Annotated in this window: 57 protein-coding genes, 1 tRNA gene, 1 other RNA gene and 1 pseudogene (1 of these 60 cut by a window edge); 30 read left to right on the top strand and 30 right to left on the bottom strand. The window is 66.2% G+C overall.

From position 1 onward, the window contains the following. The 7 genes from QOJ24_RS27785 to QOJ24_RS27755 all read right to left on the bottom strand — a co-directional run. Positions 1–553, bottom strand: partial view of a sensor domain-containing protein gene (locus tag QOJ24_RS27785; protein WP_526266957.1) — the 5' portion only. It extends 119 nt beyond the left edge of the window; the window shows 553 of its 672 coding nt (coding positions 1–553); its start codon is at positions 551–553; the stop codon falls past the left edge of the window. 6 nt (positions 554–559) lie between these two features. After that, complete coding sequence (locus tag QOJ24_RS27780; protein WP_526266914.1) at positions 560–988, bottom strand: organic hydroperoxide resistance protein; 429 nt, start codon at positions 986–988, stop codon at positions 560–562. Positions 989–1,036: 48 nt separating this feature from the next. Continuing rightward, complete coding sequence (locus QOJ24_RS27775; protein WP_526266912.1) at positions 1,037–2,485, bottom strand: catalase; 1,449 nt, start codon at positions 2,483–2,485, stop codon at positions 1,037–1,039. 83 nt (positions 2,486–2,568) lie between these two features. Further along, entirely contained in the window at positions 2,569–2,970 is a 402-nt protein-coding gene (locus tag QOJ24_RS27770) for a hypothetical protein (RefSeq protein ID WP_526266910.1), read from the bottom strand. Between the two features lie 88 nt (positions 2,971–3,058). Next, positions 3,059–4,153 carry a DUF4185 domain-containing protein gene (locus QOJ24_RS27765; protein WP_526266955.1) on the bottom strand — a complete coding sequence of 365 codons (1,095 nt, stop codon included), beginning with the start codon at positions 4,151–4,153 and terminating at the stop codon, positions 3,059–3,061. Positions 4,154–4,206: 53 nt separating this feature from the next. Then, entirely contained in the window at positions 4,207–5,253 is a 1,047-nt protein-coding gene (locus tag QOJ24_RS27760) for an aspartate-semialdehyde dehydrogenase (RefSeq protein ID WP_526266908.1), read from the bottom strand. Positions 5,254–5,272: 19 nt separating this feature from the next. After that, entirely contained in the window at positions 5,273–6,538 is a 1,266-nt protein-coding gene (locus QOJ24_RS27755) for an aspartate kinase (RefSeq protein ID WP_526266906.1), read from the bottom strand. Between the two features lie 86 nt (positions 6,539–6,624). On the opposite strand from QOJ24_RS27755, the gene QOJ24_RS27750 reads away from it, so the two are divergent. Next, positions 6,625–7,227, top strand: a complete 603-nt coding sequence (locus tag QOJ24_RS27750) for a nitroreductase family protein (RefSeq protein WP_526266904.1) — start codon at positions 6,625–6,627, stop codon at positions 7,225–7,227. 7 nt (positions 7,228–7,234) lie between these two features. Here QOJ24_RS27750 and QOJ24_RS27745 read toward each other — a convergent pair whose 3' ends face one another. Further along, a complete protein-coding gene (locus tag QOJ24_RS27745; protein WP_526266903.1) occupies positions 7,235–7,693 on the bottom strand; it encodes a hypothetical protein in 459 nt (152 codons plus the stop codon). Between the two features lie 161 nt (positions 7,694–7,854). Here QOJ24_RS27745 and QOJ24_RS27740 point away from each other — a divergent pair, with 161 nt between their 5' ends. The 8 genes from QOJ24_RS27740 (at position 7,855) to leuA (ending at position 17,284) form a co-directional block, all read left to right on the top strand. Then, complete coding sequence (locus tag QOJ24_RS27740; RefSeq protein ID WP_526266953.1) at positions 7,855–9,108, top strand: ammonium transporter; 1,254 nt, start codon at positions 7,855–7,857, stop codon at positions 9,106–9,108. Between the two features lie 108 nt (positions 9,109–9,216). Next, the gene (gene glnT / locus QOJ24_RS27735) at positions 9,217–10,524 is read left to right on the top strand and encodes a type III glutamate--ammonia ligase (protein WP_526266901.1); all 1,308 of its coding nucleotides are present in this window, start codon (positions 9,217–9,219) and stop codon (positions 10,522–10,524) included. A 27-nt stretch (positions 10,525–10,551) separates the two neighbouring features. After that, positions 10,552–11,448, top strand: a complete 897-nt coding sequence (locus QOJ24_RS27730; protein WP_526266900.1) for a class II glutamine amidotransferase domain-containing protein — start codon at positions 10,552–10,554, stop codon at positions 11,446–11,448. After that, positions 11,436–12,122: a protein glxC gene (locus QOJ24_RS27725; protein ID WP_526266898.1), complete on the top strand. Its 687-nt coding sequence runs from the start codon at positions 11,436–11,438 to the stop codon at positions 12,120–12,122. Before QOJ24_RS27730 ends, QOJ24_RS27725 begins: the two co-directional genes overlap by 13 nt. Then, positions 12,122–13,453, top strand: coding sequence for an FMN-binding glutamate synthase family protein (locus QOJ24_RS27720; protein WP_526266896.1), 1,332 nt, complete (start codon positions 12,122–12,124; stop codon positions 13,451–13,453). The genes QOJ24_RS27725 and QOJ24_RS27720 overlap by 1 nt, the downstream gene beginning before the upstream one ends. Then, a complete protein-coding gene (locus QOJ24_RS27715) occupies positions 13,450–14,637 on the top strand; it encodes an NAD(P)/FAD-dependent oxidoreductase (RefSeq protein WP_526266894.1) in 1,188 nt (395 codons plus the stop codon). The genes QOJ24_RS27720 and QOJ24_RS27715 overlap by 4 nt, the downstream gene beginning before the upstream one ends. Before the next feature lie 23 nt (positions 14,638–14,660). Then, the gene (locus QOJ24_RS27710) at positions 14,661–15,308 is read left to right on the top strand and encodes a helix-turn-helix domain-containing protein (protein ID WP_526266893.1); all 648 of its coding nucleotides are present in this window, start codon (positions 14,661–14,663) and stop codon (positions 15,306–15,308) included. Between the two features lie 161 nt (positions 15,309–15,469). Continuing rightward, positions 15,470–17,284 carry a 2-isopropylmalate synthase gene (gene leuA, locus QOJ24_RS27705; RefSeq protein WP_526266891.1) on the top strand — a complete coding sequence of 605 codons (1,815 nt, stop codon included), beginning with the start codon at positions 15,470–15,472 and terminating at the stop codon, positions 17,282–17,284. Between the two features lie 22 nt (positions 17,285–17,306). Here the strand turns inward: leuA and QOJ24_RS27700 are convergent, their stop codons facing one another. The 3 genes from QOJ24_RS27700 to QOJ24_RS27690 are packed head-to-tail and all read right to left on the bottom strand — an operon-like array spanning position 17,307 to position 20,100. Continuing rightward, a complete protein-coding gene (locus QOJ24_RS27700; protein ID WP_526266889.1) occupies positions 17,307–17,759 on the bottom strand; it encodes a VOC family protein in 453 nt (150 codons plus the stop codon). Next, a complete protein-coding gene (locus QOJ24_RS27695) occupies positions 17,756–18,922 on the bottom strand; it encodes a M24 family metallopeptidase (RefSeq protein ID WP_526266888.1) in 1,167 nt (388 codons plus the stop codon). The genes QOJ24_RS27700 and QOJ24_RS27695 overlap by 4 nt, the downstream gene beginning before the upstream one ends. After that, on the bottom strand, positions 18,919–20,100 hold the full coding sequence (locus QOJ24_RS27690) for a M24 family metallopeptidase (protein ID WP_526266886.1): 1,182 nt from the start codon (positions 20,098–20,100) through the stop codon (positions 18,919–18,921). Before QOJ24_RS27690 ends, QOJ24_RS27695 begins: the two co-directional genes overlap by 4 nt. An 85-nt stretch (positions 20,101–20,185) precedes the next feature. On the opposite strand from QOJ24_RS27690, the gene QOJ24_RS27685 reads away from it, so the two are divergent. After that, entirely contained in the window at positions 20,186–21,448 is a 1,263-nt protein-coding gene (locus QOJ24_RS27685) for a cytochrome P450 (RefSeq protein WP_526266884.1), read from the top strand. Between the two features lie 6 nt (positions 21,449–21,454). On the opposite strand, the gene QOJ24_RS27680 is transcribed toward QOJ24_RS27685, so the two are convergent. Beyond that, positions 21,455–22,444, bottom strand: coding sequence for a DEDDh family exonuclease (locus QOJ24_RS27680; RefSeq protein WP_526266882.1), 990 nt, complete (start codon positions 22,442–22,444; stop codon positions 21,455–21,457). A gap of 86 nt (positions 22,445–22,530) precedes the next feature. Between QOJ24_RS27680 and QOJ24_RS27675 the strand changes: the two genes are divergently transcribed. Both QOJ24_RS27675 and QOJ24_RS27670 read left to right on the top strand, forming a co-directional pair. Continuing rightward, positions 22,531–23,766 carry a MurT ligase domain-containing protein gene (locus QOJ24_RS27675; RefSeq protein WP_526266881.1) on the top strand — a complete coding sequence of 412 codons (1,236 nt, stop codon included), beginning with the start codon at positions 22,531–22,533 and terminating at the stop codon, positions 23,764–23,766. Further along, positions 23,759–24,475 (top strand): type 1 glutamine amidotransferase, encoded by a 717-nt coding sequence (locus QOJ24_RS27670; protein ID WP_526266879.1) that lies wholly within the window; start codon positions 23,759–23,761, stop codon positions 24,473–24,475. The genes QOJ24_RS27675 and QOJ24_RS27670 overlap by 8 nt, the downstream gene beginning before the upstream one ends. 4 nt (positions 24,476–24,479) lie before the next feature. Here QOJ24_RS27670 and QOJ24_RS27665 read toward each other — a convergent pair whose 3' ends face one another. The 3 genes from QOJ24_RS27665 to QOJ24_RS27655 all read right to left on the bottom strand — a co-directional run bounded on the left by QOJ24_RS27665 (position 24,480) and on the right by QOJ24_RS27655 (position 26,425). Next, entirely contained in the window at positions 24,480–25,370 is an 891-nt protein-coding gene (locus QOJ24_RS27665) for a DUF559 domain-containing protein (RefSeq protein WP_526266877.1), read from the bottom strand. Between the two features lie 101 nt (positions 25,371–25,471). Further along, the gene (recR, locus tag QOJ24_RS27660) at positions 25,472–26,083 is read right to left on the bottom strand and encodes a recombination mediator RecR (protein WP_526266875.1); all 612 of its coding nucleotides are present in this window, start codon (positions 26,081–26,083) and stop codon (positions 25,472–25,474) included. A gap of 9 nt (positions 26,084–26,092) precedes the next feature. Next, positions 26,093–26,425 (bottom strand): YbaB/EbfC family nucleoid-associated protein, encoded by a 333-nt coding sequence (locus QOJ24_RS27655; protein WP_526266873.1) that lies wholly within the window; start codon positions 26,423–26,425, stop codon positions 26,093–26,095. 104 nt (positions 26,426–26,529) lie between these two features. Between QOJ24_RS27655 and QOJ24_RS27650 the strand changes: the two genes are divergently transcribed. Then, positions 26,530–27,276, top strand: coding sequence for an Rv3717 family N-acetylmuramoyl-L-alanine amidase (locus QOJ24_RS27650; protein ID WP_526266951.1), 747 nt, complete (start codon positions 26,530–26,532; stop codon positions 27,274–27,276). Here the strand turns inward: QOJ24_RS27650 and QOJ24_RS27645 are convergent. Then, positions 27,273–27,713, bottom strand: a complete 441-nt coding sequence (locus QOJ24_RS27645) for an SRPBCC family protein (protein WP_526266872.1) — start codon at positions 27,711–27,713, stop codon at positions 27,273–27,275. The two genes, QOJ24_RS27650 and QOJ24_RS27645, sit on opposite strands and share 4 nt — an antisense overlap. 64 nt (positions 27,714–27,777) lie before the next feature. Between QOJ24_RS27645 and QOJ24_RS27640 the strand changes: the two genes are divergently transcribed. Both QOJ24_RS27640 and QOJ24_RS27635 read left to right on the top strand, forming a co-directional pair. Beyond that, on the top strand, positions 27,778–29,157 hold the full coding sequence (locus QOJ24_RS27640; RefSeq protein WP_526266871.1) for an FAD-binding oxidoreductase: 1,380 nt from the start codon (positions 27,778–27,780) through the stop codon (positions 29,155–29,157). Next, complete coding sequence (locus tag QOJ24_RS27635; protein WP_526266869.1) at positions 29,154–30,470, top strand: SAM-dependent methyltransferase; 1,317 nt, start codon at positions 29,154–29,156, stop codon at positions 30,468–30,470. The genes QOJ24_RS27640 and QOJ24_RS27635 overlap by 4 nt, the downstream gene beginning before the upstream one ends. Before the next feature lie 4 nt (positions 30,471–30,474). On the opposite strand, the gene QOJ24_RS27630 is transcribed toward QOJ24_RS27635, so the two are convergent. From QOJ24_RS27630 to ffs, 4 genes are all read right to left on the bottom strand, one after another. After that, positions 30,475–31,341 carry an SAM-dependent methyltransferase gene (locus QOJ24_RS27630; RefSeq protein ID WP_526266867.1) on the bottom strand — a complete coding sequence of 289 codons (867 nt, stop codon included), beginning with the start codon at positions 31,339–31,341 and terminating at the stop codon, positions 30,475–30,477. 131 nt (positions 31,342–31,472) lie between these two features. Next, positions 31,473–33,308, bottom strand: a complete 1,836-nt coding sequence (locus tag QOJ24_RS27625; RefSeq protein WP_526266866.1) for a DNA polymerase III subunits gamma/tau — start codon at positions 33,306–33,308, stop codon at positions 31,473–31,475. 39 nt (positions 33,309–33,347) lie between these two features. Continuing rightward, positions 33,348–34,631 carry an aspartate aminotransferase type Ic gene (locus QOJ24_RS27620; RefSeq protein WP_526266865.1) on the bottom strand — a complete coding sequence of 428 codons (1,284 nt, stop codon included), beginning with the start codon at positions 34,629–34,631 and terminating at the stop codon, positions 33,348–33,350. A gap of 24 nt (positions 34,632–34,655) precedes the next feature. Beyond that, positions 34,656–34,750, bottom strand: an RNA gene (gene ffs / locus QOJ24_RS27615) — signal recognition particle sRNA small type. 68 nt (positions 34,751–34,818) lie between these two features. Between ffs and QOJ24_RS27610 the strand changes: the two genes are divergently transcribed. The 4 genes from QOJ24_RS27610 (at position 34,819) to QOJ24_RS27595 (ending at position 37,999) form a co-directional block, all read left to right on the top strand. Beyond that, positions 34,819–34,904 (top strand) — tRNA-Ser (locus tag QOJ24_RS27610). Between the two features lie 74 nt (positions 34,905–34,978). Beyond that, positions 34,979–35,773: a lipid uptake coordinator LucA gene (lucA, locus tag QOJ24_RS27605; protein WP_526266863.1), complete on the top strand. Its 795-nt coding sequence runs from the start codon at positions 34,979–34,981 to the stop codon at positions 35,771–35,773. A 71-nt stretch (positions 35,774–35,844) separates the two neighbouring features. Next, the gene (locus QOJ24_RS27600; RefSeq protein WP_526266862.1) at positions 35,845–36,858 is read left to right on the top strand and encodes a S1C family serine protease; all 1,014 of its coding nucleotides are present in this window, start codon (positions 35,845–35,847) and stop codon (positions 36,856–36,858) included. A gap of 67 nt (positions 36,859–36,925) precedes the next feature. Next, positions 36,926–37,999 carry an NAD(P)H-dependent amine dehydrogenase family protein gene (locus QOJ24_RS27595; protein ID WP_526266861.1) on the top strand — a complete coding sequence of 358 codons (1,074 nt, stop codon included), beginning with the start codon at positions 36,926–36,928 and terminating at the stop codon, positions 37,997–37,999. Between the two features lie 7 nt (positions 38,000–38,006). Here the strand turns inward: QOJ24_RS27595 and QOJ24_RS27590 are convergent, their stop codons facing one another. The 3 genes from QOJ24_RS27590 to QOJ24_RS27580 form a co-directional block, all read right to left on the bottom strand. After that, a complete protein-coding gene (locus QOJ24_RS27590) occupies positions 38,007–38,252 on the bottom strand; it encodes a hypothetical protein (RefSeq protein WP_526266859.1) in 246 nt (81 codons plus the stop codon). 138 nt (positions 38,253–38,390) lie between these two features. Beyond that, positions 38,391–39,755 carry an esterase/beta-lactamase LipL gene (gene lipL / locus QOJ24_RS27585; protein WP_526266858.1) on the bottom strand — a complete coding sequence of 455 codons (1,365 nt, stop codon included), beginning with the start codon at positions 39,753–39,755 and terminating at the stop codon, positions 38,391–38,393. A gap of 132 nt (positions 39,756–39,887) precedes the next feature. After that, positions 39,888–40,331, bottom strand: a complete 444-nt coding sequence (locus QOJ24_RS27580; RefSeq protein ID WP_526266857.1) for a hypothetical protein — start codon at positions 40,329–40,331, stop codon at positions 39,888–39,890. A gap of 109 nt (positions 40,332–40,440) precedes the next feature. Here QOJ24_RS27580 and QOJ24_RS27575 point away from each other — a divergent pair, with 109 nt between their 5' ends. After that, on the top strand, positions 40,441–41,442 hold the full coding sequence (locus QOJ24_RS27575) for an SMP-30/gluconolactonase/LRE family protein (protein ID WP_526266855.1): 1,002 nt from the start codon (positions 40,441–40,443) through the stop codon (positions 41,440–41,442). Between the two features lie 87 nt (positions 41,443–41,529). After that, positions 41,530–41,688 carry a DUF6131 family protein gene (locus QOJ24_RS27570; protein WP_234835069.1) on the top strand — a complete coding sequence of 53 codons (159 nt, stop codon included), beginning with the start codon at positions 41,530–41,532 and terminating at the stop codon, positions 41,686–41,688. Between the two features lie 54 nt (positions 41,689–41,742). On the opposite strand, the gene ligD is transcribed toward QOJ24_RS27570, so the two are convergent. Both ligD and QOJ24_RS27560 read right to left on the bottom strand, forming a co-directional pair. Next, positions 41,743–42,795: a non-homologous end-joining DNA ligase gene (ligD, locus tag QOJ24_RS27565; RefSeq protein ID WP_526266853.1), complete on the bottom strand. Its 1,053-nt coding sequence runs from the start codon at positions 42,793–42,795 to the stop codon at positions 41,743–41,745. Between the two features lies 1 nt (position 42,796). After that, positions 42,797–43,849 carry an ATP-dependent DNA ligase gene (locus QOJ24_RS27560; RefSeq protein ID WP_526266949.1) on the bottom strand — a complete coding sequence of 351 codons (1,053 nt, stop codon included), beginning with the start codon at positions 43,847–43,849 and terminating at the stop codon, positions 42,797–42,799. A gap of 56 nt (positions 43,850–43,905) precedes the next feature. Between QOJ24_RS27560 and QOJ24_RS27555 the strand changes: the two genes are divergently transcribed. Next, positions 43,906–44,967, top strand: coding sequence for an ATP-dependent DNA ligase (locus QOJ24_RS27555; RefSeq protein ID WP_526266852.1), 1,062 nt, complete (start codon positions 43,906–43,908; stop codon positions 44,965–44,967). Positions 44,968–45,007: 40 nt separating this feature from the next. Next, the gene (locus QOJ24_RS27550) at positions 45,008–45,664 is read left to right on the top strand and encodes an MBL fold metallo-hydrolase (protein ID WP_526266850.1); all 657 of its coding nucleotides are present in this window, start codon (positions 45,008–45,010) and stop codon (positions 45,662–45,664) included. Here QOJ24_RS27550 and QOJ24_RS27545 read toward each other — a convergent pair. Beyond that, complete coding sequence (locus QOJ24_RS27545; RefSeq protein WP_526266848.1) at positions 45,655–46,659, bottom strand: phosphotransferase enzyme family protein; 1,005 nt, start codon at positions 46,657–46,659, stop codon at positions 45,655–45,657. The genes QOJ24_RS27550 and QOJ24_RS27545 overlap by 10 nt on opposite strands. A gap of 73 nt (positions 46,660–46,732) precedes the next feature. Between QOJ24_RS27545 and QOJ24_RS27540 the strand changes: the two genes are divergently transcribed. From QOJ24_RS27540 to gluQRS, 3 genes are read left to right on the top strand one after another with little or no spacing between them, the layout of a single operon-like run. Further along, complete coding sequence (locus tag QOJ24_RS27540; RefSeq protein WP_526266846.1) at positions 46,733–48,034, top strand: class-III pyridoxal-phosphate-dependent aminotransferase; 1,302 nt, start codon at positions 46,733–46,735, stop codon at positions 48,032–48,034. A gap of 29 nt (positions 48,035–48,063) precedes the next feature. Then, complete coding sequence (locus QOJ24_RS27535; RefSeq protein WP_526266845.1) at positions 48,064–48,432, top strand: hypothetical protein; 369 nt, start codon at positions 48,064–48,066, stop codon at positions 48,430–48,432. Between the two features lie 19 nt (positions 48,433–48,451). Beyond that, entirely contained in the window at positions 48,452–49,336 is an 885-nt protein-coding gene (gluQRS, locus tag QOJ24_RS27530; RefSeq protein WP_526266843.1) for a tRNA glutamyl-Q(34) synthetase GluQRS, read from the top strand. On the opposite strand, the gene QOJ24_RS27525 is transcribed toward gluQRS, so the two are convergent. After that, on the bottom strand, positions 49,322–50,623 hold the full coding sequence (locus QOJ24_RS27525) for an acetyl-CoA hydrolase/transferase family protein (RefSeq protein WP_526266842.1): 1,302 nt from the start codon (positions 50,621–50,623) through the stop codon (positions 49,322–49,324). The two genes, gluQRS and QOJ24_RS27525, sit on opposite strands and share 15 nt — an antisense overlap. Before the next feature lie 126 nt (positions 50,624–50,749). Here QOJ24_RS27525 and QOJ24_RS27520 point away from each other — a divergent pair, with 126 nt between their 5' ends. Both QOJ24_RS27520 and QOJ24_RS27515 read left to right on the top strand, forming a co-directional pair. Beyond that, positions 50,750–52,189, top strand: coding sequence for an ABC transporter permease subunit (locus QOJ24_RS27520; RefSeq protein ID WP_526266947.1), 1,440 nt, complete (start codon positions 50,750–50,752; stop codon positions 52,187–52,189). After that, a complete protein-coding gene (locus QOJ24_RS27515; protein WP_526266841.1) occupies positions 52,186–52,959 on the top strand; it encodes an amino acid ABC transporter ATP-binding protein in 774 nt (257 codons plus the stop codon). The genes QOJ24_RS27520 and QOJ24_RS27515 overlap by 4 nt, the downstream gene beginning before the upstream one ends. Positions 52,960–52,998: 39 nt before the next feature. Here QOJ24_RS27515 and QOJ24_RS27510 read toward each other — a convergent pair whose 3' ends face one another. After that, a complete protein-coding gene (locus QOJ24_RS27510) occupies positions 52,999–53,658 on the bottom strand; it encodes an O-methyltransferase (protein WP_526266840.1) in 660 nt (219 codons plus the stop codon). A 28-nt stretch (positions 53,659–53,686) separates the two neighbouring features. Here QOJ24_RS27510 and QOJ24_RS27505 point away from each other — a divergent pair, with 28 nt between their 5' ends. Further along, entirely contained in the window at positions 53,687–53,971 is a 285-nt protein-coding gene (locus QOJ24_RS27505; protein ID WP_526266838.1) for a hypothetical protein, read from the top strand. A gap of 3 nt (positions 53,972–53,974) precedes the next feature. On the opposite strand, the gene tgt is transcribed toward QOJ24_RS27505, so the two are convergent. After that, positions 53,975–55,177 (bottom strand): tRNA guanosine(34) transglycosylase Tgt, encoded by a 1,203-nt coding sequence (tgt, locus tag QOJ24_RS27500; RefSeq protein WP_526266945.1) that lies wholly within the window; start codon positions 55,175–55,177, stop codon positions 53,975–53,977. Positions 55,178–55,331: 154 nt separating this feature from the next. Here tgt and QOJ24_RS27495 point away from each other — a divergent pair, with 154 nt between their 5' ends. Further along, positions 55,332–55,793 carry a lipoprotein LpqH gene (locus QOJ24_RS27495; RefSeq protein ID WP_526266836.1) on the top strand — a complete coding sequence of 154 codons (462 nt, stop codon included), beginning with the start codon at positions 55,332–55,334 and terminating at the stop codon, positions 55,791–55,793. A 54-nt stretch (positions 55,794–55,847) separates the two neighbouring features. On the opposite strand, the pseudogene QOJ24_RS27490 reads toward QOJ24_RS27495, so the two are convergent. After that, a pseudogene (locus QOJ24_RS27490) lies at positions 55,848–56,018 on the bottom strand (DUF732 domain-containing protein); the annotation flags it as partial. Positions 56,019–56,137 lie beyond the last annotated feature (119 nt).

Here is a 56,137-nt window from a genome sequence, read left to right as displayed (position 1 = left end):
AGCAGCGCCGGTCGGTGTCCGCTTCCTGTTTGACCCAGTCGGAGTCGGTGGCCGATGCCGCTCCGGCGGTGAACGACCACACCTGTGTGCTGCCGTTGTCCAGATGCATCGGCGTGGTCTGGCCCGAGCAGCCGACGGTCCGGTCGACGACACGGTGGAAGGCCCGGTTTGCGGCGTCGTTGGTGGCGAACACACCGACGGCCTGCTTGACGAAGTGCGTCATATCGGTCGCCGACTCCTGCGCCGACGCCCCGTTGAACGACGCCAGGTCGGGATCGGCATACACATCGGGAAGGCCGATATCGGCCCAGTTGTTGCAGGCCGGGTTGTCGACCCAGAACGACTGGAACGGATCGGTGAACGTCGACTCGAACCGGATCGGAGCACCGACGATGTTGCCGACCGACCCCTTCGCCAGCACGGCGTAGTTCACCACGCCGGGATCGGATGGCCGGGCGCCGGCGGGCGCGGCGACCGCCAAACCGAGCGCCAGGCCGACGCCGAGCAGGGCGGCCAGGACTCTCCCCCGGCCGCGGCGCGGCCGCCGGGGCATCACGGGCTAGACCTTCGCCGACAGCTTGACGTCGATGTTGCCGTGGGTGGCCTTGGAATAGGGACACACGCCGTGCGCCTTCTCCATCAATTCCTCTGCGGCACTCTGCTCGAGCCCTGGCAGGTAGCCGATCAGGTGAGCGTTGATGCCGAAGCCGCCCTCGGAGTCCTTGCCGAAACCGACCTGGGCGGTGATTCCGGAGGCGTCGTCGATGTCGACCTTCTCGTTGCGTGCCACCAGGCGCAGTGCACCGAGGAAGCAGGCGGCGTAGCCGGCGGAGAACAACTCTTCGGGGTTGCTGCCCTCGCCGTTGCCGCCCATCTCCTTCGGCGGACGGGTATCCAGGTCGATCCTGCCGGTCGTCGACTTCACGTGGCCGTCGCGGCCACCCCCGGTTGCGGTTGACTCTGCGGTGAAAACGACTTCGATGCTCATGGGCTCGATCATGCCAGTCCGCCGCAAGACGGCAAGACGCCCGGTGACCTAGTCGCCGTTAGCGCGAACGCCTTCCTCCACCAACTTGGCGAGATCTGGATCGACATTGCGCCAGTACTCGAAAACCCGAGAGAGCACGGGTTCACGCACACCGTCGGAAACATGACCGATGATGTTGTGCGCCAACCGGTCCCGCGCGTCGTCGTCGAGCACCTCGCGCACCATCGTGCCCGCCTGGCCCCAGTCGTCGTCATCCTGGCGCAGAGCGTAGGCCGTGCGGACCATGTCGCCGTCGGATGCCCAATGCACCTCGGCGGCCCGCTTGGCGTCCACCTCGGGGCCGCCCATGGAATTCGGCGTGTACACCGGATCGGTGGCGTGGCGGATCCGCATCGCCCCGTCCTTGGAGTAGGCGTTCACCTCGACGTGCGGCTCGTTGACCGGGATCTGCTTGTAGTTCACCCCGAGCCGGGCGCGGTGCGCGTCGGAGTAGGAGAACCCGCGCGCCAGCAGCATCTTGTCCGGGGACAGGCCGGTGCCCGGCACGATGTTGTTCGGCTCGAACGCGGCCTGTTCGATCTGGGCGTGGTAGTCCTCGACGTTGCGGTTCAGCGTCATCTTGCCGACCTCATGCAGCGGGTAGTCGCCGTGCGGCCAGACCTTGGTCAGGTCGAACGGGTTGTACCGGTACGTCTTGGCGTCCTCGAACGGCATGATCTGCACGTGCAGCGTCCAGCTGGGGAAGTTGCCCTCTTCGATCGAGGTGAACAGGTCACGCTGGTGGTAGTCGCCGTCCTCACCCGCAAGTCGATCGGCGTCCTCCTGGGTCAGGAAGTCGACGCCCTGGTCGGTCTTGAAATGGTATTTCACCCAGAACAGTTCGCCGTCGGCGTTGAGCCAGCTGTAGGTGTGGCTGGAGTAGCCGTTCATCTGGCGCCATGTCTTGGGGATGCCGCGATCACCCATCAGCCAGGTCACCTGGTGCGCCGACTCAGGTGACAGCGTCCAGAAGTCCCACTGCATGTGGTGGTCGCGAAGGTTGTTGGCGGCCATCCGTTTCTGGCTCCGAATGAAGTTCTGGAACTTCATCGGGTCGCGGACGAAGAACACCGGGGTGTTGTTGCCGACCATGTCGAAGTTGCCTTCGCTGGTGTAGAACTTCAGCGCGAAGCCGCGCGGGTCCCGCCACGTGTCTGGGCTGCCGCGCTCGCCGGCGACCGTCGAGAACCTGGCCACCATCTCGGTCTTGGCCCCGGGCTGCAGGAAGGCGGCCCGGGTGTACCTACTGACGTCCTGGGTCACCTCGAATTGGCCGAACGCGCCGCCGCCCTTCGCGTGAGGCTGACGTTCCGGAATCCGCTCCCGGTTGAAGTTGGCCATCTGCTCGATGAGGTAGTGATCCTGCAACAGGATCGGGCCATCGGGCCCTACGGTCAGCGAGTGTTCCACGCTCGGCGCCGGTGCACCGGCGTCGGTCGTCGTGAACTTTTCGGCCATCAGGTGTCATCTCCTCGATGAAGTGGTGAAGCGGGCTGCGCTTCGTCGAGTGTCCCCCCTGACGGCCTGATACGAAACCTCCGTCAGGGGCGGGCAGGTGCGGACGTCGGTGGCGACGGGGGTTGCTCCTGCTGCGAGCCGGGTCCCCCTGGCCCACCCGGGCCGAAGGGTGGCCGCTCGAACCGAGGCGGCCCCATCGGGCCCATTTCGAACATCGGCGGCGGTCCGCCGCGGTGGGTCATGGCGAAGTCGCGACCGCCGCCGCCTTCGTGACCGCGGTGGCCACCGGAATGCGCACCGAGGATGAAGCCGCTGAAGAAGATGACCGCGACGACGAAGACGACGCCTGCGACGATGCCGACCCATGCGGCGACCGCGGTGAGCCTCGAGCGGCGCGGTTCGCGTTCGACGTAGGCGGATTGCGGCGGCGCGGTGGTTGCGACGGGTGCCGTCGCCGGTTCAGGTGTGGTTGATTGTTCGCTCATGGTTTCGAGCATGCAACCATTTGTGATGCGGCCGTTTTGATTTACATATGAATCAGCTGTGAATGAGGCGGCAAGCGCCTGCCCGCCCTCAGTCCGACCATGGCTTCAATGGATTCACCGCGAATTGGATGACGCGGTAGGGCGACTGGGCGCGCGGCAGGGTGTTCCACTGGCTGATGAAGACGCGCACCTCGTCCAGCGTGGATCCCGGCGAGATATAGCCGCCGTAAGGCTGAGCAAGCCGGTTGACTTCGGGCGGCGGCAACTCCTCTGCGGGAGTCGGCCATTCGCTCGCGAACACGACGGTGGTGACCGGCGCGGCGCCAAGGGCGGTGGGGTTGTCAGCGACCCGCACCTCCATGTTCCCGTTGCTGGCGTTGAAATACGACAGCACGGTCTTGCCGTCGATCTGGCGAATGCTCATCTCACCGACCCTGTCCGGCCACAGCGGAGTCGAGGGTTTGTTCCAGCCGGCCAACGACCAGCCCTGCCAGCTCGTTCGGTCGGTGAATGTCTCCCGCTTCGCGCGGTAGAGGACGACGGGTCCGGTGCGGTCGAAGTTGTTGGCCACGATGTATACCCAGCCGGTGGGCGAGTCCGCCGTCGGGATCGGGTCGTAGTAGCCGCTGATCTGGCTCTGCCTGCCGCCCTCGAATCCGGCGTCACGCCGCGAACCGGGTAGCGTCGGCCAATTTCCTTGCGCGGGGTCGGCTTTCACCAGTCGAGACGACTGCGGACGCAGATCCTTGGCGGTCGTCACCATCATGTAGTTCTCGCGGTTGATCTGCACGACGCCAGCAGGCAGCTGCGATTCCCCCGGTTGCGTTCGGTCCGCCAGCAGAGGTTTGTCGGTGCCGGTGACGCCGTCGTATCGCACCCCGCTGGGATCATCGATCGAGTCCGTTTCCACGTGCAGCGCGATCGGCGAGTACCAGCCGCCGAAGCCGACGCCCTGCCCAGCGAAGCTGTCTCCGCACACCTGCAGGATGCCGCTGGGGAACTCCATGAACTCGCACAAGTCGGTGGCGCCGATGCCGTAATCGCTTGTCGGCGTACCCGTTCCCGCGGTCGGCCCGATGCGCAGCACCTGACCCGACGCGAGCGGCGGCAGCACAGGCTCCGGGATCGGCGACGGCGGGTCGGCGTGCGCTACGGGTATGGCGAGCGCCGAAATCGACGTAATGGCGAGAACAACTCGAACTCTTCCGCCCAAACGTGAGTTTCGGCGAACGGGACTCACAACTCGGTAGCCAGCAGCTCGGCTATCTGAATTGTGTTCAGCGCAGCGCCTTTTCGCAGGTTATCGCCGGACACGAACAGTGCAAGGCCTCGACCCTCGGGCACACCTTCATCCCGGCGGATCCGACCGACGAGCGATTCGTCGACACCGGCCGCCGCCAGCGGCGTCGGCACATCCACCAGCTTCACGCCTGCGGCGCCGCCGAGGATCTCTCGCGCCCGTTCGGGGGACAGCGGCTCGGCGAACTCGGCGTTGATCGACAACGAGTGGCCGGTGTACACCGGTACCCGCACACAGGTGCCGCTCACCAACAGGTCAGGGATGCCGAGGATCTTGCGGCTCTCATTGCGCAGCTTCTGATCCTCGTCGGTCTCACCGGAGTCGTCGTCGACGAGCGATCCGGCCAGCGGGACGACGTTGAACGCGATCGGTGCGACGTACTTGGCCGGCGGCGGGAACTCCAGCGCGCCACCGTCGTGCACCAGCTTCTCGCTGTCGTCGACGACGGCGCGGGCCTGCTCGAAAAGTTCCTGGACGCCGGCCAATCCGCTGCCGGAGACCGCTTGGTACGTCGACGCGATCATGCGGACCAGCTGAGCCTCGTCGTGCAGCGGCTTCAACACCGGCATCGCGGCCATCGTGGTGCAGTTCGGGTTGGCGATGATGCCCTTCTTGAGGGATCGAGCGCGCTCGGCGACATCCCGGTCGAAGTTCACCTCGCTGACGACAAGCGGCACATCGGGGTCCTTGCGAAATGCCGACGAGTTGTCGATGACGATCGCGCCCGCGGCGGCGAACCGCGGTGCCTGCACACGCGACATCGTCGCGCCCGCGGAGAACAACGCGATGTCCAGACCGCTGGGGTCGGCGGTCTCGGCGTCCTCGACCTCGATCTGCTGCCCGCGGAATTCCAGCTTCTTGCCCTGCGAGCGGGCGGAGGCGAAGAACCGCACCGACGTCGCGGGGAAATCGCGCTCGTCGAGCAGTGTTCGCATCACCTGGCCGACCTGCCCGGTCGCGCCGACTACACCGATGTTGACCATGATCCGTCCCGTCTCCGGCCTAACGTCCCGTACCCGCGTACACCACGGCCTCCTCGTCGCCGCCGAGGTTGAACGCCTCGTGCAACGCCGAAACGGCCTTGTCCAGTTCGGTGTCCTTGACGAGCACCGAGATCCTGATCTCGGAGGTGGAGATCAGGTCGATGTTCACTCCGACCCCGGCCAGCGCCTCGCAGAATGTGGCGGTGACGCCGGGGTGGCTGCGCATGCCCGCACCGATCAACGACACCTTGCCGATGTGGTCGTCGTAGAGCACCCTGCTGAAGCCGATCTCGCCCTGCAGCGCGGTGAGCTTCTCCACCGCACCGGGCCCGCTGTCGCGTGAGCAGGTGAAGGTGATGTCGGTCTTGCCGTCCTCCACCTTGGAGATGTTCTGCAGCACCATGTCGATGTTCACGTCGGCGTCGGCGACGGCGCGGAAGACCTTCGCCGCGTAGCCGGGAACGTCGGGCACGCCGACCACGGTGACCTTGGCCTCGCTGCGGTCGTGCGCGACTCCGGTGAGGATGGCGTCTTCCATCGGGATGTCCTCCATCGATCCTTTGACTACCGTGCCGGGCTTGTCGGTGTAGGACGACCGAACGTGAATCGGAACGTCGTACCGGCGGGCGTATTCGACGCAGCGCAGCATGAGCACCTTCGCCCCGGCCGCCGCCATCTCGAGCATCTCCTCGAAGGACACGGTGTCCAGGTGCCGCGCGTTCGGAACGATGCGCGGGTCGGCGGTGAAGATGCCGTCCACGTCGGTGTAGATCTCGCAGACGTCCGCCTTGAGCGCGGCGGCCAGCGCGACTGCCGTGGTGTCCGAGCCGCCCCGGCCCAGCGTGGTGACGTCCTTGCTGTCCTGGCTGACGCCCTGGAAGCCGGCGACGAGCACGATCAGCCCCTCGTCCAGTGCCGAGCGCAGCCTGCCGGGGGTGACGTCGATGATCTTGGCGTTGCCGTGGGTTCCCGTGGTGATCACGCCCGCCTGCGACCCGGTGAAGGACCGGGCCTGCGCGCCGAGCGACTCGATGGCCATCGCGACCAGCGCATTCGAGATGCGCTCGCCAGCGGTGAGCAGCATGTCCATTTCACGCGCGGGCGGGGCCGGGCAGACCTGCCTGGCCAGGTCGAGCAGGTCATCGGTGGTGTCACCCATGGCCGAAACCACCACGACGACGTCGTTGCCCTGCTTTTTGGTCTCGACGATGCGCTCGGCGACGCGACGGATCCGTTCGGCGTCAGAAACCGATGATCCGCCGTACTTCTGCACGACGAGCGCCACTGTCAGACCTTTCGGGTTTCGGAAGAGATCCCACCAAGGATAAGGGGTTGGCGCACCTCATTTAGTCCGCCGGTAGCGTCACGGCTGTGGGCCACAACCCAGCCAAGAAGCCCGCCGACACCCGGGTGCCGATCCATCCCGTCATCGCCGCACGGTGGAGCCCGCGGATGTTCGACCCCGATGCGGTGCTGGACACCGAGGCGCTGGTCGCCGTCCTCGAGGCTGCGCGGTGGGCCGCGACATGGGGGCACCGGCAGCCCGTCCGGTTCATCGTCGGGTTGCGCGGCGACGACACCTTCGGCGAAATCACCGAGCTTCTGAAGCGCGGCAACCGATACTCGCATGCCGCGGGCGCACTGATCATGGTGTGTATCGACGAAGGCGAGGACGAGCGCATCGCCCGCTACGCGGCGGTCGACGCGGGCGCCGCGATCGCGCAGCTCACCATCGAGGCGGTGTCGCGCGGCCTTGTCGCTCACCCCATGGCCGGGTTCGACGCCGACGGAGCCTGCGAGCTGTTCCGGATTCCGGCGGGCGTGCGTCCCGTCGCAGTCGTTGCGGTGGGCTCGCTCGGCGACTACGACAACGCGCCGCCCGAGATTGTCGAGCGCGACGCGCAGGGCCGGAGCCGCCTGCCGCTCGAGGACGTCGCCTTCGGGGGCGACTGGGGTACGCCGCTTCGATTCTGACCGCCCCTCAGGTAGGGCAGGCGTCGGAGAGCTTGGCAAGCGTCTCGGTGATCTGGCTGTTGAGGGCCTCCATCTGATAGGCCTCCGCCGGCGCGGGCGCTCCGGGCGCTCGGGACTGCGACTGCTCGCGCAGGACACCGAACTTGCTGACGAACTCGCTGGACAGGCTGGCCAACTGGGTGGCATCCGTCGCGAGGTCGGGATCGTGCACACTCTGTGCGCGCTCGGCAAGGCCGTCCGCCCAGGCCTGATACGCGCCCTCCTCGGCCACGGTCGGGATCCCCTCGGAGTCACCGGACTTGGCCGCGATCTGCTCGCCTTGGGAACGGTTGAACTCCAGCATGTCTTTGACCGGACGGCAGTCCTCGGCCGACGGGCCGAACACACCGAACTGCGACAACGCAAACGCCACCACCGCGACGACCACGGCCATGATGGTGAACATCCACCGCCGACCGAGTTTCATCGCCGCAACTTTAACCGGCCTTGGATTTTTGCTCCTCGCGTGCGCAGCTGACTTTTAACACCTACGCAACAGTGTGAACCCGTCCACGTAACTAAAACATCGGTTACTGCCAGTGATCGGCCGACGGAAGGCCGCAAACACTGATGGAGATGTATATGGACGTGGATACAGGAACCACAGCATTCATGCTGTGTTGCATCATCGGCCTCACGCTGATGATCCCCGGGCTCGCGCTGTTCTACGGCGGCATGGTGTCCGTCAAGAGCTCGACCAACATGATGATGATGACGTTCGGCTCCGTCGCGATCGTCGGCGTGCTGTGGGTGCTGTTCGGATTCTCGATGACTTTCGGCACCTCCTACGGCGGATTCGTCGGCGACGTCTTCGAATTCGCAGGGATGAAGGATCTACTGGAGTCGAACACGACCATCAGCGGGTTGCCGATCACGCTGTTTGCGTTGTTCCAGGCACTGTTCGCGGCCATCACCGTCGCGCTGATCTCGGGTGCGGTCGCCGACCGGATGAAATTCGGCGCGTGGATGGTCTTCGCAGCCGTCTGGGCGGTCTTGGTGTATTTCCCTGTCGCACACTGGGTTTTCGCGTTCGACGGTGTCGTCACCGAGAATGCCGTCGGCGGCTGGATCGCCAACAAACTGCACGCCATCGACTTCGCGGGTGGCACCGCTGTGCACATCAACGCCGGCGCTGCCGCGCTTGCCGTCGCGATCGTGCTTGGCAAGTCCGCGGGCTGGGGCAAGCTTCGTAAGCCGCACAATGTGCCGCTGACACTGCTCGGCGCGGGTCTGCTGTGGGCCGGTTGGTACGCCTTCAACGGCGGCTCCGCGCTGGCCGCCGGTAACTCCGCCGCCATCGTCATGGTCACGACGTTCGTCGCCACCTGCGCAGCCACCCTGGCCTGGATTGCGGTCGAGAAGGTCAAGGACGGCCATGTCACCGGCGTCGGTGCGGCCTCGGGTGCCATCACCGGTCTGGTCGCGATCACACCCGCCTGCGGTGCGGTCACCCCCGTCGGAGCGATCATTCTGGGCGCGATCGCGGGCGCCGTCTGCATCTACGCCGTCGGACTCAAGGAACGGTTCGGCTACGACGACTCGCTCGACGTGGTCGGCGTCCACCTGGTCGGCGGCGTCGTCGGCACGATCCTGATCGGCTTCCTCGCCAGCAAGAGCATGCCGAACGCAGTGGACGGCCTGTTCTATGGCGGCGGTTTCGACCAGCTGTGGCGGCAGGCCGTCGCGGCGGGTGCCGTGATGGTCTACTCGTTCGTCGTCGCGGGCATCATCGCGTTCGCGATCAAGAAGACGATGGGCATTCGCATCTCGCCCGAGGAGGAAGAGGCGGGCATCGACGCCGCCTTCCACCGCGAAGCGTCGTACGAACTAGCGTCTGCCTGACCCAAGCCCCGGCCGGCGCGGCACCACTCGCCCGCGCCGGCCGGTTTGGTCGGCACGCTGTTTCCTATTGTGATACACCGATTCCTAACAAGAGACAAGGCGCTCACGATGTCCCCCGACCTCGCCGAACTGGCTGCGCAGTCAGGAACGAAGTTCATCCTCGCGTTGTTCGTCGACCTGCGAGGCAAGCCGTGCGCGAAGCTCGTACCTGTCGAGGCCGTCGATCTGCTCGCGACCGACGGTGTCGGCTTCGCGGGCTACGCGGTCGGTGCGATGGGCCAGGAGCCCAAAGACCCTGACCTGATGGCCATTCCGGACGTCAGGTCGTTCACACCGATTCCGTTCGTCAAGGACGGCCTCGCCATCGTGCACTGCGACCCGCACGTCGAGGGCCAGCCGTGGCCCTACGCACCGCGGGTGATCCTCAAGTCGCTCATCCAGCGGGCCGCCGACGCGGGCTTCGAGCCGTGGGTCGGCGCCGAGGTGGAGTACTTCCTGCTGCACCGCAACGCCGACGGCGGCCTCTCGGTCGCCGACACCGCCGACAACGCCGCCCAGCCGTGCTACGACGCCCGCGGCGTCACCCGGATGTACGACCACCTCACCTCGATCTCCGCTGCGATGAACCAGCTCGGCTGGTCCAACTACGCCAACGACCATGAGGACGGCAACGGCCAGTTCGAGCAGAACTTCGAGTACTCCGACGCCCTCACCACCGCGGATCGTGTTGTGACACTGCGCTATCTGTTGTCTGTGATCGCGGCCGAGCGCGGCATGGTCGCCACCTTCATGCCCAAACCGTTCGCCGACAAGACCGGCAGCGGACTGCATCTGCACATGTCGCTCACCTCGGCCGGCACACCGGTCTTTCCCGCAATTGACGACCAGCGCGGGCTCGGACTCTCCGAAACCGCCTACGCGTTTGTCGGCGGGATTCTCGACCACGCCTGCGCCCTGCAGGCAGTGGTGGCACCAACCGTCAACTCCTACAAAAGAACCGGTGCGACGAGCACGTCGTCCGGTGCATCCTGGGCGCCGAGGACGCCGACGTACGGCGGCAACGACCGAACCCACTACATCCGGGTGCCTGACTCCGCGCGCGTCGAGCTGCGCGGCGGAGACGGCTCGGCGAACCCGTACCTGGCCATCGCCGCGGCGCTGGGTGCGGGCATCGACGGCATCAAGCGCAGCGCGGACCCCGGCGCCGTCGGGCAACCCACGGCGGGACGGCCGCTGCCGCCCACCTTGCTGCACGCGGTCGAGGAGTTCGAGGCCGACCCGGTGATCACCGGCGTGCTCGACACCGCGGGCGAGGGGGTCGCGGCGTACTTCGCCAAGGTCAAGCGCGAGGAGTTCTTCGCCTACCACAGTGCCGTCTCGCCGTGGGAGATCGACAACTATCTGACCGCCTTCTGAGAACAGAAACTTCAAGGGAGCCAATCCATGTGCGGGATCGTCGGGTTGCATCTACGCAATCCTGAGCTGTACCCGAGGCTGGGGGAACTGCTCAGCGGGATGCTGTGCGAGATGGGCAATCGCGGCAGCGACTCGGCGGGAGTGGCCGTGTACGGCGACCCGATCTGGTCGCCTCCGGGTCGCGGCGGCGTCAGCGTGGTCGACGTGTCAGACGAGGCGCAGGCCGTCGTCTCCGCGGTGAGCGGGCGACTCGGCCACGACGTCGACGTGGTCACTGTCGACGACACGTACCTGCTGTCTGCCGACGTGGACTCGGCGGTGCTGCTCGACGCTGTCAAGGCGGCGTATCCGCGCGCCCTGATCGCCGGGTTCGGCACGGACATGGCCGTGCTCAAGGGTGTCGGCCACCCGCGCACATTGACCTCTGCGTGGAACCTCACCCGGGCGCAGGGCTGGCAGGGTGTCGGACATACCCGAATGGCCACCGAGTCCGCCGTCACGCCCGCGGGCTGCCACCCCTACACGGTGGGCCCCGAACAGTGCATGGTGCACAACGGTTCGTTCGCCAACCACGCCACCATCCGGCGCCAACTGCGTTCAGCGGGAATCGAGTTCGACAGCGAGAACGACACCGAGGTGGGCGCGCGGTTCATCGCCAAGCAACTGGCCGACGGCCGCGACGTCGAGTCCGCGCTCAAAGAACTCTGCGCGACGTTCGACGGCTTCTACACGCTGCTGGTGTCCAACCGGGACTCGTTCGCGGTGGTTCGCGATGCGATCGCCTGCAAGCCTGCCGTCATCGCCGAGACCGCCGACTGGGTCGCCGTTGGTAGTGAATACCGCGCGCTCGCAGGGCTTCCCGGTGTCGGGAAGGCGGCGATCTGGGAGCCCGAGCCGGAGGTGATCTACGCGTGGAACAGGTGAGGGCATTCGACCTGCGCGCCGTCCCGCTGCGCGATGTGAATTCAGCGCTGCACGCCCCCGACCTGTCCGGTGAGTTCGTCATCAGCCATCCCGACGGAGCCCACAGTGTCGCGGTCGGGATGGACGCGGCGGTGAAGGTCACCGTGGACGGCCACGTCGGCTACTACGCCGCCGGGATGAACCAACAGGCCGAGATCGTCATCAACGGAAACGCGGGGACCGGCGTCGCCGAGAACATGATGAGCGGCTCGGTCTGGGTGAAGGGCGATGCGTCGCAGTCGGCCGGCGCCAGCGCCCACGGCGGTGTGCTGGTTGTCGAAGGCAACGCCGCCGCGCGGTGCGGCATCTCGATGAAGGGTATCGATATCGTGATCGGCGGAAACGTCGGCCACATGAGCGCATTCATGGCCCAGGCCGGGCGGTTGGTGATCCGCGGCGACGCAGGCGAGGCGTTGGGTGACTCGATCTACGAGGCCCGCATCTACATCCGGGGCGAGGTGGCGTCGCTCGGCGCAGACTGCGTCGCCAAGGAGATGACCCGCGAACACCATCAAGAGCTCGAACACCTTCTGAAGGCGGCCGGTTTCGAAGGCGACGACACCAGCGCCTACACCCGGTACGGATCGGCGCGCTCGTTGTATCACTTCCACGTCGACAACGCCGAGAGCTACTGATGAGCCACACCACCGACGACCGAGCCCGCCTCGGGCTACGCGAGTCCGCCACCTTCGACCGCCAGACGATCGCCGCGATCCACCGAGCGGCCGAGACCGGCATCTACGACATTCGCGGATGGGGCGCCAAACGGGCTCTTCCGCACTTCGACGACCTGCTTTTCCTGGGCGCGTCGATGTCGCGCTACCCGTTGGAGGGCTACCGGGAACGCTGCGACACCGATGTCATCCTGGGCAGTCGGCACGCCAAACACCCTCTGCACCTAGACATTCCCGTGACCATCGCCGGAATGTCGTTCGGGGCGCTGTCCGGGCCGGCCAAGGAGGCGCTCGGCAGAGGCGCCAGCGAGGTCGGCACGTCGACCACCACCGGCGACGGAGGGATGACGCCGGAGGAGCGCGGGCAGAGCAAATACCTGGTCTACCAATACCTTCCGTCGCGCTACGGGATGAACCCAGACGACCTGCGGAAGGCCGATGCGATCGAGGTAGTGCTGGGCCAGGGCGCCAAACCGGGCGGCGGCGGCATGCTTCTCGGCCAGAAGATCTCGCCACGCGTCGCGGGGATGCGCACGCTGCCCGAAGGCATCGACCAGCGATCGGCGTGCAGGCACCCGGACTGGACCGGGCCCGATGACCTGACCATCAAGATCAACGAGCTCCGCGAGATCACCGACTGGGAGAAGCCGATCTACGTCAAGGTGGGCGCGACCCGCACCTACTACGACGTGAAACTCGCCGTCCATGCAGGCGCGGACGTCGTCGTCGTCGACGGCATGCAGGGCGGGACGGCCGCCACCCAGGAGGTGTTCATCGAACACGTCGGGATTCCGACGCTGGCCGCCGTGCCCGAGGCCGTGCGGGCGCTGCAGGAACTCGATGTGCACAGGGATGTGCAGTTGATCGTGTCCGGCGGCATCCGCACAGGAGCGGATGTCGCCAAGGCGATCGCGCTCGGCGCCGACGCCGTCGCGATCGGCACCGCCGCCTTGATCGCGTTGGGCGACAACCATCCTCGCCACGAATCCGAGTACCGGAAGCTGGGCAGCGCCGCGGGCTTCTTCGACGACTTCCAGGACGGCACCGACCCGGCGGGGATCAGCACGCAGGACCCCGAGCTGGCGGCGCGGTTCGACCCCCTCGAAGGTGGCCGCAGGCTCGCCAACTATCTACGGGTACTGACGATGGAGGCACAGACCATCGCGCGTGCCTGCGGCAAAGCGCATGTGCTGCACCTCGAACCGGAGGATCTCGTCGCGGTGACCATCGAAGCGGCAGCCATGGCGCGCGTCCCGTTGGCGGGGACGGACTGGATTCCGGGGCGCACATGAGCGAGACGGCCGACGTGGTGATCGTCGGCGGTGGCATCGAGGGCGCGGCCGCCGCATGGGCACTGAGCCAACGAGGCATCACCGATGTGATTGTCGCCGAACGCAATACGGTCGCATCGGGCATGACGGGCAAGTCAAGCGGTATCGTGCGCTGCCACTACGGGGTGAGCTCGTTGGCCGCGATGGCGACCGTCGGCCTCGAGGTGTTCGAGAAGGCCGACGAAATCTTCGGCAGCGACATCGGGTTCCGGCAGACCGGCTACGTGGTCGGCGTCGGCGAGCGTAACGTCGAGTCGATGCGCAAAAGCCTGGCCGCGCAGCGGTCGGTCGGCGTGCAGACCGAGGAGATCGACCGCTCCGATGTCGCGCAGATGTGGCCGTTCGCAGACCTTTCGCCGTTCGCGGCGTTCGGCTGGGAGTCGCGCGGCGGATACGGCGACGCGTATATGACCGCGCAGGCCCTCGCGGCCTCGGCGCGCACGGCGGGAGTCCGTATCCGCCAGGGAACCACGGTGACGGGCCTGGTGGTCGACGGTGAGGCCGTCACGGGCATCCGCCTTGCGGACGGCACCACGGTGTCGGCGGGCGCCGTCGTGATCGCCACCGGTGTGTGGACGAAGCCGTTTCTCGAGCCGTACGGCGTGGACGTACCCATCCGCGTCGTGCGCGAGCAGATCGTCACCATCGACCCCGGCGTCCAGACGGGCGACGTGCCGGTGTTCTCTGACCTGGTGTCGCTGCAGTACGTCCGCCCCGAGGTCGGCGGCGACATCCTGTTCGGCAACAGCGACCTCTCCGACGTCGAGGAGGCCGACCCGGACGACTACCTCAACCGCGCGACCGAGGCTTTCGTCGACCTCACCGTGGACAAGGTGGGCACCAGGTTCCCTGGCTTCGGCGGCGCCGCGATCCGCACCAGCTATGCGGGCTGCTACGACGTCACGCCCGACTGGAATCCGGTCATCGGTGCCGGTCCGCTCGACCGCCTCTTCATCGCCGCCGGCTTCAGTGGGCACGGCTTCAAGATCGCCCCTGCGGTCGGAAGGCTGGTCGCCGACCTCGTCATCGACGGCCGCAGCGCCGACTCCCGTATCCCCGAGGCCGACTTCCGGCTGTCCCGCTTCGCCGAGAACGACCTGCTGAAGACGCCGTATCCGTACGTCGGCGCCGGACAGATGCGCTAGACAGGGAATGGGAGAGGAGCCTTGTGAGCGACGTTCCGCTGTTGCGCAACAAGTCCGGCACCGCCCGCGACCGCGATCCGGACGCGCCGGTCGAGGACCTCGAGTTCGAGGCCGCGATCGGGCGCAACGTCCGCCAGTTGCGGCTCCAGCACGGCCTCACCGTCGCCGAAATGGCTGCGCGGGTAGGAATTTCGAAGGCCATGATGAGCAAGATCGAGAACGCCCAGACGTCGTGCAGCCTGTCGACGCTTGCGTTGCTCGCCAAGGGCTTCGACGTGCCCGTCACCAGTTTGTTCCGCGGCGCAGACGTGGAACGGCCCGCCGCGTTCGTCAGGGCGGGCACCGGTGCGCGCATCGTGCGCAACGGCACCAAGGAGGGCCACGAGTACGAACTCCTTGGCTCGCTGCGCGGGGAGCACAAGCGCCTGGAGTGCCTGCACGTCACGCTGTCGGCGAAGAGCAAGACCTATCCACTTTTCCAGCATCCGGGCACCGAGTTCATCTTCATGCTCGAGGGTGTCATGGACTACAGCCACAGCCGGACGGTGTACCGGTTGGAGGCGGGCGACTCGCTACAGATCGACGGCGAGGGCGCCCACGGCCCTGTCGACCTGGTCGAGTTGCCGATCCGCTTCCTTTCGGTCATCGCCTTTCCCGACAGCCAGGTCTAGAACCTGGGGTTTTGGTCGGGCAGCCCGGTGGGTTACAGTGATCGACGTGCAGCGGGTGCTCCTTCTCGGCAGCCGCGACGGGGTCTGACCAAGACCGGCTTCCCGTCGCGGGTAGTCGCGATGCGCCGGTCGAGTCCCTTTTCACTCCCGGAGCAATCATCGTGAACACCCCGAATTCCAGTCAGAGGTCCGTCGACGCATTCACGTCGGCACGCACCATCACCACGCCGTCGGGCGCCCCGAACAACGGGCAACCCGCATGGAACACCCAGCGGCGCACATCGATGCCGACCAGCCGGTACCGGCCCTTCGCCGAAGAGGTCGAATTCATCTCGGTCCCGGATCGGACGTGGCCCGACAAGATCGTCGACACGGCACCGCTGTGGTGCGCCGTCGATCTGCGCGACGGTAACCAGGCGCTGATCGACCCGATGAGCCCGGCCCGCAAGCGGCGCATGTTCGACCTGCTTGTCCGCATGGGTTACAAGGAGATCGAGGTCGGCTTCCCGTCGGCCAGCCAGACCGACTTCGACTTCGTCCGCGAAATCATCACCGAGGGCGCCATTCCCGACGATGTCACCATCCAGGTGTTGACGCAGTGCCGGCCCGAGTTGATCGAGCGGACGTTCGAGGCGTGCGAAGGCGCACCGCGCGCCATTGTGCACTTCTACAATTCGACGTCAATCCTGCAGCGGCGCGTTGTGTTCCGTGCCGACCGGGATGCGGTCAAGACCATCGCCACCGACGGTGCCCGTCAGTGCGTCGACGAGGCGGCGAAACGTCCAGGCACGCTGTGGCGGTTCGAGTACTCCCCCGAGTCCTACACCGGAACCGAACTGGAGTACGCCGTCGAGGTGTGCAACGCCGTCGCCGACGTCATCAAGCCGACGCCGGACTGGCCGCTGATCGTCAACCTGCCCGCGACCGTCGAGATGGCCACGCCAAACGTCTACGCCGACTCGATCGAGTGGATGAGCCGAAACCTGAGCCCGCGGGACAGCATCATCTTGAGCCTGCACCCGCACAATGACCGCGGAACCGCCGTCGCCGCAGCGGAATTGGGCTATCAAGCAGGAGCCGATCGGATCGAGGGCTGCCTGTTCGGCAACGGCGAGCGCACCGGAAACGTCTGCATCGTCACGCTGGGTCTGAACCTGTTCAGCCGCGGTGTCGACCCACAGATCGACTTCTCCAACATCGACGAGATCCGGCGCACTGTTGAGTATTGCAACCAGCTGCCGGTGCACGAACGCCACCCGTACGGCGGCGATCTGGTGTACACGGCGTTCTCGGGCAGCCACCAGGACGCCATCAACAAGGGCCTGGACGCGATGAAGGTGTCCGCCGACGAGGCCGACGCCGACGTCGACGACATTCTCTGGCAGGTGCCGTATCTGCCGATCGACCCGAAGGACGTCGGCCGCACGTATGAGGCTGTCATCCGGGTGAATTCGCAGTCCGGCAAGGGCGGCGTCGCCTACATCATGAAGGCCGACCACGGCCTGTCGTTGCCGCGGCGGCTGCAGATCGAATTCTCACAGGCGATCCAGAAGATCACCGACGGTGAGGGTGGCGAGGTGTCGTCCAAGGAGATGTGGGACGTCTTCGCCGAGGAGTACCTCGCGCCGGTGCGGCCGCTGGAGCGCATCCGCCAACACGTCGACGGGTCAGAGGTGGACGGCGGCATCGACACCATCAACGCCGTCGTCAAGATCGACGGCGTCGAACGCGAGATCAGTGGATCGGGCAACGGCCCGCTCGCCGCGTTCGTCGATGCGCTGTCCGGCGTCGGGATCGACGTCAGCGTGCTCGACTACTCCGAGCACGCGATGTCCTCGGGTGAGCAAGCCAAGGCCGCCGCCTACGTCGAGGCATCGGTCGACGGCCAAACGATCTGGGGCGTCGGCATAGCCACATCGATCACCACCGCGTCGCTGCGTGCGGTGGTGTCGGCGATCAACCGCGCCAGCCGCTAACCGCTTCTGATGCCGGTGACGGCTACGGGCGGGGAGGCAGGTTGTCCACCCAGCTGTCGGGAAGAAGCTCGATCAGCTGCCCGTCGGGGTCGCGAATCATCGCGAAATGTGCGCTGACGGTCTCGTCGACGACCGATCCGCCGAAACTCTGCACCTGCGCCAGCACCCCTGCCAGGTCGGACACCGACAGCGACATGTGGGTGAGCCCGACTTCGTCCATCACCCGCTCCGACCCGGCATGCACGTCACGCTTGGAGTAATCGATGAGCTCGAGCACGACACCGTCGCTGACCAGATAGGTCGCCCGAACACCGATGGGGCCATCCAGCTGCAGAAGCTTGGCCGTGCCCGCGTCGGGCAGCTCGAGGTCCCGCCAGAACGTGAAGCCGAGCAGGCCCTCATAGAACCGGCGCGACCGCTCGCGGTCGGCCACGCACAGACCTATGTGGTTGAAAACCGTTCGGTGTTCGCTCATGACATCCTCGTGTATCGCGTGAGCGTCGATGCTCCGTTGCCTGCCAGCTCGACCGTGGCACGCTCGAGGCAGCCGCCGACACCTTCTTCCGTCATCCACGATTGGACGCTGAGCACCATGCCGTCGTCCAGTGCGGCGTCTCGCCCACGGCCCAACCCAATGAGGGGCGGCTCGGCACCCAGGCCCAGACCGTGGGCCAGCGGCACGGGGCAGTCACCATTGCCTTCGTTCTCCCATACCCGGTAAAGGTCGGCACCGGTGTTACCCGGTCGGCAGGCGGCCAGCAGCGCATCCATCGATCGGGCACAACGAGACGCCAGGTCCGTCGCCGCCTTCCCGGCCGGGCGACCAGCCACTCGGGTACGGGCCAGGCCGGACTCGTAGCCGGCATACAGCGCTCCAGGAGCAAGCACGACGAGCTCACCGTCGCCGATCGGACGGTCGGATGCGAGATGGCGAAATGCCACCCGCCCCTGCGAAGTTGTCGCGAAGCAGACGCTTTCCGACGGCGGGTGTGGCGCACCAAGACCCGCCACCCGCTCATCATGAAGACCGAGCAGTTCGCGCTCGGTGATGCCAGGCGCCAACGCCTCCTCCATTGCGCTGAGCCCGGCTTCGGCGATCGCGGACGCCACCTCAAGACAGGTGACCTCGTCGGGCGTCTTGATCCGTCGAGCGGCCGCCATCACCGGCGTGGCGTCGACAAGTTCGGCGTCGGTGACGAGCGCTGAGATCAAACCCTTGAACCTCGGTGTCAGCCCATCGGTGCCGACGATTCGGGCCTCACGCAGGCCGGGGACCCTCGCCAGGTCGGCAGCGAGGTTGGCCGGGTTCCAGCTCATGCGGTAGAGGTCGTCGTAGCCGATCTCGGGCGGCACGCCCTCGTCCCAGGTCGACAGCAGATGCACGCGAGCGGTCTGCCTCACCGCGACCGCCACCGGGGCGAACGGCAGCACGCCCGACCGGCCGAGCTGACGAGCTCCCGATACGTACCGGACGTTGCCGACACCGCCGAGCATCAACGCATCGACGCCGTGGCGTTCCAAACCGGTGAACACCTTGTCGCGCCGGTCTTTCCGAAGCCGCGCGAAGTCGACGCGCGCGTCGTCCTCGAGGCCCATCGTCCCGACGCGCAGTCCGCGGTCTCTCGGTTGGGGGCTCACTCGCTGCCCCCGAAGGGCTCGTACGTCGAGCCGCTCAACTTGATCCAGCCCGTATCCGTCACCGCCACAATGTCTTCCGATCGATAGCCGGAGCACCCTTCGTCCCAGATGACCGGTTCGAACACGGCCACCATCCCCGGCTGCATGATCAACCGTTCGTCGAAGTGGTCGCCGAGGTCGGTGCCGATGAGCGGCATTTCTGCGCTGTCGACGCCGATGCCGTGTGCCAGATAGAAGTGGTCGATCCACGGGCGCACGCCGTCGTTGGCCTCGATTGCCGCCTTCCCGAGTTCCCGCGCTGACACGCCGGGCTTCAGAATGTCCAAAGCGGCGTCGACGACGCCCCTCCACCGGTGAAACTGGTCCTGCTGCTTGGCATTCGGCACCGCGGCGCGACCGGTGATCCACGTCCGGCCGTAGTCGGAGGCATATCCCTGCCAGGTGATGCCCGCGTCGACCCAGATGATGTCGCCATCGCGGAGGAACCGGTCGGTGGTGACCGTCGGATACGCGATGTCGCCGTGCACGGTCCACGGCCCGAGTTCGAGCGTCGGGGCCATCACCTGCCAGATCGGGTCGATCGCGTTCGCTGACGCGCCGAGCTCGAACACCCGGCGCAGGAACACCGCGCTCAAGTCGACCTGCCTTGTACCGGGGCGCAGCAACTCCCTGGCGTCGACCATCGCCAGCTCGTTGAGCAGCTGCGCGTTTCTGATACAAGCCACCTCGTCTGGGGTCTTGAGCAGCTTGGCCGGACTCACCACATCCGCCGCGTCCATGCACTCGACATCGGGCAGCGCCCGCAGGACCGGATGCGTTTGGTGGTCGATGCCGATGCGGGCGCCCGGCGCGAAGTGATCGGCGATCGCCGCGGCGAACAGCTCGATGCCGTCGTCGAGATCCGGGAAGAGCGGGCCGTGCACATGGTCATCCGGCAGGTCGCCTGGCACTCCATCGCCGTACATCGTGTAAAGGTGCGGGGCCGAATCTCCCTTCACCACAACAGCAACCGTGCGGAACAGTGCGGCCCGGTCGCCGTCCTGGCCCGGCTCGGCGGCACCCGTCGCATAGGCGACCGAACTCGAACCGAGCAGAACCAGACCGTCGACACCTTGCGCGTCGAGTTGGTCCTGCAGCCGAGCGAACCGTTCGCGCCGCATCCGGGCGATGTCGGGCATCGCCGGGATCGCCTGCCCGCCGATCGTTGCGCCCGCCGGCCAATCGTCGATGGCTCAACCTCCTTAAGGATGCAAAGATAGCGCAATGGGCCGCCCAGACGTCAGCGCAGACGTGATCGTCGATCTCGACCACCATTCGAACGACTACAACCGCAATGAGCACGCGATCAACGACGATCTGCGTCGTCGTTGTCCGGTCGCATGGAACGAGCGCTACGGCGGGTTCTGGTTCGTCACCGGCTATGACGCGGTGACACAGGCGGCCCGAGACGGCGACACCTTCGCGCACAAGTACGAACCCGACGCAGCCGACGGCGTGAACTACCAAGGCGAAATGGGTGTGCCACGGCCGCAGGGCCAGCCGCCGCTGGGCGTCGGCGAGGTCGACGGGCCGTACCACAAGGCGTTGCGGCGCGCGCTGATGCCGTTCTTCTCATCGGGGGCCGTCGACGGGATGCGACCGTTCATGGAGCAGTCTGTGCACTGGTTTCTCGATCAGCGGATCGCCGACGGACAGATGGATCTGGTGCTCGATTTCGCCAGCCCCGTTCCGGCGATCCTGACGATGAAATTGATGGGTCTGCCGTACGACAACTGGCAGCTGTATGCGAACCTCTTCCATTCCGTGATGGCCGCTTCCGGCGGAGACGAGTACGACAGAGCCATCGCCGAAGTCCCCGCGATGCTCGACGGCCTGCTCGAGTTCACCGCTGCCCGACGGGCCGACCCCGGTGACGACCTGACGAGCTTCCTCGTCCAGTTCGAGTTCGACGGCAGGCGACTCGACGACAAACAGCTCATCGACATTCTCTGGAACCTCATCGGCGGCGGCGTCGACACGACGACGTCACTGACCGCGCTCAGCCTTCTGCACCTCGGCACCCATCCAGATCTGCGACGGCAGCTCATCGACCGTCCTGCGCTGTACCGCACCGCGGCGGATGAGTTCCTGCGCTACTTCTCGGTCAACAAACAGCTCAGCCGCACCGTCAGCCGCGACACGGTCCTTGCGGGCCAACAGCTTCGACGCAACGACCGAGTCCTCATCAGCTGGATCGCGGCCAACCACGACGACCAACAATTCGAGTGCCCGCGCGACGTGCTGCTGGACCGGTCGCCTAACCACCACGTCGCGTTCGGACTGGGCCCGCACCGCTGCATCGGTGCGCCGCTCGCGCGTGTCATGTTCGAGGTGATGGTCAAAGGCGTTCTCGACCGCATGCCCGATTACGTCGTCGACCTCGACGGTGTGACGCAGTACGCGGGAAACCCGACGATGACGGGGGTGAGCAAGCTGCCGGTGACATTCACGCCGGGGCAGTCGTGGGGGACGCCACCCGTTGGGTGAGCTGGCTCAGAACAGCGCGAACTGCCCGCCGTGCAGGGTGTGGTCGGTGAACTCCTCGATGTCGGTGCCACCGATCACGCCGTCGAGGTGGTCGAAGAACTCGGTGTCGGAGACGAGCGGCACACCCAGCTCATTGGCCTGGTAGCCCTTGCCCTGTTCGGGCTTCGGCTCGTTGCAAATCACCAGCGACGTCTCCGGGTCGACGGCGTCGGCGTAGGCCAGCCCGGCGTGCAGGATGCGCTCGACAAGCTCCTCGTGGGTACGTTTCACCTCCGCGGACAGCGCGACGCGCATGCCCTGCACGAGCGGGCGGCCGCGGACGAAGCGGCCCGGGTTGAGGTACGGGCACGGCAGCCGCGACGCGATCATCTTCAGCGGTCGAAGCTCCTCATGGGTGACCAACCCGCTGGGCCAACGTCGCCGCTCGACAGCCCGCAGCGGCAACCAGACCTTGCGCTCACGCGCCCGAACCAGGGCCGGCTTGAGGATCTGAGCCAGCACGAGCGCGTCGTCGAGCGCGTCGTGCGGCCTCATCTGGCTGATGTCCCAGTGCGCGGCCAGCGTCTCCAGCCGCATGTTGTCGCAGCGGAGGTCGAGCCGACGGGCGAGCTCGACCGTGCACATCACGGTGTCGATCGGCAGCTCCACATCGGCAAGTTCGGCCTCGGCGGCCAGGAACGAGTAGTCGAAGCCGACGTTGTGCGCCACCAGGGTGCGTCCGCGCAGCACCTCGACCAGGTCGGGAGCGACGTCCGCGAAGCACGGCTGCCCGGCGAGCATCTCGGCCGTCAGGCCGTGCACATGCGTGGGCCCCGGGTCGACACCGGGATTCAGCAGGCTGGAGACGCTGCGCTCGACGTTGCCGTCATCGCCGACGGCCAGTGCCGCGACGCTGACGATGCGGGCCTGCCCGGGCCGGAAGCCGGAAGTCTCGACGTCGACGACAGCCCAGCCTGCGCCGGGTTCGGCTGCCGGCCGGCCCCAGATGTGGCTCACACCGTCAGGATGGCACGGCGATCCGACATCTCTCGTTAGGCTGCTCGGCCGGTGATGCCGCGTGTCGGGGACCTAAAATGCCGGGGATGGTTACCGCTCGTGGACGTATCGCGCTGGCGGCCGGGTCCGCCGCACGCTGGTCGTCGCGGGTGACCGGCCGCGGCGCCGGCGCGATGATCGGCGGACTCGTCGCGATGACGCTGGACAAATCGGTGCTTCGCCAGCTCGGTCGGAGCAGGCGCACCGCCATCGTGACGGGCACCAACGGCAAGTCGACGACCACCAGGATGACGGCCGCCGCCCTCGCCACGTGCGGTCCCGTCGCCACAAATGCCGAGGGCGCGAACATGGATGCGGGTCTGGTGGCGGCGTTGGCGGGCGCGCGCGACGCCGAGCTGGCGGCGCTGGAAGTCGACGAAATGCACGTTCCGCACGTCGCCGACGCCGTCGACCCGATGGTGATCGTGCTGTTGAACCTGTCCCGCGATCAGCTCGACCGGGTCGGCGAAATCAATCACATCGAGCGCACGCTGAGGGCCGGGCTCGCGCGTCACCCCGAAACCGTCGTGATCGCCAATTGTGATGACGTGCTGATGACGTCTGCGGCCTACGACAGCCCGAACGTCGTCTGGGTCGCCGCAGGCGGCGGCTGGGCCAACGACTCGGTGAGCTGTCCCCGCAGCGGTGAGATCATCGTTCGCGACGGCGCTCACTGGTATTCGACGGGAACCGATTTCAAGCGGCCCAGCCCGCAATGGTGGTACGACGACACCACCGTCTACGGCCCCGACGGATTTTCGGCGCCGATGCAGCTCGCGTTGCCGGGAACGGTGAACCGCGGCAACGCCACTCAGGCGGTGGCCGCGGCCGTGGCGATGGGGGCCGACCCGTCGGCCGCGGTGAAGGCGGCCGAGGGTGTCGACGAAGTCGCGGGGCGCTACCGGACCGTGACGCTCGGCGCGCACACCGTGCGGATGCTGCTGGCCAAGAACCCGGCGGGCTGGCAGGAGGCGCTGTCGATGGTTGACACCGACGCGGGCTCGGTGGTGATCTCGGTCAACGGGCAGGTCCCCGACGGGGAAGACCTTTCTTGGCTGTGGGACGTCAACTTCGAGCATTTCGTCCACCATCCCGTTGTCGCGGCGGGTGAGCGGGGTACCGATCTGGCCGTTCGGCTCGGCTATGCGGGCGTCGCGCACACGTTGGTGCACGACGCCGTCGAGGCCATCGCGTCGTGTCCGCCCGGCCACGTCGAGGTGGTCGCGAACTACACCGCGTTTTTGGCTCTGAACCGCGCGTTGGGCAGGGGCGGCCGTGGCTGACTCGACGGTGCGGATCGGCCTGGTGCTTCCCGACGTGATGGGCACGTACGGCGATGGCGGCAACTCGGTTGTGTTGCGGCAGCGGTTGCAGCGCAGAGGTTTTGACGCCGAGGTCATCGATATCACACTGGACGACCCGGTGCCGTCGACGCTGGATCTGTACACGCTCGGCGGCGCCGAGGACTACGCGCAGCGGCTCGCGACCAGGCACCTGATCCGCTACCCCGGCCTGCAGGAGGCGGCGGCCAAGGGCGCTCCAGTGCTGGCGATCTGCGCGGCGATCCAGGTGCTCGGACACTGGTATGAGACGTCGGCGGGTGAGCGTGTCGACGGCGTCGGGCTGCTGGACCTGACGACGTCGCCGCAGCTGCGGCGGACCATCGGCGAGGTGGTCAGCCAACCGCTGCCCGCCGGGCTGACCGACCGGCTGACCGGTTTCGAAAACCACCGTGGCGGGACGGTTTTGGGTGCGGATGCTCAGCCGCTGGCCAGGGTCATCTCGGGTGCGGGTAATCGCGAGGGCGACGGTGTGGACGGTGCGGTGCAGGGCAGCGTCGTCGCGACGTATCTGCACGGCCCGTGCCTGGCCCGCAACCCCCAGCTCGCCGATCACCTGCTGTCGCGCGTCGTCGGCGACCTCCCGCCGTTGGACCTGCCCGAGGTCGACCAGCTACGCCGCGAACGGCTCGCCGCACCCCGCCGCGTGTAGCGCGTCACGCAGCGAATGTGCGGGTGAACCGCGCAAGTTCGTCGATATCGACATCGCAGCCGCGGGCTATCAGGGCCGCTTCGACCCTCGCTATGACATCCCTCGGCTTGTCCTCGGCGATGACCCGTATCACGATCCATCCCAGTGATTCGAGCATGCGTAGCCTGGCGATGTCCTTGACATACTGCCGCCGGCTCTTCCGGTGGTGATCCCCGTCGTATTCGACGGCGACCTTGAAGTCGCGCCAGCCCATGTCGAGGAATGCGACCGGACATGTGCTCCCCGACAGAACTGGAATCTGTGTTTCAGGCCTTGCGAATCCGGCGTCCAACAACCACAACCGGAGACTGCTTTCGCGTGGAGACTCCGCCCCACCATCGACGAGCGGGACCAGTTCCAGCAGCCGCCGAAGGCCGGGTGCTCGCGGGTACCGATCACCGAGTGCCAGGACATCCGCACGGGAGAACGGCTGATTCCACATCAGCGCATCAAGGCGGGCGAGCGCCTCCGTTCGCTCGAGGTGTCGCCCCATGTCGAAAGCGGTGCGCACTCTGGACGTCACAGGCAGGCCGGACGCTCGGGCGATCTCATCAGCGGCGATGCGGTCGACCCGGGAAACGAGACCGGGCTGTGGGCGCATTTTCACACCGACGAGTTCGATCGGCACATCGGGATCCACCCAGGGCGCACCATACAAAGCTGATGCCGCGACGCCTGCCACCACGCCCTTGCGGCCCGACGCCAGCCAGGCGGCGATCGCCCGGTCCCGCAGAGACAGGTCCGCATCTTTGCGCGCGTAGACACCGCGATATACCGGGCTGTACCAACGTCGCAGCTCGTGACGAGTTACCCGGCCGGCGGCCAATTCTTTACTGCCGATAAACACTTCAGACATAAGGGCATCGTGCACGTGTGCACCGACAAGTCACATCGATCCTCGTTTTGCAGGGAAAGTTCGAGAAAGTCTGTGCGAAACGTGGATCGATGTGACTCAGCTCAGGTCAGTGCGCGGCGCCCCGAGAGCGCGCGACTGAGGGTCAGCTCGTCCGCGAATTCCAGGTCACCGCCCATGGGCAGGCCGGAAGCGATACGCGTGACGGACAGCCCCGGGATGTCGCGCAGCATTCGGACCAGATACGTCGCCGTCGCCTCACCCTCGGTGTTCGGGTCGGTCGCGATGATCACCTCGGTGATGTCCACACCGTCGACGCGTTCACCAATCCTGTTGAGCAGCTCGCGAATACGCAACTGCTCGGGACCGACACCCGACAGCGGATCCAGCGCACCGCCCAGCACGTGGTACCGGCCGCGGAATTCCCGGGTGCGTTCAACGGCCTGCACGTCCTTGGGCTCCTCGACGACACACACCACCGACGCGTCGCGGCGTGAGTCAGAACAGATCCGGCAGCGGTCTTCGTCGGAGACGTTGCCGCACTCCACACAGAACTTGACCCCGTCGCGGACCTTCCCCAACACCGCGGTCAGCCGGTCGATGTCCGGCGGCTCCACGGATAGCAGGTGGAAGGCGATGCGCTGGGCGCTCTTCGGGCCGATGCCCGGCAGCTTGCCCAGCTCGTCGATCAAGTCCTGGACGGGGCCTTCAAACATTGCGGTAAGTCAGAGCCCCGGTAGGCCCAGATCGCCCATGCCGCCTGCGAGCGGTCCGAGCCGCTCCTGGGCGAGCAGGGTGACTTGCCGCGCGGCGTCGGCGTGCGCGCCGACGATCAAGTCCTGCAGCGTCTCGACATCGTCGGGGTCGACGACCTTCGGGTCGATCGACACGGCCACCACCTCGCCGCTGCCCTTCATGGTGACCTGGACAAGGCCGCCGCCGGCCTGCCCGTGCACCTCGGTGTTGGCGAGCTGTTCCTGGGCTTCCATCAGCTGCTGCTGCACCTGTTGCGCCTGCGCGAGGAGCGCCGACATGTCGGGCTGGCCTCCGGGTTGCATGACAGTCCCCTTGCGTATTGGTCTCGACTTGGTTGCGCTCGCTGGCACGCGGCGTTTTGGCCTTTCAAGCCTAGACGCCCGGGCGCTACCTTGACGCCGTGCACGTGTCAGCGACCCTGCGTGTCGGCGCGACTGCGGCTGCTTGCCTAGTCGTCGCCGCGTCGACGCTTGCCAGCCCAGCATCAGCCGCCCCCGCCAACATCGCGGGCATGATCGTCTTCCTCGACCCCGGCCACAACGGCTCCAACGACGGCTCGATCAGCCGCCAGGTGCCCACCGGCCGCGGCGGCACCAAGAACTGCCAGGAAAGCGGCACCTCGACCAACGACGGCTACCCCGAACACTCCTTCACCTGGGAAACGACGCTCCGCATCCGGCAGGCACTGACGGCGCTCGGCGTGCGCACGGCGATGTCGCGGGGCAACGACACCGGGCTGGGACCGTGTGTCGACGAGCGCGCGGCGATGGCCAACGCGCTCAAGCCCAACGCCATCGTCAGCATCCACGCCGACGGCGGCCCGCCCACCGGCCGCGGATTTCACGTGCTCTACTCGTCGCCACCGCTCAATCAGGTGCAGGCGGGACCGTCGGTGCAGTTCGCGCAGACCATGCGCGACCAGTTGCAGGCCTCGGGCCTGGTGCCGTCGACCTATGTCGGGACCGGCGGCCTCAACCCCCGCTCCGACATCGCAGGCCTCAACCTGGCGCAGTATCCATCGATCCTCATCGAGCTCGGCAACATGAAGAACCCCGCGGACTCGGGCCTGATCACCACCCCCGAGGGCAGACAGAAGTACGCCGACGCCGTCGTGCGCGGTATCGCGGGTTTCCTCGGGGTGCAGACCCGCTAGCCGGCTTCCACGGCCTTCTTGAGGTTGTCCAGCACCTCGGCCTGAATCTTCTTCAGCCCCAGCGGTGCAAACGTCTTCTCGAAGAAGCCGCCGATGCCGCCCGCGCCCTGCCACGACGTCTTGACGGTGACCGACGAGCCGGGTCCGGCGGGCGCGACGGTCCAGTTGGTCACCATCGAACTGTTGGCGTCCTTCTCGATCACGGTGTGCCCGGCGACGTCGACGGTGGCTTTCACGTCGCGCACCCGCGACTTGGTCGCCTGCAACTTCCAGCTCGCGACGGTGCCAGCGCCCTGGCCACCTTCGAGAACCTGGTAATCGTGGTAATGCGGCGACAGGATCCTCGGGCGGACCGTTGTGTAATCCGCCACAGCCGCCAACACCTTTTCCGGTGTGGCGTCGATCAAGACGCTGCTGGAGGCGCTGACCTGTCCCATCTCCAATGACTCCCCTCGTCGTGGTGCGGTCGCATCGGCCGCGGCCGCGGACTAGCGTATATGCGTGTCTGTCCCGGCTGCCGAAGCACGTGCTGCGCACGCCGCAGGCGTGCAGCGACTCCTTGCCAGCTACCGCGAGATCCCCCAGTCGGCCACCGTCCGGCTAGCCAAGCCGACGTCCAACCTGTTCCGCGCCCGCGCCGAGAGCGACGCGAAGGGCCTGGACGTCTCGGGGCTGACGGGTGTGGTGTCGGTGGATCCCGACGCGAGGACAGCCGACGTCGCGGGCATGTGTACCTACGAGGACCTGGTCGCCGCGACGCTGCCTTACGGATTGTCGCCGCTCGTCGTCCCGCAGTTGAAGACCATCACCCTGGGCGGCGCGGTCACTGGGCTCGGCATCGAGTCGACGTCGTTCCGCAACGGCCTTCCGCACGAGTCGGTGCTCGAGATGGACATCCTCACCGGCACCGGCGATGTAGTCACCGCATCGCAGGAGCAGAACGCCGACCTGTTCCGCGCTTTTCCGAATTCATATGGCACGCTTGGCTATTCGGTCCGCCTGAAAATCGAGCTGGAACCCGTCAAGCCGTTCGTGGCGCTGCGACACCTGCGCTTTCGATCGCTGCGCGATCTGGTTGCGGCGATGGACCGGATCATCGAGACGGGCGGCATCGACGGCGCCCCGGTTCACTATCTCGACGGCGTCGTGTTCAGCGCAGACGAGAGCTACCTGTGCGTCGGCGTGCAGACAACCACACCGGGGCCGGTCAGCGACTACACCGGCAGGGACATCTACTACCGGTCCATCCAGCATGACGGCACCGAGAAGCACGACCGGCTGACGATCCACGACTACCTGTGGCGCTGGGACACCGACTGGTTCTGGTGCTCGCGGGCGTTCGGCGCGCAGAACCCGCACATCAGGCGCTTCTGGCCGCGGCGCTACCGGCGCAGCAGCTTCTACTGGAAATTGATCGGCTACGACCGGCGCTTCAACATCGCCGACCGGATCGAGAAGCGTAATGGGCGGCCGCCCTTGGAGCGCGTCGTGCAGGACGTCGAGGTGCCGATCGGGCGGTGTGTCGAGTTCCTCGACTGGTTCCTGGCCAACGTGCCGATCGAGCCGATATGGCTGTGCCCGCTGCGGCTGCGTGAAGACGGGAACTGGCCGCTGTACCCGATCCGGCCGCATCACACCTACGTCAATGTCGGATTCTGGTCGTCGGTCCCCGTCGGGCCGGAGGACGGCCACACCAACAAGCTGATCGAACGCAAGGTCAGCGACCTGGACGGACACAAATCGCTGTACTCCGACGCGTTTTATTCTCAGGAGGAGTTCGACGAACTCTACGGCGGGGAAGTCTATAAAACCGTCAAGAAGGCATACGATCCCGATTCACGTCTCCTCGACCTATACGCAAAGGCGGTGCAAAGACGGTGACGACATACAAAGAGCAGCAGACGAATGCGCCTGCGCGAAAGCTGACACTCGCCGAGATCCTGGAGATCTTCGCCGCTGGTCAGCAGAACCCCCTGAAGTTCACCGCGTACGACGGGAGCACTGCCGGACCCGAGGACGCCACCGTCGGGTTGGACCTGCTGACCCCGCGCGGCACCACCTATCTCGCCACGGCGCCAGGGGAACTCGGGTTGGCCCGCGCGTACGTGTCCGGTGACGTTGCGCCGCTCGGCGTGCATCCCGCCGATCCCTACGAGCTGCTGCGGGCGCTCGCCGACAAGATGGACTTCAAGCGGCCGCCCGCCCGCGTGCTGGCGAACATCGTGCGCTCCATCGGCATTGAGCACCTCAAGCCGATCGCGCCGCCTCCGCAGGAGGCGCTGCCTCGCTGGCGCCGCATCGCGGAAGGCCTGCGGCACAGCAAGACCCGCGACGCCGAGGCGATCCATCACCACTACGACGTATCGAACACGTTCTACGAATGGGTCCTCGGCCCGTCGATGACCTATACCTGCGCGTGCTATCCGCATCCCGACGCATCGCTGGAAGAGGCGCAGGAGAACAAGTACCGGCTGGTGTTCGAGAAGCTTCGGCTCAAGCCGGGTGACAGACTGCTGGACGTCGGCTGTGGATGGGGCGGGATGGTCCGTTACGCGGCCAGCCACGGCGTCAAGACGATCGGTGTCACGCTATCCAAGGAGCAGGCGGCGTGGGCGCAGAACGCCATCGCCGAGCAGGGCCTCACCGACCTCGCCGAGGTCCGTCACAGCGACTACCGCGACGTTGCCGAATCCGACTTCGACGCCGTCTCGTCGATCGGACTCACCGAGCACATCGGTGTGCAGAACTATCCGGCGTATTTCAGCTTCCTGCAGTCGAAGATGCGGGTGGGCGCACTACTGCTCAACCACTGCATCACCCGGCCGGACAACCGGACCACCCCCTCGGCGGCGGCTTTCATCGACCGCTACGTGTTCCCCGACGGGGAGCTCACCGGCTCCGGCCGGATCATCAGCGAGGCGCAGGACGTCGGCCTGGAAGTCGTGCACGAGGAGAACCTGCGCCACCACTACGCATTGACGCTGCGCGACTGGAGCCGCAATCTCCTCGAGCACTGGGACGAGGCCGTCGAGGAGGTCGGGTTGCCCACCGCGAAGGTGTGGGGCCTTTACATCGCGGGCTCACGGCTCGGTTTCGAGACCAATGTCGTTCAGCTGCACCAGGTCCTGGCGGTCAAGGTGGATGGCGGCGGCAACGACGGCGGTTTGCCGTTGCGGCCGTGGTGGACAGCCTGACGTACTAGCCGAACGGCTTCGCGGTGAACCCCCACCGCAAGAGTGCCGCGTCGCGGCGCGGCCGCCCACGCAGATCGCTGCCCTGCGCACGCGAGCGACGGCCGCTGTTGCCCACTCCTGCCAGCCAATGGGCCTGCAGGTAGGGCAGCGGGCGCGCGTAGCCGGATCTCATTCCATCCAGTCCGGCGCGGGCCAACTCGGCCGAAAGTTCAGCGTGCGTGAATCCGGCGGCTTCGCTTGCCAGCGCATCCTTGAGCAGTACAGGCGGCATCGAAGGATCCACACAGGGGACGAGCGCCTCGAGCGCAGTCGGGTCGTTCAGGCGTTGAAAGTCGAAAATCCACACCGCGGCCCCACTGCTTCGCCGCAGTGCAGATATCTGACGCAGCGCTCCTCGCATGACGTCGAAGTCGGGTAGTTGATGCAGCGTCCAAACACACGAGACCCCGTCCCAATCCGAAGCGGCCAACCGATCGGGCAGAGCGGTGATATCGGCTTCCACCAGTTCCACGCGGTCGGCCAAGCCCTCGGCGACGAGAAGCGTCCTGGCTGTCGCGAGCATGTTCGGCGCCAGATCCACCGCCGTGGCCTGGATATCGGGCCTCCTGCGCAGCAAAGCGGTCAGAGCCCGCCCAGAACCGACCCCCAAGTCGAGCAGCCTGGCGTTCTCTGGCAGTAGTGCGTCCAGTGCCCGGGCACTGAAGTCATACACCGCTATCTGGCCGGGGTTCGATACCCCGCCCTCGTGAAATTGAGCCACCGATTCGACGTCGTCCATCACCATCGGTTCGGGTATCCGCTCGCGGCCAGTCGGGTGGCGTCGCTCCCGCGCCACGATCAGCGGGATACGCCACAACGGTCGAACGGTCATCTCAGCAGTCAGACACCCGATCGGCCAAGCGCTGTGTGTTAGCCAAAGATTTGAACAGTTTGGTTATTATCTACAGCGCAAATACGTTTCATGAATTCAATCGGAGCACTCCGCTTTGCTCGGCTATGCCGTCAAGGACTATCGATCCGACGAGCCCCGAGTTCGTTCTGCAGCAGTTCAAGGGCTGCTTCCTCCGGATCGCGGCGCACGGTCTCGGAGGTGTCGCTGCCCGCCTCGGCCAGCATGTCGTCCTCCTCGTCGCGGGGGACCTCGGTGACCGCGGCGGCCGACGACGAGGCCACTTCGCCTGCCGTCCCGACTTCGTAGCGCACCTTCAGCCCCACACCGAGGGCGTCCTTCAACGCCTCCTGAACGACTTCGGCGTTGCGGGACTCGTTGAGTCGCTTTGCCAGCGGCGAGGATTCGTGGTTGAGCAGCAGAGTGCCGCCATCAACGGTGCGGACGACGGCACCGGCGAGCATGACCGCCAGCGAGCGGCTGCGATCCCGCACCTTGTCGAGCACGGTCGACCACTGCCTGCGTATCGCGGCCGCATCGGGTTCACCGGCTGCGGCAACGGCAATGGGTACCTCCACCACCGGGTCGGCGGGTGGCTGCGCGGGTGGCGGTGACGGAGGCGGCGGCTCGATCGCTTCGGGCGCAACGGGTTCGGGCGCAACGGGTTCGGGCGCGGAGGCCTCCGGCGCCGTCGGCTCCGGTGGCGGCACGGCGGCCTTCGTCTTGCGAACGAACTGCTTCGACGGTTTCGTCGGCTGCGCCGACACCGCGGTGGCACTGTCGACGGGAATCGACATGTCCAGCCGCGTCTCGATGCGCTCGAGCCGTTGCAGCAGAGCGGATTCCGTGTCGCTGGCCGACGGCAACAACAGGCGCGCACACACCACCTCGAGCAGCAGCCGTGGCGCCGTCGCCCCACGCATCTCGCCGAGGCCTGCGTGCACCACCTCGGCGTAGCGCGTCAGCGTTCCCGCTCCGAGACGGGCGGCCTGATCGCGCATCCGCTCGAGCACATCGCCTGGCGCGTCGACCACCCCTCGTGCGGCGGCGTCGGGCACCGCCTGCAGCACGATCAGATCGCGGAAGCGTTCCAGCAGATCGGTGGCGAACCGGCGCGGATCATGGCCCGCGTCGATGACCCCCTCGATCGCACCGAACAAGGCGGCGGCGTCGCCTGCGGCCAGCGCGTCGATGGTGTCGTCGATCAGGGCCACGTCGGTGGCGCCCAGCAGGGCAAGCGCCCGCGGGTATAGCACCCGGTTGCCGTCGGCGCCGGCGAGCAACTGATCGAGCACCGAGAGGGTGTCGCGGGGCGAGCCGCCGCCTGCGCGGATGACCAGTGGGTAGACGGTCTCGTCGACCTCGACGACTTCCTGCACGCAGATGCGCTCCAACAGCGACCGCATGGTGCGCGGCGCAAGCAGCCGGAAGGGGTAGTGGTGGGTGCGCGAGCGGATGGTCGGCAGCACCTTCTCCGGTTCCGTGGTCGCGAAGATGAAGATCAGGTGGTCCGGCGGCTCCTCGACGATCTTCAGCAGCGCGTTGAAGCCCGCCGTGGTCACCATGTGCGCTTCGTCGATGATGAAGATGCGGTACCGCGACTGTGCAGGCGCGTAGAACGCGCGGTCGCGCAGCTCGCGGGTGTCGTCGACGCCACCGTGGCTGGCCGCATCCAGTTCGACGACGTCGACGCTGCCGGGCCCGTTGGGCGCAAGGGCGACGCACGAGTCGCACACCCCGCACGGCGTCGGGGTCGGACCCTGCTCGCAATTGAGTGACCGGGCCAGGATCCGCGCCGACGACGTCTTACCGCAGCCGCGAGGGCCGGAGAACAGATACGCGTGGTTGATCCGCCCTGCGGTAAGCGCGGTGGAAAGCGGTTCGGTGACGTGCTCCTGGCCGACCACCTCGGCGAAGGTCGCGGGTCGGTACTTGCGGTAGAGCGCCACGCTCAGCAGGCTACCGAGGCGGTCTGACGGGTCGACACCTCAGTCCTTCAGCAGGGCTTCGGTGGCGGCAAGCAACGCGCACGTGGCAAGCCCGTGAATGGCCTCCCGCAGGTCGGGCAGCGCCGGAAATGTCGGGGCGATCCGAATGTTCTTGTCCTCCGGGTCTTTTCGATACGGGAATGACGCGCCGGCCTCGGTGACGGCGATACCCGCGTCCTTCGCAAGCGAAACGGTGCGACGGGCAGTGCCCGGCCACACGTCGAGGTTCACGAAGTAGCCGCCCTTGGGGTCTGTCCACGATGCGATCTTCGACTCACCGAGCCGGTCGCCGAGGATGTCGCCCACCAGCGCGAACTTGGGGGCGAGCAGCTGCTGATGACGCTGCATCTGCAGCCTGACTCCGTCGGCGTCCTTGAAGAACCGCAGATGGCGAAGCTGGTTGACCTTGTCGGGGCCGATCGACTTCTTTCCTGCGTGCTGCAGATACCAGGCGATGTTGGCAAGCGATCCGCCGAAGAAGCTGATGCCCGAGCCGGCGAACGTGATCTTCGAGGTGGACGCGAACACCAGCGGCCGGTTCTGGTTACCCGCTGCGGCGGCCAGCCCCAGCACATCGATCTGCTGCACCGGGTCGTGGGTCAGGGTGTGCACCGCGTATGCGTTGTCCCAGAACAACCGGAAATCGTTTGCGGCCGTTCGCATTTGCACCAGCCGTCGCACCTTTTCCCAAGAGAACGTGACGCCGGTCGGGTTGGAGAACACCGGCACGCACCACATTCCCTTGATGGTCGGGTCGGCGGCGACGAGCTCCTCGATCAGGTCGACATCGGGACCGTCCTCGAGCATCGGCACGTTGATCATCTCGACGCCGAGGCTCTCGGTGATGGCGAAGTGCCGGTCATAGCCGGGCACCGGGCACAGGAACTTGACGGTGGGCTCGTCGCGCCATGGCCGCGCCGAATCCACCCCGCCGTGCAGCAACGAGAAGACCACCACGTCGTGCATCAGTTCGAGGCTGGCGTTGTTGCCGGCGATCAGGTTCTGCACCGGGATGCCGAGCAGCTCGCCGAAGATGGCGCGCAGCTCTGGCAGGCCGTGCAGCCCGCCGTAGTTGCGGGTGTCGGTGCCCTCACCGTCGCGGTACGCGTCCTTCCCCGAACCCGGCAGGTCCAGCAGCGCATTGGACAGGTCCAGCTGTGCGGGTGACGGCTTGCCGCGGGTCAGGTCGAGTTTGAGTTGCTTGGCCTGCAGGTCGGCGTAGTTGTTCTTCTGCGACTGGTGCTGCGCTTGCAATTCCTCGCGGCCGAGCGAGTGAAACGACACGATGCGTCCTCAATGTCGGAGGAAATAAGGGGACCCCGCGCACCCGACAGAGCCCATTGACCCTTGCTGCCTTCCGGCCCTGGGGGAGTTCACAGGATAGACGCCGCGCGGGGTCCACGGCGAGTGTAATACGTGGTAGCCCCCAGCCTGGACGGCCCTGTTAGGCAGGTCGGTTACCATGGCCCGCGGAGGATTCGCCTAGTGGCCTATGGCGCTCGCCTGGAACGCGGGTTGGGTTAATAGCCCTCAGGGGTTCAAATCCCCTATCCTCCGCACTTGGTCCGAGGGGCGACCAGTTGGGCAGTGAGAGCTGGTCGCTCCCCGGTCCAGAAATCGACAGGAGGAGTATGGGCCGCAAAGTTGCGGTGGCTTGGCACGCGTCGTTCTCGATCGCGGCCGGCGTCTTGTACTTCTTCTTCGTACTTCCGCGGTGGCCGGAGCTGATGGGCACGACCAGCCACACGCTGGGCACCGGGCTGCGCATCGTCACGGGTGCGGTTATCGGCCTTGCGGCGCTGCCGGTGGTGTTCACACTTCTTCGCACCCGCAAGCCCGAGTTGGGCACCCCTGCGCTGGCGCTGAGCCTGCGAACCTCGTCGATCGGGCTGCACGTGCTGGCCGGTGTGCTGATCATCGGCACCGCGATCAGCGAGATCTGGTTGAACGTGGACACCGCGGGTCGCTGGCTTTTCGGCATCTACGGCGCCGCGGCCGCGATCGCGCTGCTCGGCATCTTCGCGTTCTACCTCGCGTTCGTGGCCGAGCTTCCGCCGCCGCCGCCCAAACCGCTCAAGCCGAAGGCCGCGAAGAAAGGCCGGCGCGGGCGCCGCAAAGCCGCAGAGGATGCGGACGCCGTCAGCGCGGAAGCCGCGGCTCCCACCGGCGACGACGAAACGTCCGAAACCGAGGCACCGGCCGAGGTCGAGGAACAGCAATCCGACGAGCCGGCCGAGGTGACCGCGGAAAACGCCGGGAACGACGTGACTGCAGCCGAAACTGAGACCGACACCGAAACCGATGACACCGGCGCCGCCAACGGCTCGGAGTCCGCGAGCGGAGGTCTGCGCAACCGGCGAGCAGGGGGCAAGATCGGCCTGCGTAAGCGCAGGCGGTCGCGCGGCGGCGTCGCCGTCGACGATTAGCCCCGCGTCGACAGGGGAACCAGTCATTGCCACGATGTAATGAGAAACCGTCCCCAGCCGAAAGTGTCCATATGCCCCGCTTACACCTGTATCGCCTGCTGATCGCGCTGGCCGCCGTGATGACACTGGTGGCGCCGATCCGCCCGGCGATCGCTTCTGCGGCGCCTTTGGACACTGCGATCGCGTCCGTGGAACCCGCCGTGGTGCAGATCGACACCACGATCGACTACCAGCACGCCATCGGTGCGGGCACCGGTTTCCTGCTGAACCCCGACGGCGAGGTGCTGACGAACTTCCACGTGGTGCAGGGTGCCGACACCGTCACCGCCCACAACGTCGGCACCGGCCAGTCGTTCGGCGCGGATCTCATCGGCTACGACCGCACACACGACATCGCACTTCTGCAGCTGCGCGGAGCCTCCGGCCTGCCTGTCGCACCGCTGGGCAACTCCGCCGCCGTCACCATCGGGGAGCCCGCGGTGGCCATCGGCAACGCCAATCCGGGCGGCCCGCCGACCCGCGAAGCGGGCACCATCACGCAGCTGGGCCGGACCATCGAGGCCAAGGACGCGCTGACCGGCAGCTCCGACGAGCTGACCGGTTTGATCGAGGTCGCGGCCGGCGTCCGCGCGGGCGATTCCGGTGGCCCGTTGGTGAACGGTGCGGGCCAGGTGGTCGGCGTGACCACGGCAGCCACCGTGAACTACCGGTTCGCGCCGGGCGGTAAGGGCTTCGCGATTCCCATCAACCAGGCGCTGGGTATCGCCGACCAGATCCGTTCGCGGGCGCCGTCGGACACCGTGCACATCGGACCGCCCACGCTGCTGGGTGTCGGTGTCGCCGCGGGGGATCAGGCCGCACAGGTGCCCGGCGTCGTCATCCGTGAGGCGTTGCGCGGCGGTCCAGCTCAGGCGGCCGGTCTCGTTGACGGCGACGTGCTCACCACAATCGACGGTGCACCGCTGGATTCGGCGACCGCGCTGACTCAGATTCTCGATCGGCACTACCCCGGCGATGTCATCGACCTGACCTGGGTCGACCGCAGCGGTCAGCAGCGCACCGGCAAGGCGACGCTGGGGTCCTGACCGCAACCGTCAATTTTGTGGCCGAAAGCCACCGCTGGAACCGCACCGCCTTCCCTATGCTGAGCGAGTGCCAAACACCACCCCTTACCGCGTCGTCCAGTGGACGACGGGCAACGTCGGAAAGAGCTCGGTAGAAGCGATCACGAAGAATCCGACCTACGAGCTGGTCGGCTGCTACGCCTGGTCGAAGGACAAGGCCGGGGTCGACGTCGGCGAGTTGGTCGGCATCGAACCACTCGGCGTCAAGGCCACCAACGACGTCGATGCGCTGCTGGCGCTCAAGCCCGACTGCGTCATCTACAACCCGATGTGGATCAATGTCGACGAGCTCGTGAAAATCCTGTCGGCGGGAGTGAACGTGGTGACCTCCGCGTCGTTCATCACCGGCGGCAACCTCGGTGACGGCCGCGACCGGATCGAGGAAGCCTGCAGGCAGGGCGGGGCGACGATGTTCGGCTCGGGGGTCAGCCCCGGGTTCGCCGACCTGCTGGCGATCGTCGCGGCGACAGCCTGCGACCGCGTGGACAAGGTCATCATCGCCGAAACCGCCGACACCACCCTCTACGACTCACCCGATACCGAGCGGCCCGCGGGTTTCGGCGCCGCGATCGACGACCCCGATCTGGGTCCGATGGCCGCCAACGGCACGGCGGTTTTCGAGGAAGCGGTGCGACTGGTCGCCGACTCACTCGGCGTCGAGCTCGACGAAGTGGTGTGTGAAACCGAGTACGCCCAGACCACCGAGGACCTGGAAATGGCGTCGTGGACCATCAAGGCCGGCCACGTTGCAGGCGTCTTCGCCAGCTGGCAGGGCCGGGTCGGCGGCAGGACCGTCGTCGACCTCAACGTGCGGTGGCGCAAGGGCCAGACGCTGGAGCCGGACTGGAAACTCGATGCCGACGGCTGGAAGATCACCATCGAGGGCCGACCGACGGTCAACATGACGGTCGGCTTCCTGCCGCCGCAGGACATGATCGAGAACGCCAAGACGCTCGAAGACTTCTTCGTCCTTGGCCACATCATGACGGCGATGCCGCCGATCCATTCGATCCCGGCCGTGGTCGCCGCGGCACCAGGCATCGCGACATACAACGATCTGCCGCTACCTCAGGCCCGCGGCGTCGTCCCGACCAACGGCTGAGCCGACGCTAGATGCAGGCGCTGCCCTGCACGTAGCCGAACGGGCCCTGGACACCGACACAGGCGTCGATCGGGTCCCAGTGCGTGGGTCCGTTGTCCCGCCACCACCAGTCGTCGTCATGGCCGTGCCCGTGTCCACGTCCGTCTCCGTGGCCGGGTCCGTTCTCCGAGATGTACTGTGGCCCCGCGATGGTAGGCACGGCATTCGCCACACCCGCGCCGATGCCGACCGCGGCAAGAGTCGAGACGAACATTGCAGCTGCTACGTATTTCAGATTGATCACGCTTAATCCCCTCGGCAACTTGTCCTGCGGTGCACGGCGCCGAACCGCTTGGTGCGCCCCGTCGGCCAAAGAGGTTGGTATTGCACATCTTCCGGCGTCCGCGGACCACTATAACGCCCGACGCAAACGACCGCCTGCCCGGCCCTTATGCCCATCCGCGGCCGAGTTTGCTGCTGCCTGGCGTCTACCTGCTACCCGCTTCTTCGATGCGTCGCTATGCTCATCGGCCCTGCGGAACGTCGCACCGTAGCGGGGCACCGCCATGGCGCCTGCGCTGCGGGCGGCGACGATGGCACTGCGCATCGGACGCGCGATCCCCGCGAACGAGCCCATGTCGAACACCATGGCCGTCAGCAACCTGTTGTGCACGAATGCGAATGCGCTGCCGGTCGCCGGGTCGGCCCAGCCGATGGTGCCGCCGAGGCCGATATGGCCGAATCCTTTCAGCAGCCCGGGAATAGGCGACTCGTGGTAGCCGAGGTGAAACGGCATCGGCACCACCATGTTCAGGTCGGGCCGCACTTTCGGCTTGCCGATCAGCCCGTCTGTCATCTCGGGTGAAAGGAACTGTTGGCCGTCGATCACTCCGCCGTTGGCGATCGCCGCGTACATCTTGGCGAGGCCGCGGCCGGTGACGACACCGTTGGCTGCCGGCACCTCCCCGTCGAGGAACGGAATGTCGCCCTGGACAAGAGATCTGATGCCGGGGAAATACATCGCGCCGAGCGCACCCGAGAACGGTAGACCTGCCACCCGCGGTGCGACGAAGTCGAACACCGGATTGGGGCGCGCGTTCTGAGGTATCAGGATTTGTGCCACCTTCGTCGGCGATCCGGCGGGCGGGCGGCCCAGGTGCAGCCCGTCGGTGTTGATCGGACGCGCCACCTCGTCGCGGATGAGGTCGCGCATGCCCATCCCCGTGACGGCTCGGCACATACCCGATATCAGCCATCCGAACGTCAGCGCGTGGTATGCGGGCCATCCCCGCAGGTGATCGGCGGACGCTTCGGCCAACCGCTGCTCCATCAGGTGGTGGTCGAGCAGGTCCTGCCTGGTCACCCCTTTCAGGTGCGAGAGGCCGGCCCGGTGTCGCAGCACGTCGCGCACGGTGATGTCGGACTTGCCGTTGGTGCCGAACTCGGCCCAGTACTCGGCGACCGGGGTGTCGTAGTCCAGCAGGCCGCGGTCGACGAGCCGGTGGACCACGGTAGCGGCCACACCCTTTGTCGCCGAGAACACCATCGCACCGGTGTTGGCGGTCCACGGCGACGTTCCGTCCCGATCGGAGAAGCCCGTCCAGACGTCGACGACGGGCTTGCCGTCGATGTACACGACCAGGGCCCCGCCGCCGAACCGGCGGCCGGGGAACAGCCCGTCGAAGATCCGGATGACGTTGGCGAAGCGCGGGTCGGCCGCACCCTGGACGCTGCGTGGCAGCCCCTCTCCAGCGCGAAGGAGCGACAACGACGTCATAGCGCTAACAATGCGTCGCGGCACCGGGATGCTCGACGCGATTCGCGGTTTTGGTCACTTCCCCGAGTCGACGGCATCGGGCCCTGCACCGCGGTTGTGTAGCGATGACGAGAACGAAGAGGAGCCAGGCGTTCACGGCGCCGATCCGACGATTTTAGTGACTGTCGCCTGCAGGCGCGCGCCTGGCGGACCCTCGAGCGGCACGTCCTGCAGTACCCGCGCCTGGTCGCCCTGGACGGTGAAGTCGCCGGTCTGCGGTTGATGCCCTCCGGTCACCTGGTAGATGACCTTGATCTCGTTGTTCGGCAACGGGTGTAGTCCAATGTATTTCGGCTCGATGCGGTATTTGTACAGGCATTCTGCGGGCACCGCGCAGTTCTGCTCCGTCACCACCACGTTGAGCTGAAACTCGACAGGCGTCGGCACCTGCGGAGTCCGCGGTGGCGGAGGTACCAACGAGGTCCTCGGCGCAGCGGGAGGCTGGTCCTTGCTGCTCGAGGTGAGCACCGCGATGGTGATCCCGAGCCCTGCGACGACGACCGCGAAAACGGCCAGCGCTGCGATAAGGCGACTCACGACCCAACGATGACCCAGCGCCGCCCAGCCCACTCCGGTTTTGATGCTTATTCACTGAAGTAGTCCAATACTTAAGCAAACATCACTAATTGCGGTAATTCTTGTCTGCATGCACGATCAGCTGGCCGGCTACATCTCCGGGCCGGTGAATGCTGAGGATCTCGCCGTGGCCCCCGGCGGCGAATGGGTGTTGACGTCGGGAATGACCGGCCCGACCGCGCCGCTCGGACGGCTCTATGCGGTGAGCGTGGCGGACGGCGCCTGCAACGAGATCTTCCCGTACCGCGGAACTTCTGCCCTCGACCCCCGGAGGTTCGTTGAGCAGCCCGATCTCAATCCGTTGAAGTTCAGACCGCACGGCATCGACGTCAAGCTGCGGCCCGACGGCCGCACCGAGTTGTACGTCGTGAACCACGGCGGCAACGAGTCGATTGAGGTATTCGACGTCGACCTCGACGCACCTCGCCCATCCCTGAAATGGATTGGCGGGGTGCGACTTCCGGGCAGCACCGTCGGCAATGACGTCGCCGCCGTCGACGACGGGTTCGTAGTCAGCACCACTGGAGACCCAGAAGGCAGCAGCGGGGTGAGTGTCGAGCAGGCGATTGCAGGTGCCGACACGGGTGGTGTGCTGGAATGGTCGCCGGACCGCGGCTGGGCGGCGTTGCCCGGCACGCAGATCAACACGGCAAACGGCGTGGCAGTTTCACCCGACGGGCAGTGGCTCTACATCGGCGGGTGGAATTCGCGCTGCCTCAGGAAGGTTCGCCGGGGCGCCGCTGACCCAGACCCCGCGACGGTGAATGTCAGCATCATGGTGGACAACCTCACCTGGACGGCCTCCGGCAGGCTTCTGGCCGCGGGCACCTACGGCGCGAGCATGCGGGAATTCCTCGACGGCCACTTCAGCAGGAATCCGCGACTCGGTATCCCCTCGAGGATCATCTCCGTTGACCCCGAGACGCTGGCAACCGAACAGCTCATCGAGTACGGACCCGACACGTTCGGCGCGGCAACGGCCGCCCTACAGGTCGGCCGCGAGATCTGGGTGGGCACGGCCCGCGATCAGGGACTGGCCCGGTTTCGGTTTCCCTCGCACTCGATGAACTGACACGAATTCGACTCCGTCGGTTTGAACTGCGGGTCAATGAGGTACTCCAGAGTCGAATATTGACGCGACGGAAGGAACTAACTAACCGTGATCGTTCTCGGTGTGATCCTCATTCTTGTGGGTTATCTGCTGCCCGTACCCGCCATCATCGCGACGATCGGGTGGATCTTGCTCGTCATTGGCGTTGTGCTGTTGATCCTCGGACAGGTCGGGCGCCCTGTCGGCGGCCGAAAAGTCTGGTTCTAACGCGCGATTACTCGTGAAACCGGCCGCGGCGAGGCACCAATCGCCGCGGCCCTTTCATGCGTCCTTGACCGCATTTCCGTCGTCATCCCAATTGGCGGCAACCTTCTTACTGGGCTGTACGCGCGGCGGCTCGCCCGGCATCTTCGGGTAGCTCGGCGGATACGGCAGATCCGCGAGGCCCTTCTCCTCGTCGGCCTTGACCATCTCGAGCAGCGGTAGCAGCGACTGAGCGTTCGCGTCGATGTCGGCCCAAGGGTCGTCGCGGCCTGCCAGGAAGTCCGGCACGGTCTGGATGGTGAAGTCGTCGGGATCGGCGTCGGCCAGTTCGGCCCACGTCAAAGGCGTCGACACCGTCGCGATCGCCGTCTTGCGCGCCGAATACGCCGATGCGAAGGTGCGGTCGCGCGCGTTCTGGTTGTAGTCGACGAACACCCGCTGGCCACGCTCCTCTTTCCACCACGACGTGGTGACGGCGTCCGGCGCGCGCCGCTCGATCTCGCGGGCCAGCGCAATGCCTGCCCGGCGCACCTCGATGAAGTCCCATTGCGGGGTGACCCGCAGAAAGACGTGCACACCGCGGCCGCCGGACGTCTTCGGATAGCCGACCAAGCCGAGTTCGTCGAGCAACGGCTTGAGCACGTCGACGGCGACGGTCCGCGCCTCGGCGAACCCCGTGCCGGGCTGCGGGTCGAAATCGATGCGGAGCTCATCGGGGTGCTCGGTGTCCGGGCAGCGCACCTGCCAGGGATGCAGTGTGACGGTGCCCATCTGCGCCGCCCACGCTATCGCCGACGGATGCGTCACCTTGAGCGCGTCGGCCGTGCGGCCCGACGGAAAAGTGATCAGACACGTCTCGAGGTATTCGGGGTGTTTCTGCGGTACGCGCTTCTGGTAGATCTCCTCGCCTTCGATGCCGTCGGGGAACCGTTGCAGGTGAACGGGCCTGTCGCGCAGCAGGTTCACCATCCGGTCGGCAACCGACAGGTAATAGTCGAACAGGGCACCCTTGGTCCCCTTCGAGCCGAGCTTCGGAAAGTAGGGCTTGTCGCGGTTGGTGAGCCGGACGGCCACGCCGTCGACGTCGATCTCCTCTGCCTTGGTGGCCATTTCAGGACTCCAGTACGTCGTAGAGGTCGTAGTTGACCGGCACATCGAGCTGGTCGAAGGTGCAGCTCTGCGGCTCTCGGTCGGGGCGCCATCGACGGAATTTCACCGCGTGCCGGAATCGTCTGCCGTGCACCGAGTTTCCCTCCATCTGGTCATAGGCGACCTCGCACACCTTCTCCGGCCGCACCGGAATCCAGCGCTTGTCGGCAGCCGAGTTCCACCGGCTCGGTTCACCGTCGACAGGCTGGTCACCCTCGCGAAGCGGTTCGAGGTCAGCCAGTAGCTTCATCCGATCTTTCGCGGTGAATGATGCTGCGCCGCCGATCATCTGAAGTTCGCCGTCGTCGCGGTAGAGCCCCAGCAGAATCGAACCGATGCCTTCGCCGCTTTTGTGGATGCGGTAACCGATGGCCACGCAGTCGGCGTCGCGCGCGTGTTTCACCTTGACCATCTCGCGCTTGCCCGGCAGGTACGGCCCGTCGAGGCGCTTGGCGATCACGCCGTCGAGACCCGCGCCCTCGAAGGTGTTCAGCCACTGCGCCCCCAGCTCGGGATCCTCGGTGGTGCGGGTGACGTGACACCACTGCTTTTCGTGCACCGCCGCCGACAGTTCCTCACGACGGACCCGAAACGACTCCTTGAGCAGCGCTTTGTCACCGACCGCCAGCGCGTCGAATCCGATGAAGTGCGCAGGGGTCTCCTCGGAGAGCATCTTGATTCGGCTGGCGGCCGGATGGATGCGTTGGGAAAGCGATTCCCAGTCCAGCCGCATGCGGCCACCGATCTCGCGGGGGACGACGACTTCGCCGTCGAGCACGCAGCGCCCTGCCACCTCGCCACGTAGCGCCACCAGAAGCTCGGGGAAGTACCGGCCGAGGTCCTTGCCGTTGCGCGACTGTAGGACGACGTCGTCGCCGTCGCGGAACAGCAACGCCCGGAAGCCGTCCCACTTCGGCTCGTAGGACCACACCCCCGCCTCGTCGGGCACCTTGGTCTGTGCCTTGGCCAGCATCGGTTCGATCGGGGGCTGCACAGGAAGGTCCACGGTGTCCATACTCACGTAGACCCTCGGACCCGGGCAATGTCATCGGTCGAGGCGACAATGGACGAGTGCAGCTGCCCGTCATGCCGCCGGTCTCGCCGATGCTGTCGAAATCGGTGTCATCGATCCCGCCCGACGCCTCCTATGAGCCCAAATGGGACGGCTTCCGGTCGATCTGCTTCCGCGACGGCGACGAGGTCGAGCTGGGCAGCCGCAACGAGCGCCCGATGACCCGCTACTTCCCCGAACTCGTGGCCGCGGCCACCGCAGAACTACCTGACCGGTGCGTCGTCGACGGCGAGATCATCATCGCAGCCGACGGCGGGCTGGACTTCGAGGCGCTTCAGTTGCGGCTGCACCCCGCCGCGTCGCGGGTGCGGATGCTGGCCGAGCAGACCCCTGCCTCGTTCATCGCCTTCGACCTGCTTGCCCTCGGCGACGACGACTACACCCAGCGCCCGTTCAGCGAGCGGCGCGCCGCCCTGGTCGATGCCCTGGCAGGCGCAGGCCCGTCGTTTCACGTCACGCCTGCGACCACCGACGCTGCCCTCGCGCACCGCTGGTTCTCCGAGTTCGAGGGCGCCGGCCTCGACGGAGTCGTGGCCAAACCGCTGGCGATCCCCTACCTTCCGGACAAGCGAATCATGTTCAAGATCAAGCATCAGCGCACGGCGGACTGCGTCGTGGCCGGCTACCGCCTGCACAAGTCCGGTGCGGACGCGATCGGCTCGCTGATGCTCGGGCTCTACAAGGACGACGGCACACTTGCGTCGGTCGGCGTTATCGGCGCGTTTCCGATGGCCAGGCGGCGAGCGTTACTCATCGACCTGCAGCCGCTCGTCACCACCTTCGACGAACATCCGTGGAACTGGGCCGCGCACATGTCCGGCGACCGGACGCCGCGCAGGAACGAGGGCTCCCGCTGGAATGCGGGCAAGGACCTCTCATTCGTTCCGTTGCGGCCCGAACGGGTCGTCGAGGTCCGCTACGACCACATGGAAGGCGAACGGTTCCGCCACACAGCACAATTCAATCGCTGGCGGCCCGACCGCGATCCGCGCTCGTGCACGTACACGCAACTGGAGCAGCCGGTGACGTTCGCCCTCGGCGACATCGTCCCGGGCTTGTGACGCTTGACCTCAACTGATGTTGAGGTTGCAGGCTGGTCTGATGGAAAAAGTTCTCACTGACCTCTGGCAGACCCGCACCGACTCGCCGTTTCCCGGGCTGACCACCCACGCTTTCCTGTGGACCGGCCCCAACGCGCTGTTTTATTCCACCGCAACGGATGCCGACTTCGACGAACTCGACGAACTCGGCGGCATCTCCGACCAGTACCTGTCCCATCGCGACGAGGCAGGCCCGATACTTGCCAAGATCGCCGACCACTTCGACTCGTCATTGCACGCCCCTGCCGCCGAGCTGCTCGAGATCGGCCAGCACGCGCACGTCGACGTTCCGCTCGGCAGCCGTCACATCGACGGCGACGGAATCGAGGTCATCCCGACGCCCGGCCACTCACCCGGCAGCACCTGCTACGTGGCGGACGGTGCCGAGGGCAGCTATCTGTTCACCGGCGACACCCTTGTCCTCGGTGACTCAGGCGAGTGGTGGGCCGGCTACATCCCCGGCATCGGCGACGCCGACGCATTGGCCACCAGTCTTCGGCTGCTGCGCACGCTGTCACCCGATGTGGTGATTTCCAGTGCCTTTCAGGGTGACTCGGCCGTACATCGCATTCAGCCGGCACGCTGGACCGACCACGTCGACCAGGCGCTGGACGGGCTCTCGACAGCAACCGCCAAGGGGCAGACCCGCTACGTGTAGATGACGTCTTTCAGCCAGTCCGTGTCACCGAGGTAGCGCTGCGCCAAACGCGCCGTCCCTTCGGCAAAACCGTCGGCGAACGCGATGGCACTGTCGGCCTGCGCGTGCGATGCCACCCATGCCGTCAGCTGCAGCCGCCGCAGCATCACGAACGACGGGATCATGTCGAGGTGTTCGACGGGCAAATCCCGAGTTTCGCGGTATCCCGCCAGCCAGCCCGCGATCATCGCTTCGGCTTCCGGAGTATCTTCGATGAACGACACCACGGCGCCGAGATCGGCGAGGTGCCAAGACCATCCACAGTCGTCGAAGTCGATGACTGTGATCGCGCCGCCATCCACCTGCGGGTCGATCATCAGGTTGGCCATCCGCAGATCGGCGTGAATCAGACCGAAACGATCGGGGGTGCAACCGAACTCGGCCAGCTTGACCCCCAGTTCGGTCGCTGTGCGTTCGAGCACCGCGGCATCGGCGGTGGTGAGCCCCGGCGCGTGCCGCCAGTCACCCCATCGGCCGTCTGGCCCGATCATGGTGTCGGCGTCCCACGAGAACCGGGTGAAGTAGTCGGGCGCCTGCCACTGTGCGACGTGGTCGTGCATGGCTGCGGTGATCCGGCCGAGTTGGTCGAAGCCGACCGCCTCCGGCCGTTCCTCGGCGGTACATCCCGACACAAACGTCACCGCGTCGACGTTGAGCGGAAGGTCGTCGTGAACGGCCGTCACGACCTCGCTTCCGTCCCGTGCCGGGATCAGACGTGGCGTGACGACATCGGTCTGTTCGCGCAGCGCCGCCATCCAGGCGAGTTCCGACCGGATCGCTTCGCACGAGTGGTAGTCGGCGCGGTGTACCCGCAGCACGATCGGTTCGGCGCCGTCCACCAGGTAGGTGGCGTTCTCGGACAGGCTGAGCAGCCGCAGCGGCGCGTCGGGGTCTCGGCCGTACGCCGGCAAGGCGGCGCGCGCATACCTCTGGTGATCGGCAGGCAGTCCTGGCACTCCCATAGTGTGAGGCACGCCCTGTTATGCAGCAGACTGGCGTCATCAACCTGCGATGCCGGAGGCACTGGCCGTGAGCTTTTCCAACATCATGGACTCCAACAGCTACCGGGCGGAAGGCACGGCGGATCCGCTGATCGTCAGCCGCGAACGGGTGCTCGGCCCGGCGTACCGGTTGTTCTACGACCAGCCGGTGCACCTGGTGCGTGGGCAGGGCAGCCACCTGTTCGACGCCGACGGCGTCCGATATCTGGACGCCTACAACAACGTGGCGAGCGTCGGGCACTGTCACCCGCACGTCGTCGAGGCGGTCTCGCGGCAGATGGCGACGCTGAACACGCACACCCGCTACCTGCACCGCGGCATCGTCGAGTACTCCGAACGACTGCTGGCGTCCATGCCGGACGCCGTGAACCAGGTGATGTACGCGTGCACGGGCTCGGAAGCGAACGACCTAGCGCTTCGAGTCGCCGAAATGCGCACTGACGCAACGGGCGTCGTGATAACCCGCGACGCATACCACGGCAACACGGCGTCGACGACCGCGATCTCGCCGTCGCTGGGCGGCGCAACCATGGTCGGTCCCAACGTGCGCGTCGTCGACCCGCCCGACACCTACCGGGTGAACGCCGACGAGGTCGCGGCGCGCTTCACCGCCGACGTGGCGCGGGCCGCAGACGAACTGATCGCGGCGGGCTACGGCATGAGCAGCCTGATCGTAGACACGATCTTCTCGTCGGACGGTATCTATGCCGACACCGCGGTGCTCGGCCGCGCCGTCGACGAGGTGCGCGACCGCGGCGGGGTGTTCATCGCCGACGAGGTACAGCCCGGCTTCGCCCGCACCGGGGCGTCGATGTGGGGCTTCGACCGGCACGGCCTGGTCCCCGACATCGTGACAACGGGAAAGCCGATGGGGAACGGCATACCAATAGCGGCCATGGCGGCGCGGCCCGACGTGCTCGAACCGTTCGCGCGCGCAGTGCCCTATTTCAACACCTTTGGCGGCAACCCCGTGTCGATCGCCGCGGCGTCGGCGGTGCTCGATGTCATTGAGCGGGAGCACCTGATGGCCAACGCCGCGACGGTCGGTGACGCGTTGCGGGCCAAGCTCGCGAGCATCGACGATCACCGGCTGGGTGACGTCCGCGGGGCCGGACTCTACGTCGGCGTCGAGGTGGTCGCCGATCCGGAAAGCAGGGTCCCCGACCGCGCGGAAGCCCGTCGACTCGTCAACGCGCTTCGGGAAAGGCGGGTACTGATCTCGGTGTGCGGCCACGACGGCAACGTGCTGAAAATCCGACCGCCGCTGGTGTTCTCGTTGGCAGATGTCGACTGGTTTTACAGCGCCTTCACAGACGCGCTCGGCGTTTAGTCGCGCGCCCCTGCGGGCACGCACTTCCTATGTCCGTGTCAGCATTTCAGGATCTGCCGCTCGCCGATCGTGACCGCGAATGGGACGGCGACGCGGCGGAGAAACGAGTCCGCAAATGGGCGGACGCGCAAGACGAGCCGAACAAGAAATACCGCGACGCCCACCTCTGGTACGACGGCGACAAGAAGGACAACTTCACCGCGTACAAGTTGCTGATCGCCGATGTGGTCGACGGGAAACTGAAAGCGGTACCGCGCGCTGTGATGGCAGCAGGCGCCATCATGGACGGCGCCCGCGGCGGCATCAACATTGGTAGGGACGACGCCGAACGGGTGAAGAACCATCTGGCCAAGTACTACAAGAAGATGGGCGACACGGCGCCGTGGGAGCGTGACTGATATCCGCTAGATTGCGGGCGTGACCCCAACCGGCGCGGGCCGGTTCGCGCCCAGCCCGTCGGCCGACCTGCACATCGGCAACCTGCGAACGGCGGTGCTGGCATGGCTGTTCGCCCGCTCGACGAGCAGACGATTTTTGATGCGGGTCGACGACCTCGACGATCGCACGCAGACCGACATCGGTCTGCGTCAGCTCGACGACCTGGCGGCGATCGGGCTCACGTGGGACGAGCCCGCGCAGTGGCAGACGCACCATCCACAGCGCTACGACGACGCCGTCGCGGGGTTGGCCGAACGCGGACTGCTGTACGAATGCTATTGCAGCAGAAAGGATATCCAACAGGCGCCGCGTGCGCCGCACGCCCCGCTGGGAGCCTATCCTGGCACCTGCCGCGACCTGACCGACGCCGAGCGCCATACCCGTCGCGACGCCGCGGGCCGGCCGCCCGCGCTGCGGTTGCGCACTGACGTCACCACCCACACCGTTCGCGACCTGCTGCACGGTGAATACAGCGGCATCGTCGACGATTTCGTGGTCCGCAGGGGTGACGGGGTGACCGCATACAACCTCGCGGTCGTCATCGACGACGCGGCACAGGGCGTCGACCAGGTGGTACGCGGCGACGATCTGCTGGCATCGTCGCCTCGCCAGGCGTACCTCGCCACCCTGATGGGCTATCGCGAGCCGACGTACGCACACGTCGCCTTGGTCCTCAACGGCGACGGCGCGCGGTTGGCCAAGCGCGACGGTGCGGTCACACTGGCCCAGATCGGGATGCCGCGTGCGCTCGAGCAGATCGCCGGATCGCTAGGGTTCGGTGCAACCACACTGACCGGGATGCTCAACGAGTTCGACCCCGGCGCGCTGCCGCGCGAACCGTGGATCTACTCACCGGCTACGTGAGGCGGCGGCAAGCAGGCCATCCCGGAACTGCGGGTGCGCGATCGCCGCCAGCGCCTGGCCACGCTCGCGTACGGTTCGGCCCTCCAGTTCGGCAGCGCCGTATTCGGTGATGATCACGTCGACCTGATGCCGAGGCGTCGTGATCACCGCTCCGGGACCGAACCACGGCACGATTCTCGACTGCAGCACCCCGTCCTTCTCGAAAGTCGACGGCAGACAGATCAGCGACCGGTCCGACAGTTCGAGGCCGGCGCCCGCCACAAAGTCCTCGGCCCCGCCGATGCCACTGAACTGGCCGCCCGAGATCGTATCGGCGACGACCTGCCCGTGTATGTCGATGGCGAGCGCGCCGTTGATCGTGACCATCTCGTTGTTCGATGCGATCACGTCGGGTGCGTTGACGATCTCGACGGGCAAAAACACGACGTCGGAGTTGCCGTCCAACCACTCGTAGAGCTCCGGTGACCCGAACGCGAATGTCGTCACGCTGACACCGTCGTACTGGCTCTTGCCGGTGTTGGTGACCTTGCCCGCGCGATGCAGCTTCATGCAGCCGTCGGTGAACATCTCGCTGTGCAGCCCGTAGTCACCGCCGTCGCCTTCGGCCAGCACCGTCGCGATCTGGTTGGGGATCGAACCGATCCCGGTCTGCAGCGTCGTACCCGACGGGATGTAATCGACGGTGTGCCGGGCGATGGCCTTGTCGACGTCGCTCGGCGGCGCCTCGCCTCCCGGCAGGGCAAGGGGCGCGTCCGTCGAGCGCACCAGTACGTCGATCTCGTCGGTGTGCAGCGCATGTCGATGTTCTTCGCCAAACCCGAACGTCCGCGGGTAGGCGTCGGAGATTTCGACGACCAGCAGCCGGTTCGGGTCGGCGCCCGCACGGTGTAGTTCACCGATGGTGCCGCCAGCATGCAGCGACAGCGAGCACCAACCGTCTGCGTCGGGCGGCGTTGCGACCGTCGTCATCACCCGCGGGGACTGGGCCTGAAGCAAAGGACCGAAGCGGCGGAAATCCGCGGGGGTGAACTCGATGTCGGCGCCCGAATCCCGCAACGCCCTCTCGAGTGGACCGTAGAAACCGGAGAGGTAGTGCACGCCGGGACGCGAGAACAGTTCGGTACCGACCGCGAGCAGCGCGCCGTAGACGCGAAGATCCGTCCAGTCCTCGCGCTCGCCGAGCGCACGCAGGAACGCGGGCGGCTGACCGGGCCCCAGGGGCATTCCCAGAGTGTCTTCGGGGTCGAGCCGCGTGGCGGCCTGTTGGGCGGTCAGTTCCTGTGGCATTGCGCGGTGATCCTATATACCGAGTGACTTGAGATACCGAGTGACTTGAGCAGAACCCTTGGGCAATCCTCAGCGACTTGCTAGCGTCCGCCGGTGCGCTACGTCAGAAAACCCGTCCTGGCCCTGATGCTGCTCGCTGCGCTGCTGGCACTCGCGGCATGCGGTGGCTCTTCCGGCGAGAACCAGGTCAAGTCATCGGGTGTGCTTCGCGTCGGCACCGAGGGCGTCTACTCCCCGTTCAGCTACCACGACTCGTCCTCCGGCGACCTCGTCGGCTATGACATCGACGTCGCGAAGGCGGTCGGCGAAAAGCTCGGTGTCAGAGTCGAATTCGTCGAGACTCCGTGGGATGCGATGTTCGCGGCGCTGGAGGCGAACCGCTTCGACATCGTCGCCAACGAGGTGACGATCAACGACGAGCGCAAGGCCAAGTACGACCTGTCGGAGCCGTATTCGGTCGGCGAAGGCGTCATCGTCACCCGCGCCGACGACAACTCGATCAAGTCGCTCGCCGATCTGAAGGGCAAGGTCGCGGCCGAGAATGCGACGAGCAACTGGTCGGAGGTCGCCCGCAAGGCCGGTGCCCGGGTCGAGGCCGTCGAGGGCTTCACCCAGGCGATCACGTTGCTCAATCAGGGCCGGGTGGACGTCGTCGTCAACGACAGCATCGCGGTGTACGCCTACCTCGCCGAGACCGGCGACAAGACCGTCAAGATCGCTGGGAACGTCGGCGAGAAGAGCGAGCAGGGTTTCGCCGCGCGCAAGGACAGCGGTCTGTTGCCCGACCTGAACAAGGCGCTCGATGAGCTGCGATCCGACGGCACGCTGGCCGACATCTCGCAGAAATATCTGAAAGCGAATGCTTCTGGCGGCCCGGACACACCGCCGGCGCCCGATGCGAACCAATCGACGTGGCAGCTCGTCCTGCACAGCCTTGGTCCGCTGGCCAAGGCGACGATCACCAAGACAATTCCGCTGACGATCATCACGTTCGTGATCGGTATCGTGATCGCGTTGGCGGTTGCACTGGCCCGGCTGTCGACGAACCTGATTCTGACCAACATCGCCCGGTTCTACATTTCGGTCATCCGAGGCACCCCGCTGCTCGTGCAGTTGTTCATCGTGTTCTACGCGCTGCCTGAACTCGGCGTGAAGATCGATCCGTGGCCGGCCGCGATCATCGCCTTCTCGTTGAACGTCGGCGGTTACGCCGCGGAAGTCATACGGTCGTCGATTCAGAGCATCCCCAAGGGGCAATGGGAGGCGGCCGAGACTATCGGCCTGACCTATGTGGGGGCGTTGCGGCGGGTCATCCTGCCGCAGGCGGCGAGGGTCGCCGTGCCACCGTTGTCCAATACGTTGATCTCACTGCTGAAGGACACGTCGTTGGCGTCGACGATTCTGGTCACCGAACTCCTGCGACAGGCACAGATCATCGCCGCACCGAAATTCGAGTTCCTCGCTCTATATCTCACTGCCGCGGTTTACTACTGGGTCGTCTGCCTGGCGCTCTCGTTCGGTCAGAACCGCGTCGAACGCCGGCTGGAAAGGTACGTGGCACGATGACTGAGCCCCGTGAAGACAGGATCACCGCAGAAGGCGTGCACAAGGCCTTCGGCGACAATGAAGTGCTCAAGGGTGTGTCGTTCACCGTGCCGCGGGGGACGTCGACGGCCATCATCGGCCCGTCGGGCTCGGGCAAGACGACGCTGCTTCGGGCGCTGAACGCGCTCGACAAGCCCGACGCCGGGGTGATCCGGGTCGGCGGGGCGGATGGCGTCGAGGTCGACTTCTCCAAACCGGTGTCAAATGACCAGCTGCGCAAGTACCGCGCGCAGAGCGGCTTTGTCTTCCAGTCGCACAACCTTTTTCCGCATAAGACGGTCCTGCAGAACGTCACCGAGGGACCGGTGACTGTGCAGAAGCGGCCCAAGGAGGAGGCGGAAGCCGATGCAACCGAGCTACTGGAGCAGGTCGGCCTCGCCGAAAAGCGGGACCAGTATCCGTTCCAGCTGTCGGGCGGCCAGCAGCAGCGCGTCGGCATCGCCCGCGCACTGGCGCTCAAACCAAAAGTGGTGCTTTTCGACGAGCCGACGTCCGCGCTGGACCCCGAACTGGTCGGCGAAGTGCTCTCGGTGATCAAGGACCTGGCCATCGAGGGCTGGACGCTGGTCATCGTCACCCACGAGATCCAGTTCGCCAAGCAGGTTTCCGATCAGGTGCTGTTCACCGACCAGGGGGTGATCCTCGAGAAGGGCCCACCCGCCGAGGTGATCGGCGATCCGAAGGAAGAGCGGACGCGCCAGTTCCTCGACCGAATCCTCAACCCGCTGTAGGCGCTCCGTGGCCAGGTGTGCACCCTGGCAGACCCGTGATCACGTCCGACAGGAGATCTCCATGCTGTCGGAATCCCTGACCGGGAAGTGCACACTGACGTAGCCGTTGGCCGGGTCGCGCATGTAGTCGAGGTAGGGCGCAAGGCCCGCCATGCTGGTGTTGTCGGCGACGATGAGCGCTCCCGGCGCCAGTCGCGGCTCGAGCAACTGCAGCACCTGCAGGTAGAGGTCTTTCCATCCGTCGAGAAGCACGAACTGCACCGGCTCGTCGATCGACGCCAGGGTCTCCAGCGCGTCACCGTGCAGCACGGTGATCACGTCGTCGAGCCCGGCGTCGGCGAAGTTGGCTGAGGCGATGGCCACCTTGTTCTCGCTGAGCTCCGTAGTGACCACCCGGCCGGCCCCGTTGTCGCGCACCGCAGACGCCAGGTGGATCGCGGAGATGCCCAGCGACATGCCGAACTCGACCACGGTCGTCGGACGGGATGCCCGCACCAATGTGTAGAGCAGCCGGCCCGCTTCCGGAGTAACCGGGAGGTAGAACTCGCTCAACGCGTCGGCGCGGTCCTGCGCGCTGGACTCGCCGGGGACCGCGTCTCGGCGCATCATCTCGCCAAGCAGTGGCATCTGCGCATCGGCTTCGGCGAACATCCGGTGAAGGGCGGCCGCGACGCGCGCATCAAGCAAGGTGGAAGTCATACCCACGACGGTAGTCCACACTGTTCCCATGCCCGTCCTGCACATCGAGCACGAGATCAGCGAATTGTCGGTCTGGCTAGAGGCATTCAAGAAGTCGGCGCCCGCTCGTGAGGCGGCCGGCGTCATACGCACCGAGGCGTACCAGCTCGATGACGACCCGAACTACGTCGTGATCAACTTGAGCTTCGAGAACCTCGACGCAGCAAGTGATTTCCGCGAACTTCTGATCAACCAGATCTGGTCGTCGCCCGAGTCCGCGCCTGCTCTCGTCGGACCGCCGACCGCACGCGTGTTGACCGAAGTCGAACTCTAGCGGTCAGCTCCGGTAGTACCGGCCGAGGACATGGTCGCGCAGCTCGTCGAATTCCCCTGCTTTGATCGCCATCCGGATCTGGTCGACGAGCCTCACGATGAAACGCTCGTTGTGGATGGTGCACAGAGTGGCGGACAACATCTCTTTTGCCTTGAACAGGTGGTGAATGTAGGCGCGGGTGTAGTGCGCGCACGTGTAGCAGTCGCATTCGTCGTCGATCGGTGTGAAATCCCGGCGGTAACGAGCCCCGGTGATGTTGTACCGGCCGCTCGCCGAATAGACCGCCGCGTTGCGCGCCACGCGTGACGGCGATACGCAGTCGAATGTGTCGGCGCCCGCTGCGACGGCGTCGAAAAGGTCGTCGGGCTCGCTGATCCCCAACAGGTGCCTTGGTTTATCGGCGGGCAGCTCGCTGCTGACCCAGCCGACGATGGTGGCCAGATTCTGCTTCTCGAGCGCACCGCCGATGCCGTAGCCGTCGAACCCGCGGCCGTCGTCGTCGACCACCGACACCAGCCCGCGGGCGGCTTCCCGCCGAAGGTCCTCGTATTGCGCCCCCTGCACCACGCCGAACAGCGCCTGCGGGCTGCGGCCCGGTTCGGCCGCCGCCAGCCTGCGATGTTCAGAAAGGCACCGCACCGCCCATCGGTGCGTGCGCTGCACCGACTCCTCCTGATAGCCGCGGGTGTTCACCAGGGTCGTCAGTTCGTCGAACGCGAAGATGATGTCGGCGCCGATCTGGTGTTGGATCCCGATCGACACCTCGGGGGTGAACCGGTGTGTCGATCCGTCCAGGTGCGACGTGAAGGTGACGCCGTCATCGTCGACGCGGGCCAGCCGCTCCTTGCCCTCGGCGATGATGTCGTCAGCCGTGACCCGCTCGGTGTCCATCGCGAGCACCTTCCGAAAGCCTGCACCCAGCGACAGCACCTGGAAACCGCCGCTGTCGGTGAACGTCGGTCCCGGCCAGTTCATGAACGCACCGAGTCCGCCTGCCTCCTCGACGATGTCGGCGCCGGGTTGCAGATACAGATGGTAGGCATTCGCTAGAAGCGCCTGTGCCCCAAGGTATTTCATGGTTTCGGGTAGTACCGCCTTGACCGTGGCCTGAGTGCCGACGGCGATGAAGGCGGGAGTGTGGATGTCTCCGTGCGGTGTTCGGATGACACCGGCGCGGCCCAGCCGTCCGGGAAGCTCCGCTTCGATGCTGAAAGACGGCACTGACACGATGTGTATTCAATCAGCAGCAGGTGCACAGGCAAATTTCGAGCAATATCAAGACCGCGCGTAGGCAGCCCTCCATACTCTGTGGGACGGTCCGCCGATGTCGACGGTCCGCGATAACAAAAGGAGAACACTGGTGAAGCGTGGGTTCGTGGTCGCCATAGGCGGCGCGGCGATTGTGGTCGCCGGTCTGTCGGGCTGTTCGTCGGAGAAGAAGTCCGAGACCAGCGGGGATACGTCTTCGGCTGCCTCAGCGCAGGGCAAGAGCACTGTGACGATCGATGGCAAGGACCAGGCCGTGCAGGGCACTGTCGTCTGCAGCACGATGGGCGAGAACGTCAACATCGCAATCGGCGATGCCACCACTGGTATCGGGGCCGTTGTCAGCACAGGCGACAGCCCAACCGTTCATTCGGTCGGCCTCGGCAACGTCAACGGCGTCACGCTGGGATTCCAGGAGAACGCGGGCCAGGGTGAGGCCAAGGCCGAAAAGGACGGCAGCACCTACAAGATCTCCGGCACCGCGGTCGGCGTTGATATGGCCAACCCGATGCAGCCCGCCAACAAACCATTCGAAATCGAGGTCAGCTGCCCCTAATCGGCAGAGACTGCTTGAAACGGCGGCGTCCTTGGGGCGCCGCCGTTTTCGTGCTCAAGCGGGCACGGTGTAACTTGCCGCCGACTCCCGCAGCTGCCAGATCTGTGCGGGGCATAGTTCATTGACGGCCTGATTGATCAAATAAGCACCCTGGTAGTAGTCGACGGTGCCGTAGTCGCGTTTCACCTCATCGACGAGTTGCGCGTAACTCATCTTCGCGCCGACGGCGCACCTGTGAGCGCGGCGGCCGAGAGCGCTGCCGCGGTCAGAATTCGCTTCATCGCAGGTGAGCCTAGTTCTGCGGAGCGGGGCCTGCGACCTGTGTAAGAGTGGAAAGCGTGAGC

Source organism: Mycobacterium sp. (genome assembly GCF_032159775.1).
Classification (GTDB): domain Bacteria; phylum Actinomycetota; class Actinomycetes; order Mycobacteriales; family Mycobacteriaceae; genus Mycobacterium.
The sequence above is the reverse complement of the archived record's forward strand: the minus strand, read 5'-3'. Positions and strand labels throughout refer to the sequence as shown.

Coding starts and splice junctions, on each gene's coding strand:
- QOJ24_RS27780 (WP_526266914.1), bottom strand. CDS start 988: ATGAGCATCGAAGTCGTTTTCACCGCAGAGTCAACCGCAACCGGGGGT.
- QOJ24_RS27775 (WP_526266912.1), bottom strand. CDS start 2,485: ATGGCCGAAAAGTTCACGACGACCGACGCCGGTGCACCGGCGCCGAGC.
- QOJ24_RS27770 (WP_526266910.1), bottom strand. CDS start 2,970: ATGAGCGAACAATCAACCACACCTGAACCGGCGACGGCACCCGTCGCA.
- QOJ24_RS27760 (WP_526266908.1), bottom strand. CDS start 5,253: ATGGTCAACATCGGTGTAGTCGGCGCGACCGGGCAGGTCGGCCAGGTG.
- QOJ24_RS27745 (WP_526266903.1), bottom strand. CDS start 7,693: ATGAAACTCGGTCGGCGGTGGATGTTCACCATCATGGCCGTGGTCGTC.
- glnT (WP_526266901.1), top strand. CDS start 9,217: ATGTCCCCCGACCTCGCCGAACTGGCTGCGCAGTCAGGAACGAAGTTC.
- QOJ24_RS27730 (WP_526266900.1), top strand. CDS start 10,552: ATGTGCGGGATCGTCGGGTTGCATCTACGCAATCCTGAGCTGTACCCG.
- QOJ24_RS27720 (WP_526266896.1), top strand. CDS start 12,122: ATGAGCCACACCACCGACGACCGAGCCCGCCTCGGGCTACGCGAGTCC.
- QOJ24_RS27715 (WP_526266894.1), top strand. CDS start 13,450: ATGAGCGAGACGGCCGACGTGGTGATCGTCGGCGGTGGCATCGAGGGC.
- QOJ24_RS27700 (WP_526266889.1), bottom strand. CDS start 17,759: ATGAGCGAACACCGAACGGTTTTCAACCACATAGGTCTGTGCGTGGCC.
- QOJ24_RS27690 (WP_526266886.1), bottom strand. CDS start 20,100: ATGCCCGACATCGCCCGGATGCGGCGCGAACGGTTCGCTCGGCTGCAG.
- QOJ24_RS27685 (WP_526266884.1), top strand. CDS start 20,186: ATGGGCCGCCCAGACGTCAGCGCAGACGTGATCGTCGATCTCGACCAC.
- QOJ24_RS27675 (WP_526266881.1), top strand. CDS start 22,531: ATGGTTACCGCTCGTGGACGTATCGCGCTGGCGGCCGGGTCCGCCGCA.
- QOJ24_RS27665 (WP_526266877.1), bottom strand. CDS start 25,370: ATGTCTGAAGTGTTTATCGGCAGTAAAGAATTGGCCGCCGGCCGGGTA.
- recR (WP_526266875.1), bottom strand. CDS start 26,083: ATGTTTGAAGGCCCCGTCCAGGACTTGATCGACGAGCTGGGCAAGCTG.
- QOJ24_RS27655 (WP_526266873.1), bottom strand. CDS start 26,425: ATGCAACCCGGAGGCCAGCCCGACATGTCGGCGCTCCTCGCGCAGGCG.
- QOJ24_RS27645 (WP_526266872.1), bottom strand. CDS start 27,713: ATGGGACAGGTCAGCGCCTCCAGCAGCGTCTTGATCGACGCCACACCG.
- QOJ24_RS27630 (WP_526266867.1), bottom strand. CDS start 31,341: ATGACCGTTCGACCGTTGTGGCGTATCCCGCTGATCGTGGCGCGGGAG.
- lucA (WP_526266863.1), top strand. CDS start 34,979: ATGGGCCGCAAAGTTGCGGTGGCTTGGCACGCGTCGTTCTCGATCGCG.
- QOJ24_RS27600 (WP_526266862.1), top strand. CDS start 35,845: ATGCCCCGCTTACACCTGTATCGCCTGCTGATCGCGCTGGCCGCCGTG.
- QOJ24_RS27590 (WP_526266859.1), bottom strand. CDS start 38,252: ATGTTCGTCTCGACTCTTGCCGCGGTCGGCATCGGCGCGGGTGTGGCG.
- lipL (WP_526266858.1), bottom strand. CDS start 39,755: ATGACGTCGTTGTCGCTCCTTCGCGCTGGAGAGGGGCTGCCACGCAGC.
- QOJ24_RS27575 (WP_526266855.1), top strand. CDS start 40,441: ATGCACGATCAGCTGGCCGGCTACATCTCCGGGCCGGTGAATGCTGAG.
- ligD (WP_526266853.1), bottom strand. CDS start 42,795: ATGGCCACCAAGGCAGAGGAGATCGACGTCGACGGCGTGGCCGTCCGG.
- QOJ24_RS27560 (WP_526266949.1), bottom strand. CDS start 43,849: ATGGACACCGTGGACCTTCCTGTGCAGCCCCCGATCGAACCGATGCTG.
- QOJ24_RS27550 (WP_526266850.1), top strand. CDS start 45,008: ATGGAAAAAGTTCTCACTGACCTCTGGCAGACCCGCACCGACTCGCCG.
- QOJ24_RS27535 (WP_526266845.1), top strand. CDS start 48,064: ATGTCCGTGTCAGCATTTCAGGATCTGCCGCTCGCCGATCGTGACCGC.
- QOJ24_RS27525 (WP_526266842.1), bottom strand. CDS start 50,623: ATGCCACAGGAACTGACCGCCCAACAGGCCGCCACGCGGCTCGACCCC.
- QOJ24_RS27520 (WP_526266947.1), top strand. CDS start 50,750: ATGCTGCTCGCTGCGCTGCTGGCACTCGCGGCATGCGGTGGCTCTTCC.
- QOJ24_RS27515 (WP_526266841.1), top strand. CDS start 52,186: ATGACTGAGCCCCGTGAAGACAGGATCACCGCAGAAGGCGTGCACAAG.
- QOJ24_RS27510 (WP_526266840.1), bottom strand. CDS start 53,658: ATGACTTCCACCTTGCTTGATGCGCGCGTCGCGGCCGCCCTTCACCGG.
- QOJ24_RS27505 (WP_526266838.1), top strand. CDS start 53,687: ATGCCCGTCCTGCACATCGAGCACGAGATCAGCGAATTGTCGGTCTGG.